This window comes from Rhodococcus sp. IEGM 1408 (assembly GCF_033142235.1).
GTDB lineage: Bacteria > Actinomycetota > Actinomycetes > Mycobacteriales > Mycobacteriaceae > Dietzia.
On sequence record NZ_JAWLRW010000001.1, the window covers coordinates 93186 to 148651 of the forward strand.

The window sequence follows — 55466 nt, forward strand, 5'->3', positions numbered from 1 at the left end:
GCGGGCGGAGCGTGCGGGGCCGGGACTGCCGGCGTGGAGACAGTGCCTTCGGCGGCATGGGTCATCGGGGGTTACCTCTTCTATGAGATCTGAACCCGGCGAATCATGTCACGGTCTGACAGAATGACTACGCGGAAACTGTCGGAGTGTGACATAAATTATGTCCGGGGATCGTTCCCCCTTCTGCGCACCGCCAATGACACAGGAGCTGACACCGTGGGAATCCGAGCGGATCATCGTGCCCGCATGCTGCACCAGATCCAGAGTGCCACTCTCGATCTGGTGGAACAGAACGGTCTGGACGCCACGACGGTCGGCGATATCGCCGCCCGCGTCGGCATCTCCGAGCGCACGGTCTTCCGCTACTACGCGTCCAAGGTGCACGCGCTCATGCCGGGCCAGCAGGGGCTGATCGATGCCCTGGTGACCTGCGAGAGCGCGCACACCAGCGCGGCCGGGATCCTGGACGACCTGCTGGCGGCCTGCCGCGACCAGTTCGCCCGCGAGGTCGAGCAGAGCGACTTCCGGCGGATCTCCCGACTGCTGCTCCGCGAACCGGAACTCCTTCAGGTGGTGGCCCGACAGGAGCGGAGCCTGGTGGAGGCACTCAGCGCCACCCTGGTCGACCGCGGCGCCCTGCGGCACCTCCAGGCTCTCCTGGTGGCCGAGGTGGTCACCGCTACGTGGCGGGTGGCCTGGCAGTCCTTCGCCCGCGACCAGGCCGGCGGGTTGGATTCCGATCCCCTCGCCCTGTTCGACGACACGCTGCGCGAGCTGGGCGGCCTGTTCCCCCGCGGTTGACCGCCCCGCCGCAGTCGACCGCCCAGCCGCGGCTCACGCCCCGGACGGCTCCCACCCGAACGGCATGAGCACACTCTGCAACTCGCAGTACGCGTCCAGCCCCTCGGGGCCGTTCTCGCGGCCGAGGCCCGAGTTCTTGAAACCGCCGAACGGCGCGGACGGGTCGAACGCGTACCAGTTGATGCCCATGGTGCCGGTGCGTACGCGCTGCGCCACGGCCAGCGCGGCCTCGGGGTCCTCGGAGTACACCGCGCCGGCCAGGCCGAACTCGGAGTCGTTGGCGATCCGCACGGCCTCGTCCACCGTGTCGTAGGCGATGACCTGCAGCACCGGTCCGAAGATCTCCTCCTGCGCGATGGTCATGGAGTTGTCGACATCGGAGAACACGGTCGGCTGGACAAAGGCACCGTCGGCCACGTCGGCGCCGAGGCCCTCGACCTGACCGCCTCCGTACGCGATCGTCGCGCCCTCCTCGACCCCCTTGCGGATGTACCCCTCGACGGACTCCTTCTGCTTGTGGTTGGCCAGCGGGCCGAACGCGGTGCCCTCGGCGGCCGGGTCGCCGACCGGCATGGCCTTGACGTTCTCGACCAGGGCAGCGACCACCTCGTCGTAACGCGACCGCGGGGCGAGGATGCGGTTCTGGGACACGCACGCCTGGCCGGAGTTCATCAGCGCCGAGAAGACCATGGTCCCGGCGTGGGCTACCACGTCGGCGTCCTCGAGGATGATCGCCGCACTCTTGCCGCCGAGCTCCAGCGAGACACGGGTGAGGTTCTGCGCGGCGATACCGGCGATGTGCTTGCCGACCCCGGTCGAGCCGGTGAACGAGATCTTGTCGATCTCCGGGTGGGAGATCAGGTGGTCGCCGGCCGAGCTCGGTCCGGTCACCACGGACAGCACGCCCTCGGGGAGGCCGGCTTCGCGGAACAGGTCCGCCAGCCACAGGGCCGACAGCGGGGTCGCGGACGACGGCTTGAGGACCACCGAGCTACCCGAGAGCAGCGCCGGGGCGAGCTTGGCGGCGTTGAGGTACAGCGGGACGTTCCAGGCGGTCACCGCGGCCACCACCCCGACGGGCTGGCGGGTCACCACGGACGCGCCGTAGTCGCCGTGGCGGACCTCGGACCACGGGAAATCGGCCGCCAGCTTGCAGTAGTAGCGCAGGACGCCGAGCGTGGGCGTCACCTGGATCATCGCCGCGGTGCCGGGCGGGGTGCCCATCTCGTCGGAGAGGAGCTGGCACACCTCGGCCTGGCGCTCCTCGAGCATGTCGGCGACCCGTCCCAGCAGTGCGCCGCGCTCGGCGGGCGGGGTGCCCCGCCAGACACCGGACTCGAAGGACTCGCGAGCGTGCGAGACCATCTCGTCGACATCCTCGGTGGTGGTCTCGGCCACGCGCCCGACGATGGCGTTGGTGGCCGGGGACGTCACCTCGAGAACCCCCGTGGTGATGGGATCGGACCAGCGGGTGCCGGAGAAGAGCTTGTCATGGACGACGACCACGGGGGACCTCCGAGAGGTAGAAAACAAGAACGTGTTCCACCCATCCTATAGGAGGACGCGGCCCCATGTTTGACCCCGGCCACGTAACCCCGCTGCCCAGCCGGAGTCGCTCAGGTGGGCGCGCCCCGTCACGTCGCCCGCGCCCGGCGTCAGCGCGCCCGCAGCACCAGCACCAGGTTGGACACCAGGACCTCGCGGATCAGCGGCGCCCGCACGAGCCACCACGCCCAGCGCGGGTGGTAGCGGGGAAACGCCGCCAGCAGCTCGCCGGATGCGGTGTTCCGCGCCCACTCGAGCCCCTCCGCGCAGCCCACCTCGAACAGTGACTCCCCGTAGACGTTCTTGGGCGGGTGTCCCTCGCGCCGCTCGTACATCCGCCGCGCCCGCTCACCGCCGAGGTAGTGGGTCAGGCCCATCTCGTGACCGCCGAACGGTCCGTACCAGAGGGTGTAGGAGACGACGACGAGGCCGCCGGGTCGCGTCACCCTGCACATCTCCTCGGCCATCGTCCACGGCTCGGGCACGTGCTCGGCCACATTGCTGGAGATGCACACGTCCACCGAGTCCGACCGGATGGGCAGGGACATGCCGCTCCCCCGGATCGACCCCGCCTGATCGAGCCCGGCAGCGGACATCTCCCCCGCGTCGGGTTCGACGGAGACGTAGCGCGCCCCCTCCGCGGCGTAGGCGTCGGAGAAGTAGCCGGGCCCGCCGCCCACGTCCAGGACGGTCAGCTCCGGGAGTCGGCCGATCGCGGGGTCGGCCGGCCGGTCCCCGGACTCGGACCACAGGTCTGCCACCAGCTCCACGGTGTCGCGGGCCAGGCCGGAGTAGAAGGCGTCCGGGTCGGACTGCTCCAGGGGGAACGAGCGCAGCAGCCCGAGGGAGCGCCCGAAGGTGGCGCGCCGGGCCACCGCACGAAGGGCGGAGGACCGGTGATCGGCAGGTGGGGTCACCGCGGAGACGATACCGGCGGGTCTCCGGCCGCCCGCCGCTGCGTACAGTGTCCGCGTGGCTCGAATCCTGCTGTTGTGCTGGCGCGACAGTACCCATCCGCAGGGCGGCGGCAGTGAGCGCTACCTCGAGCACGTGGCCGCCGGACTGGCCTCGGCCGGACACATTGTCATCTACCGGACCTCCCGCTCCCGCGGCGCCGCGCGCTCCGAGGTGACCGGGGCGGGACTCGGCGCCGACCTCACCAGCGGCGGGGTCGCCGTCAGCCGCGCCGGCAACCGCTTCACCGTCTACCCCCGCGCACTGGGCGCGATGCTCGCCGGCCGGTTCGGGCTGGGCCCGCTCGGTGCGCTGCGGCGGCCCGACGTCGTCGTCGACACCCAGAACGGCGTCCCGTTCTTCTCCCGCCTGGCCACCACCGCCCCCGTGGTGGTGCTGGTCCACCACATCCACCGCGAGCAGTGGCCGGTCGCGGGGTGGCTGGTGGCGCGGATCGGATGGTGGATCGAGTCGTGGCTCTCCCCGCGCGTGCACTCCCGCAGTCAGTACGTCACCGTGTCCCTGCCCTCGGCCGACGAGCTCGCCGAGCTCGGCGTGGACCCGGCCCGCATCGCCGTGGTGCGTAACGGCCTCGACCCGCTGCCCGCCGGGGTGCGGGCGGGCGGGGCGGACACCCACGCCGACGGCCCGCGCCTGGTGGTGCTGTCCCGGCTCGTGCCCCACAAGCACGTCGAGGACGCCCTGGACGTCCTGGCGGCGCTGCGCGCGAGCCGTCCCGGGCTGGCGCTGGATGTGATCGGCAGCGGCTGGTGGTCCGACCGCCTTCGCGAGCACGCCGCCGGGCTCGGCTTGGACGACGCCGGGCCAGGTCACCCCGCCGGTCCGGTCGTGTTCCACGGGCACGTCGACGAGGCGACCAAGCACCGGATCCTCGCCGCGGCGTCGTTGCACCTCATGCCCTCGCGCAAGGAGGGGTGGGGGCTCGCCGTCTCGGAGGCCGCCCAGCACGGCGTCCCCACCATCGGCTACCACCACGCGGCGGGGCTGCGGGACTCGATCGACGACGGCGAGACGGGCATCCTCGCGCACGATGCCGCGGCCATGACAGCCGCCACGGAGCGCCTGCTGGACGATCCCGAGCTCCGCCACCGGATGGGCGAGGCCGCCCGACGGAAGGCCGCGGGGCTGTCGTGGCCCGCGACCGGCGCGGCGATGGCCCGGGTCCTCGCCGCCGTGACCGAGGGACGGCGGGTCAGCGGCGTGATCAGCGGCGAGGTCGGTGGCGAGGTCGGTGGCGAGGTCCGTGGCGCGGCCAGCGGTGGGATCAGCGGCGGAGTCAGCGGCGTGATCAGTCCCGCGGCCGACGCCGAACGCGCCTGAGCGCCGGTACCCCGGCCGCCAGACCGGCAGTCAGACCGGCCGCTAGACCGGTGACCAGCCACGCGGCGTGGGCCACCAGGACCGCCGCCCGGGAAGCCGCGCCGGCAGCGGGCGGGGCCGCGTCCGGCGACCGCCAGGTCCGCCCGTCCGGCGGCGCCAGCTCGTAGAGGACCAGTTCGGGGTCGGTGAACCTCGTCGTCGTCGACTCCAGGGTCCGGTCAGACTCCCCGCGCGGGCCGGCGGAGGTCCGCTCGTCCAGCACCCACCGGACCCCCAGGTCGGTCAGCGCGCGGGGATCCGCGCCGCTGAGCAGGGCCTCGGTGGCCTGGCGGGCGCGGCCGCCCTCCCCCGCCACAGGGCTTGACCCTCCCACCGCGCCGGACCGCCCCACCACCAGGTCCCCGGGCACCAGCACGCGGGCGTCGAGCAGGCGGGGCGCCGGGTCCAGCACCGCGGCGCCGCCGGCCCACAGCGGGGTCGAGCGGAAGGACCCGGCCGGCAGCATCAGCAGGTCGCCGCTCGGCTTGTCGCCGCCCTGCTCGGCCACGATCCCGGCCACCTGTGCCCACCCGTCGCCGTAGGTGACCGGCCGCAGGGCGTCCCAGAGTGCGCGCGGGGCATCGGGGACGGCGGCCACCGCGACGGCGGTGATCGCCAGAGCCGCACCCACGGGCCGGAGTCGGGGCGCCAGCGCCCGGGCGGCAAAGCCCAGGGCCAGCACGGTGGCGGGCAGGGCGAGCGCGACCAACTTCTGGGTGTCGCGCAGCAGACCGGCCGCCGGGACCGCCCCGACCAGGGTGTCGAGCGCGGTGAGCCCCGGTCCGGTCGCCGCCAGCGCCACCAGCAGCCACGTGACCAGGGCGAGCGGGACCGTCGCCCGGACCACCGGGTGGCGCCGGGCCCGCAGGAGCCCCGGAGCGGCGAGGGCCCACACGACCAGCAGCAGCGCTAGCGCCACGCCCGCCCACCAGGTGGCGCGAGAGGGCGGGACGGCCGCCGAGTTCCAGATCCCGCCCAGCGCGACCACCGAGCCGAGAGTGCCGATGCCGGTCTCGGCGCGGGCGGCGAACGCGGTCACCCCGGTGTCCGCACCGGCGCCGGCGCCTGCACCCGCTGTCGGCGTCCCGGCGAGCACTGTCGCCAGCAGCCACGGCAGCGCGGTCACCACGGCGACCGCCGCGAACGGGACCGCGGACCTCAGACGCCGCCCCCGCCCGGGTCGCGATTCCGTCTCCGACCCCGACCCCGACCTCGAACCCGGCCGCTCCGGTCCCGACCCCGCGCACCACAGGGACACCGCCCCGGCCACCACCGCCAGCACCCAGCCCGTCGGCGTGAGCCCCGCCGCCGCGACCGCCGCGCACGCCGCCGCCACACGCGGCCTCGCCCGGGCGAGCAGCAGCGGCATCGTCACCACCGCGGCCATGCCGGCGACCAGCGACCAGTGGCCCTGCAGCAGCCGCTCCACGACCAGCGGATTCCACACCGCGCCCACCACGGCGGGGAGGCGAAGCAGGTGACCCGCCCAGCCGGGGGCGTCGGCGCTCGGCCCGCCCGCCACCTGCACCACCCGCCGGACCAGAGCTCCCGCCGCCACCGCGAGCCACACGCAGAACACGGCGGTGAGCAGGCCCGTCAACGGCCAGACCGGCAGGCCCACGGTGCCCAGCGCGCGGGTCGCCCACGCCACCGCGACATCCTGCGGCACCGCCCGAGCGGCCGACTCGCCGCGCCCCAGCGCCGCATCCGACAGCGGGGGCGTCGGCGTGGCCACCCAGTCCCGCAGCAACGGGAACCCCGGTCGCGCCAGCCCGCCCAGCAGCAGCGCCGTGACAACGACCGCGACGCCCGCGTCCACGGCCACGGCCACCCCCGGCTGTGCGCGAGGGTCCGCGAGCGCACGAGCGGGCCCGGCGGAGGTGGCTGACATGCGCTTATTCCACCACGACGACCGCTGCGGTCCGGCCTCGGGCGACACCCTACGATCACCGTGTGGACCCTCAGGCGCGCGCGGCGGCAACCGGCTCCGCCACCAGGCGATTCCTGACCGGAGCCGGGGCGGTGACGCTGGGGTCCCTGCTGGCCAACATCGCCGCCTACCTCCTGCACCTGCCGGCGTCCCGGTGGCTCGGCCCCGAGGGTTACGGCGCGTTTGCCGCCCTGCTCTCGGCCCAGCTCCTGGTGGCCGTGCCGTCGCTCGCACTGCAGGCGGTGGTGGCCCGCGAGCACGTCCGCGGGGTCCCCGACTCGGTGCTGCGCTCCCTGGGCGCGCGGGTCGCGCTGCTGGTCGCGGTGGTGGCCGCCCTCGCGGTGGCCCCGGTGTCGCTACTACTCGACACCCCGGTCCTCGCGACCGCCGCCGCCCTGGCCCCCGGCCCGGTGCTGTGCCTGTTGGCCACCGAGCAGGGGCTGCTGCAGGGCGCCGAGCGGTTCCGCGCGCTCGGCGCGGTGCTCGCCCTGGCCGGTGCCGGGAAGGTCGTGCCCGCCGTGGCCGTCCTCGCGGCCGGGGGCGGGGTCGGCACCGCCCTGGCCGCCGGCGCGGTCGGCGTGGCCGCGGCCTGGGTGGGAGCGGCCTGGGTGGGAGCGGCCTGGGTGGGAGCGGCCTGGATCGGCTCTGCCCGGGTGGGAGCGGCCCGGGTGGGAGCCTCTACGACGACGAGGCGCGCCCGCCCCTCGGCCGGCGGGACCGCGATGGCGTCACCAGGGGTGGCCGCCGTGCTGTCCGCCGGGCAGGTCCAGCTGGTGATGATGGCGCTGACCTCGGTCGACCTGCTCCTGGCCCGCGCCCTGTTGTCCCCCGAGGACGCGGGTCGCTACGCGCTCGGGGCCGTCGCCGCCAAGGCCGCGTTCTGGCTCCCACAGGCGGTCGGCACGGTGCTCTACCCGAGGATGGCCGATCCCACCGGGCACCGCGGCGCGGTCCGATCCGCAGTCGGGGTCCTGCTCGGCATCGGCGGGGCCGTCGTGCTGGCTGCCGCTCTCGCCGCCCCGCTCGTGCCGGCGGTGGTCGGAGAGGGATACCGGCCGGTCACCGGGGTGCTGTGGGCCTTTGCCGGGCTCGGCGTCACCCTCAGTGTCCTGCAGGTGTTCCTGCTCGCGACCATCGCCGCCAACCGGACGACGGAGGCCGGGGTCGCCTGGTGCGGTCTGGTGCTCGCCGCCGCTGCCGTGTGGGCGGCACCCCGGGAGCTGGAGGCCGTTCTGGGGGCGACCCTCGTCGTCGTCGTCCTCACCACGCTCGTGGCCGGCTGGCGGGCGCTCCGGGTCCGACCGGCCTGAGCCGCAATCGCGCTGGCTCCACAGCGCCGTCCCCGACACAGCGCCGCGGGGAGTCACTTCGTGCACCGTCTCTCCCGGACGCCCCGGGCGCTCCGCTGCCGGAGTGACTCCGCACGGGGTGGGGCACGCGATCAGGCGTGCCGACGTCCCCGCTGCCAACGAGAAGAGCGTCCCGCACACTCGCCACTCGGGCGAGGTGTGCGGGACGCTCTCGGCGACGCGACGCGGGGGGATTGCTTACTTGCTCAGATTGACGCCACTCGCGCCAGTCGCGCCGGTGGTACCGGTCGGGCCACCATCGCCGCGCCGGGTGTCGCGGGCAGCACGGTCGACCCGGCTGCCGCGGGCACCACGGCCACCACTGCGAACGCCGAGCAGGATGCCACCGATCAGCGCGAGCAGCCCGAGCACACCGAGCACCGCCGGGACGACGCGACCGAACGTGTTGAGCGTATCGGCGCTCTCCTGCGCGGTGGCCTGCGTAGCCGCCTTGGTCTCCTCGTTCCACCCGGACTCGAACCGGACGGCCGTGCGGGTGGGCTCGGCCTTCTCGGCCTCCATGCCCGCCTTGTCCTCGAAGAAGGCCGTGGCCTCCTCCTGATCCTCGGCGAAGTACTGGAAGATGTTCTCGCCACCGTTGATGACCTGGCCGGTCTCCGGGTTCACGTACACCGTGCGGGTGTTGGTGTAGTAGCGACGCATGTCCACCACGCGCTCCGGGTCACCCTCCAGGCCCCACTGTCCGGCGGTCATGCCCTCGCGGCGGTAGCTGGCGAGAACCGACTCCACGGCCGGGTCGTAACCGCTCGAGATGGAGGCGAAGTGGTCGCGGATCGAGGCCCACATGTCGATCGGGCCCAGCTCCTGCCGGAACTCGTACGCGTCGATGCCGCCGACCGTGGTCTCACCGACGAAGGAGATCGGGTTGGTGGTGAAGGTGCTCGCGTCGAAGTACGGGTAGTCCTTCTGCTCGGTGTCGAACGGGAACTTGTACTGCATCCCGTCGCGGACGAACCCGACAGGAGCGGAGTCGTCACCACCCGTGGGGGCGGCGACCATCTGGAGCGTGCTCACGGCCTCGTCCACCGGCAGTGCCGTCACGCGATCCACGGTGACACGGTCGATCGTGGCGTTGATCAGGCCCTCGACCCCGTCCGAACCGGTCTTGTCCGCACGGAGCAGGGACTGCGCGGCCTGCATGGTGATCACGTCGGCGTCCGACGGCTCGACGGCCTGGACACGACGCTGCGAGTAGAGGGGGATGTCGTTGTCGATGAAGCAGGAGACGGGGTACTGGACATCCGAGTCGTCGGCCTCGGCGCCGTCCTGGGTCTCGACCACCTCGCCCTCATCAGCGGGCGCCTCCCCGGCCGGCTCACGGCACTCGCGACGGTCCGCGTTGGCCTCGGTCGGCGTGTTGCCGGCCAGCGCCTTGCCCACGAGCACCGCGCCCTGCGTGGTCTCGGTGACCGTCGTGGCGTTGATGTCCAGGGGGGTCTTCTTCTGCGCCGGCACCACGAAGAAGACGAGGGCGAGTGCGATAGTGATCAGGAAGGTACCGAGCCCGACGAGGACCACTGCAGGCACCGACGACCCCCGTCCCGCGGAACTGTTCTGTCGTGCCATCGGTTGTCCTCCTGGAGTCGCGCCCTGAGCCCGCGAGTCACCGCCGGGTAGCTTCCCGGGTCGGTGGCCACCGCGGACCATCATCAGGAGAAGATTAACAGTGATGAAGAACGCATCTGTCACCCCCGACCAACGAGTCGGAACTCTCCCGTCCGCGAGGGGCTTCGTCCCGGCCCTCGAAGGTCTCCGCGCCGTCGCCGCCTTCGCGGTCCTCACCACACATGTGGCGTTCCAGACCGACTCCTCCACGGGCTCGGCGATCCATCGGGCCTGGGGCCGGATGGACCTGTCCGTGGCAGTCTTCTTCGCTCTGTCCGGCTTCCTGCTGTGGCGCACCCACGCCCTGCACGCCCGGCGCGGGAACCCGGGCACAGCACGGGGGGCGGTCGCCTACCTGCGGTCTCGCCTGGTGCGGATCATGCCGGGGTACCTCGCCGTCGTGGCCGCTGTCTTTCTGGTCATCCCCCAGAACGCGCGCAGCTCGGCGTGGACCTGGACGGCCAACCTGACGCTCACGCAGGTCGTCATCCCCGACTCTCTGGTCGAGGGCCTGACCCACGCGTGGTCGTTGTCGGTGGAGATGGCGTTCTATCTCGTACTGCCGCTGCTGTGGTGGGCGCTCGCGGGGCTCCGGGGCCGGGCGGCGCGGTGGCGCATCCCGGTGATCGCGGCTGTGGGGGTGCTGAGCCTGGGCTGGGCGCTGGTCCCGTGGTACGACCTGGGGCTGCCCGAGCGGCTCAACGACCAGATCCTGCCGCCGGCATTCGCCTCGTGGTTCGCCGCCGGGATGATCCTCGCCGAGCTCGCCACCGCCCCGCCCGGCCGCGTCGCCGCTCTGGCCCGGCCCCGGCGCGCCCGGTGGGGCTGGTGGGCGGTCGCCGCGGTGGCGTTCGGGATCACCACGGTCCCGCAATGGTTCGCCGAGGGCTTTGTCCACCCGTCCGGTCCGGAGTTCGCGGTCCGCACCGCGCTCGGCGTGGTGGTGGCGTTCTGCCTGCTGGCCCCGGTCGCGCTCGCGCCGGAGGGTCAGCGCTTCGCCGTCCTGGACTCCGCGATCGCCGGCACGTTGGGCCGATGGTCCTACGGGGTGTTCCTGTGGCACGTGCTGGTGCTGCACTTCGCGTTCCAGATCGCGTTCATCCCCATGTTCTCCGGCCACATGCTCGAGGTGTGGCTGGTCACCGCGGCGGCCTCCACGGTGATCGCGGCGGCCAGCTACGCGCTGGTGGAGGAGCCGTCGCGGCGCTGGCTCGCGCCGGGGTCGACACGTCGGCGCGCGCCGCGCACCCCTCCCACCGGCCAGGCGGTGGCCAGCCCGGCGCAGACGACCCCGGCCACCGTCGCGACCTGAGGAGCCCAGCCGTCGCCGGCGTACCCCGACGGGGTCGGCCAGGGCGCGCGGGCGAGCAGCGTGGCGCCCGCGACGATCCCCACCCCCGACCCGACGATCAGCAGGTCCCGCGCCCGGCCGGCACCCAGGTGGCGGCTCGCCGCCAGCGCGCACGCCGTGAGACCCACCGCGAGACCCAGGCCGGCCGGGCCCGCCAGCGCGAAGCCGACGGCAGCGGTCGCGGCCACGGTGACCGCCCCCCGCCCACGCCACGCCCGCGCCCGGTCGCCCGCCCGATCGCGCCCGCGGAGCAGGAAGAGCAACAAGACCAGTGCCAGGACGAACGGCCCGGTCAGCAGCGCCGCCCGGTACGGCGCGTCGAGCGGGACCGTCAGGACCAGGGTCGCCCCGGTGCCGGACGCGGGCAGGACCCATCCCTGCTTCCACCCGTCCACGGTCACCGGTCGCGCGGCGGGCAGCTCGGTGCCGTCGTCGGCCACCAGCGTCGCCTCCCACGCCGGGCTCACCGACTCGGGCACCACCAGGACGCGTTCCCGCAGCGCGGCGGGGACGTGCAGCTCGCGCCGCGCGTCGTCCCAGCGGGCGGTCGTGACCGCCCGGGTGGCCTGCGACGCCCCGCCCAGGAGGGGCACGCGGGCGTCGGTACCACCGCCGGCACCACCCCCGCCCTCAAGACCCTGGTCGACGACGACGAGGCCCACCGTATCCACCGAGAACGCGCCCCCCGGATCCACCGACACCTCTACCGGCCCGGCGTCCATCGCCACCGGTGTGGGGTCGCAGGGTTCGGCCGGTATCGCGTTGCCCTCGAGCAGTTCCCGGCGGGTGGTGGCGAGCCGCGTTCGCACCGTCCGGTCACCGATCACCACCCGGGGCCCGTCCTGGCAGGTCAGGGTCACCGGGTCGTCGTTGGCCGCGGGCAGGGCCCCGACCCGTGCACCCGCACTGTCCCGGACCCACACCTCGGCGATCCCGGTCGGAACCGGTGCGCCGGCCGGGGTCCGCACATCGTGGGCGGCGTCGACGCGGACCGTCACCCGGTCGGTGTAGTCGGCGGGAAGGGGGACCACGACGGAGCCGTCGCCCTCCGGCCTGATCGCGTCCAGGTCCACCCGGGTGCTCTGGACGCCGGTGTCCACCGTGATCACCCGCGGGGCCGCGGGGGCCGCCGAGCGTGGGGCCCACAAGCGCAGTGAGCCGACGAGCTGACGACCGGGAAGTCGTAGCTCGAGGGTCGGCGAGGGGACGTCATCGGCGTACCAACTGGTCGAACGATCGCCGTCGACCGCCGCGGAGGGCCCGCCGGCCGGGTCTGTCACCAGGGATCCGCCCCCGGCCCGGACCTGTCGCGCACGGGTCGCCGGGTCGCCGCGCAGGACATCGTCCAGGGCCGCCCCGGCCCGCGGGCGCACGAGCACCCGCGGGACCACCGCGGTGCCGACCGGGACGTCGAGCAGTCGGGCGAATCGGGCGGGCTCCTCGGCGTCGATCGCCAGTCCTGCTGCGCACCGGACCGCGCCGGTCTCCTCCCGGGCACCCGCCAACCCCTCGACCGGACTCCCACCGTGGACGCAGTCCGAGCGTCCGCCCAGTTCCTGCCGCAGGAGCCACCCCGACGGTTCGCGGGCGCCGGAGGGCCGGTCCGGGAGCGCCACGACCCGCCGGAGCGGGACCTGCTGGCCGCCCGAGCTCAACCGGATCTCGGATACCTCCAGGTAGGTGCCGCGGGACCCGTCCGCGAAGCCCGTCGCCGTGACGCGGACCGTCTCGGTGGGCCCCGGGGGCAAGGGAACGACCAGCTCGTTCCCGCCGGTCGGGTACGCGGTGGTGGTCCCGGTGTCGGTGCGGACCTGGAGGGTGGTGACCTCCGGCCCCGAGTCAGGCACGGGGAGGGTGATCCGGAGCAACCCGCGGTCGACGGGCTCCGTCAGTGCGATCTCCATCCACTGCCCGAACGCGGAACCGAAGCCGCCGGAGCGCCAGGCGGTGTCCGGGTCGCCGTCGACCGCCGCCGCGACGGAGCGGGCCGGCAGCACCGGACCGGTCTGGGCGGAATCCGACGCCGACGACGAGACCCGCACCCGCGCGTCCCACCACCGGGCCTGCGCCAGCGGGGTGCCGGCGCCGGCGTCTGTGCCGGTGCCGGTGCCGGTGCCGGTGCCGGTGCCAACCACGGTGGCCGCGTAGTCGGGCACGGTGCCGCGACTGCGCCGCGGGTCACCCTCTGCCCGCACCGCCGAGGAGTGGTGGCCGAGGCGGCCGAAGTCGGTCTCCCGGTCCGCCGGGGAGTCGGTCAGAACCGGGCCCACCCGGTTGACCGGCCTCGGCCGGGGGAACGGATCGGAGGCCGGGTCCACGCCCGCGGCGAGGGCGTCGGCCTCGAGCAGCCGGGTCACCCTGGCCGGGGAGCCGACCGTGTCCTGCACGGCCAGCAGGTCGTCCAGCCGGGACAGCGACTCCGGGCCGCCGGCCACCACCGGCAGATCGCGCACCTCCACCGTGTACGGGGCGGTGGCTGACCGGGGTGGTCCCGGGGACACCGCGTCCGACCCCAGACGGGAGTCGACCCGATAGATCTCGATCGCCGGATACGCCGGCCGCAGCCCGGAGTCCGGGACCACAACCGCCTCGTCGTCGTCATCAACGTCGGTATCACCAGCTGTCGCGACGCCGTCGGTTCCCCCGACCGGCTCCCCGAACTCCGCCACCTCGACCAGCCCGGGCGAGCCGTCGAGCGCCTGGTGGACCAGAAGCGGACGCGGCGCGCCGGAGTCCTCGGTCAGGTCGTTGCGCACCACCAGGAACCCGATGCCGAGCGAGGCGAGCGTGGCGGCCATCCCGGGGGCGGGACGGCCGTCGGCGAGGCGTCGCTGGACGGCGTCGAGCGCGCGGATCGCGGGCGCGGGCTGCAGCGGAACGGAGTCGCGGACCATCCACGGTGTCGTGGCCAGGGGCTGCAGCGGCTCGTCGCGGGTCACACCCCAGACCTGACGGCCGAAGGACGCCCCCGGCACCACCAGGGCACGGGTGGTGGCGGCCGGGTCGGAATCGCCGTCCTCACCACCTGTAGCTCCCGGCCGCGCCACCGGCGCGTTCTCCGACAGCCACGCGGCGGCGTCGGTCCAGTGATCAGGCATCGCCGCGTGGGCGCCCACCGGGGCGAGCCTGCCGAGCCACGCCGGGGCCACCGCGACGGCGCCCGCGAGCACGATCACCATCGCCACCGCGACCGAACGGTTTCGCTCGGGATGGGCCAGCACGGACCACCCGCGGTCGGCCGGTCCCCGCTCCCCGCCTTCCGCGTCCTCGTGCTCCACGCTCACGTGCTCAGCGTCCCCGCGCAGCCCGGCGAGTAGGTGCGCCAGCACATGCGCGGTGCCCAGCGCGAGCGGCAATCGCAGCAGCGGCTCGAACTTGTGGACGTTGCGCAGCGGCGCACCCTCGCCGTCGAGGAACGCACGCAGCGTCTCGGCCACACCGCCGCCGGCCGGCCCGACCCACGGCGCCGCCATGATCACCAGGCCGACAGCGGCGATCACCAGCAGGCGACCCCGCGCGGGCATCCCCCGGCGCAGCAGGCCCAGTACGCCGACCGCCGCCAGCACGCCGGTGGCCAGGACGAAGACGGCTTCGCTGGTCAGTGCGGCGCCGGCCACCCGGTCCGTGGACACGAACGGCACCCACGACGACGCCCCGCGCAGCACCTCCGTCGCCGAGGACCACCGCGTGGTGACCTCGGCGGACTCGATGTAGTCGAGGAACGGCGGCGAGACCCGGCCCAGCAGCACCAGCGGCACCGCCCACCACACGCACACGGCCAGCGACAGCGGCAGCCACCACGCCGCGAGCCGGGCCCAGGTCCGGCCGGGGCGGTGCATGAGCCACCACAGGATCGCGGGCAGGCACGCGGCGGCGGTGGCGACGGCGTTGACCGCGCCCATGAGCGCCAGCGCCAGCGCCGCGCCGGCGCCGCCCCGGCGTGGGGACATGTGCCCGTGCAGAACCTGGATCACCGGCAGCAACACCCACGGCGCCAGCGCGACGGGCCAGATCTCCGAGGAGATGGATCCCAGGTCGCCCAGCATGCGCGGCGCGAGCGCGTATCCGATGCCCGCCACGGCTCTGGTCCCGCGGGTGCCGATGCGCAGGGCTGCCGCCACCCGGACCACGCCCACGTAGGCGACGGTCAACACCACCGCCCACCACAGTCGCTGGGTCAACCAGGCCGGGAGTCCGACCAGGTCGAACAACGCGAAGAACGGCCCCTGCGGGAAGAGGTAGCCATAGGCCTGGTTCTGGACCTGCCCGCCGAAGGACAGACCGGTCCACAGGTGGGTGGCGTGGGAGAGGAAACGCCCGGGGTCGACGACGAGGTCGTACTTGGTGTCGGGGACGAGCAGCCCCGGGGACTGCAGGCAGGCCAGCAGCAGGAACGCGAGGAACGCGACAACCGCGTCACGTGCGCCGCCACCCAGACGGGTCCCGCGGATCACCTCGGGTGGCGTGGGGGAAGGACTAGCGGGCGCCGTACTCGACCTGGCCGAGAAGGGCCTGGTCAGCGGGGGGCTGCGTGACGTCAGGGATGGAGTTCTGGGCCATCGCGCTGTTCGCGCCGAACGCGACGATGCCGCCGAGGACGATGCCGCCGACTGCGCTGGCGAGCGCTCCGGTACCGAAACTCATCGAGTTCTCCCTGCGGGTAAACGAGTGGGGGTTGTTCCTGGGTGCCGTGGGGCACACCGACGCGAGAAGAGTAGCACCGGCTCACCGCGGATCGTGCGCAGTGTCACCCACAAGTCCTTACCGGCCGGTAAGTTGGTGTGCGGACCACATCGCACCGAAACGTGCACCACACCACCACCACACCGCAAGGTGCACCACACGACCACCACACGCACCACACCGGGCAGCACCCCGCCGGGAGGAGACCTACGTGACGACGGGGACCAAGCGCATCCCGCGCGCGATCCGTGAACAGCAGATGCTCGACTCGGCGATCCGCGTGTTCTCCGACCTCGGCTACCGGTCGGCCTCGATGGACGGCATCGCCCGCGATGCGCGGATCTCCAAGCCGATGCTCTACCTGTACTACGGCTCCAAAGAGGAACTGTTCGCGGCGTGCGTGGTCCGGGAATCCGGTCGACTCATCGACCATCTCACCTCGGCCGCGGCCAGCGGGAGCGGCGCTCGCCGCAGTCTGGAGAGCGTCGTGGAGGCGTTCCTCGACTACGTGGACGACCACGCCGACTCATGGAACGTCGTGTACCGCCAGGCGGTCGCCGAACCGGCGTTCAGCGACGAGGTGGAGAAGACCCGCACGGTCCTGGTGGACCTGACCACCGATCTGCTCGCGCAGAACTCGGTGGACCAGCGCAGCCGCGAGGTGCTCGAGGTGGTCGCCACCGCGCTCGTCGGGGCCGGCGAGGCGGTCGCGGACCGCGTCGCGCACCGGTCCGTCCCGAAATCCGTGGCCGCCGAGGTCGTCGTAGAACTCGCCTGGCGCGGCCTCGCCGGCGATCCCGCCAAGACCGCCACCACCACGAAAGAGGAGAAGTCGTGACCCAGAAGACCGCAGACTCCGCCCGTCGCACGTCGCAGGGCGCCCGCACGCTCACCCCGCTGGACCTGGCCGGAGGGCTTCCCTCCCTCATCTCCGACCTGCCCACGGTGCTGAGCGGCCTGCGGATCGTCCGGACCGCACGCAGCACCGACAAGATGTCCATCGGGCGGAAGTTCCAGGCGCTCGCGGCCAAGCAGCCCGACTCCCCGTTCCTGCGCTTCCTCGGCGCCGAGGTCACCTACGGTGAGGCCAACCGGCGGGCCAATCGCTTTGCCGAGGTCCTCAAGGCGCGGGGTGTGACACGCGGGGACACCGTGGGCATCTGCATGGTCAACCGGACCGAGGTCGTGCTCGCCATCCTCGGCGCCGTCAAGGTGGGCGCCTCGGTGGGTCTGCTCAACCACCACCAGAGCGGGGAGGTCCTGGACCACTCGCAGAAGATCCTCGGCTCCAAGGTCGTCCTCATCGGTGCCGAGTGCGCCGAGGCCGCCTGCTCGGTCCCCCGCGAGAACTGGGTGGGCGAGTTGATCGCCGTGGGCACCGACGTCGACCTCCCCTTCCGTGGCTTCACCGCCGGCCACCGCCCGGACGAGCTCTCCGACCTGACCTGGCTCGAGGACGAGTTGGCGGCCCTCGACGCGGACGCCGGCAGCACCAACCCGCCGGAAGCCGACGAGACCCTGGGCAAGGAGACCGCCTACTACGTGTTCACCTCGGGCACGACGGGCCTGCCCAAGGCCTCCACAATGACCCACTACCGCTGGAACCGGGCACTGGCCGGGTTCGGCCTGTCCGGCGTCCGGCTCAAGAAAGACGACGTCCTGCTGTGCCCGCTGCCGATGTACCACAACAACGCCCTGACCGTGGGGCTCGGTTGCATCCTGGCGTCCGGCGCGTGCCTGGCCATCGAGGAGCACTTCTCCGCCTCGAAGTTCTGGGACCAGGCCCGCGCGGCCGGCGCCACCGCGGCCATCTACATCGGCGAGATCTGCCGCTACCTCCTCAACCAGGAGCCCGGTCCGGGCGACCGGGACCACTCCATCCGCGTGATGACGGGCAACGGCCTGCGCCCCGAGATCTGGACCGAGTTCCAGCAGCGCTTCGGCATCGACCGGATCTGCGAGTTCTACGCCGCCAGCGAGTGCAACATCGCGTTCGTCAACGCGTTCAACATCCCCAAGACCACCGGTTACTGCCCCATGGATTTCGCGATCGTGGACTACGACCCCGACACCGGCGAGCCCCGCCGGGGCGAGAACGGCCGGTTGACCAAGGTGGGCAGGGGCAAGACCGGCCTCCTCATCAGTGGCATCTCCGACTCCCAGCCGTTCGACGGGTACACCGACAAGGAGGCCACGGAGAAGAAGGTCGTCCGCGACGCCTTCGCCGACGGCGACGCCTGGTTCGTCTCCGGCGACCTCATGCTCAACCAGGGTCTCAAGCACGCCTCGTTTGTCGACCGGCTCGGCGACACCTTCCGGTGGAAGGGCGAGAACGTGGCCACCACCGAGGTCGAGTCCGCCATCTCCGCACGGACCGAGGTCGACCAGGCCGTGGTCTACGGCGTCCCGGTGCCGGGGGCCGACGGCAAGGCCGGGATGGCCGCCGTGCGCCTGCACGACAAGTCCGATTTCGACGGCGCGGCGCTGGCCGAGCACCTGCGCGGGTCCCTGCCGTCCTACGCGGTCCCGCTGTTCATCCGGCTCTCCAAGGAGCTCGAGCACACCTCCACCTACAAGAGCCGCAAGACCGAGCTGCGCGAGCAGGCCTTCGACACCTCGAAGTTCGACGAGCCGCTCTACGTGTTGTCCAAGGAGAAGGGGTACATCCCCTTCTACGATGGGGCGGAGAACGACGTCGTCGCCGGCAGCGCCTGAAGCCGGCGGCCCCCCTTCCTGGAGGTCTCCCGCCGCATGCCCAGTCGCCGAGTGTCCGGACGTCGTGGTTTCGGCGGCCGGCCGGCCGGTGGCCGGCTGGCCCGCTCCCGCGGCGACCTGACCCGCCGTTCCGTTCTGATCGGCCTGTCCGCGGGTATCGGCGGAGCGGCCGGCTGGGCGCTGACCTCCGTCCTCGGTGCGGGCACCGACGAAGCCGGCCACGCGGTCCAGAGCCCCGACTCCGTCGGCCCGCGCCCGTACCTCCCGCCCGAGGGCGCGGTCCGGGTCCTGGAGCCCCGTCGGTTCTTCTACGACGAACCGGGGGATACCGACGGCCAGACCTTCGGAGACCTCTACCTGCCCGACTCCGCCAACCCGGCGCTGCCGGTGGTGGTGCTGATCCACGGCGGCGGCTGGAAGGACGCGCTCGGGCTGGCGTACATGGAGAACCATGCCCGGGATCTGGCCTCCTTCGACGTCGCGGTGTGGAATATCGAGTACCGCCGGGTCGACTCCGGGGGCGGCTGGCCCACCACCGTCGCGGACGTGTGCAAGGCCGTCGACCACCTGGCCGAGGTCTCCGCCCACGTGGGTGACCGACTGGACCTGGCCCGGGTGGTGGTGTCCGGGCACTCCGCCGGTGGGCACCTCGCGCTGTGGGTCGCCGGGCGTTCGCGCCTGCCGTCCTCCCAGCCCGGGTCCCACCCCGTGATCCCGGTGTCGGGCTGCGTGTCCCTGGCCGGGGTGGCGGACCTGCTCATGGCCGAACGCGCCGGGGACCGTTACGTGGCCGATCTCCTCGGTGGCCGGCCGGGGACCCGTCGCCAGCGCTACCTGGACGCCTCGCCCGTCTCACACCTGCCCACCGGCATCCCGGTGGTCTGCGTCCACGGACGCGAGGACAAGGTCGTCCTCCCAGAGCAGTCCGAGGCCTATGTCCGTGCAGCACGACAGGCCGGCGACCGGGCGCGCGTCTCACTGGTCCCCGGCGGCCACGACCCTTGGGGCGACATCACCGGCAGGGTGTGGCACGACACCCGCGACACACTGCTCGCCATGGCACGGCGCAGCCCCAACCCGGCCGGCTGACCAGAGGACACTCCGCTCGGCTCCAGCGGGGTCAGGCGTCCGCAGTGCCGGTGTCCGTCAGTCCCGTGTCCACCCGGATCCGCTCCAGCCGGCGGTAGGAGATCAGCCATTCGCCGTCGACCCGGCGATAGCGCTCGTGATAGTGGCCCCACCCGTGAAGCCACCGCTCCCGCCCGTCGGCCGCCCACCACAGCCGGTCCTCCATCGCCCAGATCCCGGTGGCGGTGGGCTCGCCGGTGACCGGGTGGGGGCCGGTCAGTTCCAACAGCGGGGTGTGCCCGTGGTGGACGCTCGTCACCGGGACGCGCCCGTCGAGGGTCGCGCGGATCGCGGCGGTGAGCTGCTCGCGGCCCCGGACCTCCGCGGCCCCGCCGCTGGCCGCCCAGGACTCGCTCACCATGTCCTCGGTATGGCACGGCCCGTAGGAGTCCCACTGCTTGGTGTCCATGACGTACAGGCGCCGGGCGAACACCGCGCGGATGGCATCGAGGTCCTCCGCCCCGCCCACGCCGGCGGCCCCGGTGTCGCTCACGTCGTGTAGTCGGCGTTGATCGAGATGTACTCGCGGGTGAGGTCGCAGCCGTAGACCGTGCACTCCCCGGTGCCTGCGCCCGACTCGATGACGCCCAGGTCCACCGAGATCGTGACCTCCTCGGCCCGCATGATCTCGGTGAGCCGCTCAAGCTCGGCCGGGCCGGGGAACGCCGGATAGGTCTCCAGGTCGCCGAAGACGATGCGCACCCGCTCCGGGTCGATATCCGTGTCCTCATGGCACTTGCCGATCGCCATGGCCACCCGGCCCCAGTTGGGGTCCGCCCCGTGGACGGCGGTCTTGACCAGCGGGGAGTTGAGTATCGCCTTGGCCACCCGCTTGGCCTGTTCGCGGTCCCGCGCCCCGGTGACCTCCACGGTCAGGAGCTTGGTGGCACCCTCACCGTCGCGGGCCAGCTGGCGGGTCAGGTCCAGGCACACCGCAGCGAACGCCCGGCGCAGTTCCGCCTGGTCCACCGGCCCGGCCACCCCGCTGGCCAGCGCGATCGCCGTGTCCGAGGTCGAGGTGTCGGTGTCGATGGACAGGCAGTTGAACGTCTGGTCCACCGCGCCCCTGAACGCGGCATCCAGCTCAGCCGGCTCGACGGCGGCGTCGGTGAATATCACCGCGATCATCGTGGCCATGTCGGGCTCGATCATCCCGACCCCCTTGGCGATGCCCACCACCCGGGCGGTGCCGCCGGTCGTCGTCGTCATCTCCACCACTGCGGTCTTGGGATGGGTGTCGGTGGTCATCATGGCTGTGGCCAGGGCGAGCGCGTCGGCGTCGAACTCCGCGCCGGCCAGTCCGTCGAGGTGGGTCCGGAGCATCGGCATGGGGTAGCGCCGGCCGATCACACCGGTGGAGGCGATGAGCAACTCCTCCGGCGCGACGCCCACCGCACGGGCCGCCCGCTCGAGCACCTCGCGGGCGTCAGCCATCCCCTCCTCACCGGTGGCGACGTTGGCGTTCTTGGCCACCACCACCACGCCGCGCGCGTGGCCCCCGGCCGCGTTCTCGCGGCTGAGCTGCACGGACGGTCCGGCGAAGAGCGAGCGGGTGAAGACCGCCGAGGACGCCGCGGAGGGGCCGTTGTTGACGACGACGAAGACGTCATCCCCGTGCTCCCGCAGGCCCGCGGCCCCGGAGTGGGCACGAAAACCCGCCGGGAGCGGGATCGTCTGGGCGGCAACGGCGGCGTTCAGCGGCGACATGGTCACCATTCTCCCCCTTGCGGGAAGCGGGCGGTGGCCCGGACCGGTCCACCGTCCGGATCCGGACACGCGTGGACGCCACCCGCGGCGCGCAGCGAGTCGCACACCGAGTCGCACACCGCGGCGAATCCCACCTCCATTCGGAGATTGTTAGCCGGCTCACACATGAAAAGTAGAAACCCGTCCAACTGGTGTTATAAAGGGCCGCAATGGGTTACGGACGCCGTGAGGCCAGCTCAGGAGTGGAAATGTCCGGCTCCGGCCGTAACGTCTGGTGACAGGTCCGGGATGTACATCACGAGTCCATCACGGACCGCACAACGCGAGCGGCGGCACACCACGGTGCCGCCCCACATACGAAAGGGGTTCCCAAATGGGTTCCATCAACGAGATCTTCACCGGCGTCCTCGGCTTCTTCACCAGCCTGATCGGCACCGGCTCCACCGCCGCCAACGGCCTCGTCGGCACCGGCTCGACCGCCGCCAACGACGTCCTCGACACGGTCACCGGCTCGCTCGGCAACGTCGTCGGCCAGCTCTGATCGGTGTGACGCTCGGGCTCTAGCCCGACATCACCACCTCGACACCGGCATCCGTCTCTGGACGGATGCCGGTGTCGTGCATTTCCGGCCTCTCCCGCCGGGGGCCGCCAGTCGATAGGCTCGGGGCCATGCAGCTCGACCTGTCCCGCCACGTCGCCGCGGACCCCGACTCCGTCTGGGCCGTGCTCACCGACATCCCGGCCGCACACGAGACCCTCAGCGGGGTCCTGGCCGTGGAGATCCTCACCCCCGGCCCGTACCAACCCGGTTTCCGCTGGAAGGAGACGCGGAAGATGTTCGGGATGAAAGCCCGCGAGGAGATGATGGTGCAGGCCGCCGAGCCCCCGCACTCGACCACGATCGTCGCCGAGAGCGGCGGGACCGAGTACAAGACGGTGTTCACCGTGACCCCTGATGCCGACGGCTCCGGCTCTACTCTCCGGATGCGGTTCGGCGCCGAGACCGCCCATGCGCCGGCGATCTCGCGCGTCGTCATGGCGCTGATGGGTGGGGTCGCCGAGAAGTCGACCCGCAAGACCATGGAGCAGGACCTGGCCGACATCGCCGCCGAGGCCGAGCGACGGGCGGGTTAGCCCTTTACCGTCCCGCGGTCCCATAGCTCTGCGACGATCTCCGCGGCCGGCCGATCGGCGTGGGCGCCAGCCGCCCGCCACCCGGAGCCGGCCCACAGTGGCGGGACCTCGACGTCCCCCACCTGCGCGGCGGCCTTGCGCATCGGCCCGGTGAGGATGTGCAGGTGCGGGTAGGCGGGCGGCGCGAGCGCGTCGAACTCCGCCACGAACTCGTTGACCAGCGAGCGGGCGTAGCGGCCGGTGTAGCACCGAGTCGGCCGCGACTCGGTGAAGCGAGGATCGGCCAGTGCGGCCCGGTGGAGTGCACTCGTGCCCGCCTCCGGGGTGCGCAGCAGCACCGTGCCCACCTGGACGCCGTCCGCGCCTGCCTCCAGGACCGCGGCTACGCCCTCCGGGGTGCTGATCCCACCGGCGGCGACAAATGGCACGCCCGGCAGCGCCTCGCGGACGGCGCGCACGAGGTCCACGGTGGTGACGTCATCCGGCTGCTCACCGACCGTCGTGGTGGAGCGGTGACCGCCGGCCTCCGCGGACTGGACCGAGAGCCAGTCGGCGCCCGCGTCGACCGCTCGATGGGCGTCCCGGACCGTGGCGACGGTGACGACGACAGCCGAACCCGCCTCCTGCAACGCCCTGACCACATCCCGTCCGGGGATCCCGAAGGTGAACGAGACCACCGCGACGGGATCGTCGACCAGCGCGGCCAGGGTGGCGTCCTGGTCGAAGTCGGTGAACGCGGGGTTCTGGTCGAGCGCGATCCCCAGCCGGTCGGCGACCGGGGCGATCGCGGCCGCGAAGCGTCCAACGGCCTCCGATCCGCCCGCCGCCGCCAGCGCAGCCTCGGAGTCGGTCCGGTCCAGCAGGAAGACGTTGACGCCGAACGGCGCGTCCGTGAGCGCCCGGACCCGGGCGATTTCCTCACGGGTGGCCGCGGCGTCGAGGTAGCCCGAGCCGATCATCCCCAGACCGCCCGTCTCGCCGACCGCCGCGATCAGTTCCGGGGTGGTGGGCCCACCGGCCATCGGGGCGCCGACGACGGGCCTGCGCAGGTCAGCCGGGAGCAAGCGGGCGTGTGGCCGGCTGGGCCGGGACTGGCGGGAGTGTGGCGTGCGCTCGGTCATGTCTGCGACGGTACGCCCGGACGCACCGCGGGTAGAGGGGTGACCGCATCGGTGGGTGGGCCGCAGATGAACTCGGTCCACGGCCCGCGGTTGCCCTGAAGCTACATTTGAGGACGTGCCCCTCACCCACCGGCGTCCGTTGACGGTCTCCGTCCTGGTCGCCGCACTCGTGGTGGCCGGATGCGGCGCGGACCAAGGCGACGACCGCGGGGCCGACCGCGCGGCCACTCCGGTCGGGGCATCCTCCCCCGCGACATCCGCCCCCGCCGCTGCGGAACCCCTGACGGCCCAGCCTGTCTCGCCGTTGTGCGAGTCGCCGTTGGACTCGCTCACCCAGCGCGAGCGGATCGCCCAGCTGTTCACCGTGGGCGTGAGCTCGATGGCGGACGCCCGCCGAGCGGTGGACGAGCACAACATCGGCGGGATCTTCCTCGGCGGCGGCGTGGTGCGGGAGGCGGTTTCTGGGGACGGGCTCAAGCGGCTGCTACACGACACCCCGCTGCCGCTCCTGGTGGCTATCGACGAAGAGGGCGGTCGCGTGTCCCGGATCGCCCCGTTCGCGGGGCCGCTGCCATCGGCCCGGGTCATGGCCGCGACCATGAGCCCCGAGGAAGTCCGATCGGCGGCCCGGGCCCGCGGCGAGTTCCTCCGTGAGATGGGGGTGACCGTGGACTTCGCGCCGTCGGTAGACGTGTCCGACCAGCCCGACGAGGCGGTGATCGGCGACCGTTCCTTCTCCCCCGATCCCGCCCGCGTGGTCCACTACGCGCGCGCGTTCGCGACCGGCCTGCTCGACGCCGGGGTGACCCCGGTGTTCAAACACTTCCCCGGCCACGGCCGGTCCTCCGGGGACAGCCACCACCAATCGGTGACGGTGCCCCCGCTGGACCAGCTCGTGCTGCACGACCTGCGACCCTTCTCCGAGCTCGCCGAGACCCCCGGCGCGGCGATGATGCTCGGACACCCGCAGGTACCGGGCCTCACCGGCGTGAACCGGCCGGCGTCCCTGTCCCCCGCCGCGTACCGGCTGCTGCGCGAGGGCCACGGGTACGGCGCCCCGCCCTTCGACGGCGTAATCTTCACCGACGACCTGTCGGGGATGCGAGCCGTGACGAACGACTTCCCGCTACCTCAGGCGGTAGCCGAATCTCTCGTCGCGGGCGCCGACTCCCCGCTGTGGACGACCACCGCCGGCATCCCCGCCGCGCTCGACGCCGTCGAAAAGGCCCTCGCCGACGGCGCTCTGGACAAGCAGGACCTGGACCGCTCCCTGGCCCGGGTGGCCACCCTGCGCGGGATCCCGGACTGTGCGAACGTAACGCCCGCCGGGGAGGTCGCCGGACAGGTCGAGGGAGCCGGATCGCTCGCGGGCCTCTCCCCCGGACTCCCGCGTCACCCGGGCCTACCCGCGCTGCCGGGGTGACTCAGGCCGCTCCCTCGTGGGTCCACACGCCCGAGCTGCCGCGCCGGTGCGAGTCGACCAGGTGCGTGTCCACCACCCCGATGGCTTCCATCAGGGCGAACACCGTCACCGGCCCCACAAAGCTGAAGCCCCGTCGTTTGAGCTCCTTGGCCAGAGCCACTGACTCCGGGGAACGGCTCGGCACCTCGGCCAGGGTCCGCGGCTCCGGGGTCTGCTCGGGCCGATATGACCAGATCAGCTCCCCCAGCCCGCCCTCGGAACGCAGCGCCACCACCGCCCGGGCATTGGCGATGGCCGCGTCGATCTTGCGCTGATTGCGCACGATGCGGGCATCGGCCATGAGTCGGGCGACGTCCACGTCACCGAATTCTGCGACCGCGTCGGGTGAGAACCCGGCGAACGCCTCGCGGAACGCCGGGCGCTTACGCAGAATCGTCAGCCAGCTCAGGCCGGACTGGAAGCCCTCCAAGACGAGTCGCTCGAAGAGGCCGGCCTCGTCGTGCACCGGCATCCCCCACTCGGTGTCGTAATACTCCCGCAGCAACGGGTCCCGAGCGGCCCACGGTGGTCTCTTCTTCCCGTCCTCGCACAGCACCGCGCCGCCGGCCTGATCTGTGCCGCTGAGTTCGGTTCTGGCGAGTTCGGTTCTGGCGAGTTCGGTTCTGGTGAGCTCGGTGTTGTCGAGCTCGGTCCTGCTCTGCGCAGGCTGATTCTCCGGCAGTACGTTCTCGGGCAGTGTGTTCTCGGGCAGTGTGTTCTCCGACATTGTTCCCCCTGATGTTCGTCCGACCACCCGATCCGGCGGTCGCCGTCACCCTAGGATCCGGCTACGACAGCACCCCGGTGAGCTGCACGATCCGGACTGCGGCCAGGACGACGAGCGCGACGCCCACCACGAGAGTGAGGATCCGTCCGGCCACGCGGCCGTAGGAGAGGAAGTGGTCGATCCTGCGGGTCGCGGCGCCGATCCCGGACGAGTTCACCCGGGACAGCGCGATGATCAACCCGGCGCTCGGCAGGATCGCGATGATCGCGAAGAACACGATCTGCAGAAGTTTGGAGATCCAGGGCTCTTCGGCGAAGGAGATCAGCACCATGCCGGCGGCGAACGGCGCGGAGGTCGCGGACTGGATCACGCCGAGCGAGACGCCCGTGGCCATGATCCCGAACTTCTGCAGCACGTTCTGGGTCAGCGGCGCCTCAAGGTTCTCTTCTCTTGCCTCGGCTGGCCTGCGCAGTCCCATCACGGTGATCCCCAGACCCACGACGCCCAGGATCACCATCGCCCAGAGCGCGTCGAACAGGCTGCGGACGAACTCCTGGTTGTTGCCGATCACCCATACCGAGACCAGCGAGAGCAGGATGATCCCGCAGAACGCGCCGCCGGTGAACCGCGCCGCTCTGGGGGCGAACGGCGTCCCGCGGCCGGCGGAGGCCAGCCAGAGCCCAGCGATCACGGCGAAGGCCAGGAGGTTGACCGAATCGATCGCCGCGAATCCCAGCAGGCTCAGGTAATACTGCACGTCGGCAAACCTTACCGGCGTGGGCTCGGTGGGCGATCCCGGTTGTCGTCCACGGCGTCGTCCTGATCGTCCTCGTCGTCGTCGCCCTCCATCCGGTCCGGTCCGCCGAACACCGCACGGTCGCGCCGTAGGCGGGTGTCGATCCCTTTGATGTTCCACCCGCGCATCGGCCCCGGGACGCGCCACTGCAGACGCCACGCGACCATCCGGAACCCGAACGCGAACGCGGACAACACCACTGCGGCGATCGGGCCCCAGGTGCCGGAGGCCACGGCCAGCGCGGTGAGCGCCGCTCCGGTGGCGGCCGGGATGATGTAGAGGTCGGAGCCGCTGAACACGGCCGGGATCTCGTTGGCGACCACGTCGCGCAGGAGTCCGCCGCCCACCGCCGTCACCACGCCGAGGAGCAGCGCCGAGGCCACTGGCATGCCGTGGTCCAGGGCCCGGGCGGTGCCGAAGGTGCAGAACAGTCCGAGCCCGGCGGCGTCGAAGACGATGATCAGCGTGCGGACCCGGTGAAGGTGCGCGCCGAGCAGGTAGACCACCGCGGACGCGACGAACGGTGGCACCAGCAGGACCGGTTTCACAAACGCGAGCGGCGTGGCCCCCAGCATCACGTCGCGGATGATGCCACCGCCGAGACCCGCCAGCAGGCCCAGGACCAGACCGCCGGTGATGTCTATGTTCTTGCGGGCGGCCAGGAGGCAGCCGGACAGTGCGAAGAAGAACACGCCCACCAGGTCGAACCACAGGAGCAGCGGGGAGGACTCCATGGCCGGCCCCTAGACCACCGAGTCCGAGACCGCCGAGTTTGATACCGGTGAATTCGAAGCCGCGGTGCTTGGTTCCGCCGAGCCCGAACCCGCCGCGTCCGCGGTGGCGCGCGCGTGGTGACGGTGCCGGACGGCGCGGAACGTCCAGAGCTTGTTGACGACGAAGTTGATCGGCATCGTGATCAGGATCGTCAGCAGCTGGCTCCAGTACTCGCGGGAGTGGATCCCCGCATCCTCATGCCACCACGGCCCCGGCAGATAGAGCGGCGAGGTGGGGTTGGTGAAGGCCAGCTTGATGAAGATCCCCGCGGCCGCGGCCACCGATCCCACCACCAGGAAAGGCCAGAACTCCTGCCACACCGGGGCCTTGTGCCCCTTGCCGAACGTCCAGTGCCTGTTGAGCATGAAGTTGTAGACGTTCGCCACCAGGAAGGCGACGATCCACACCAGGGTGGTGAAGCGGAAGTTGAACTCCGTCCCGCCGATCGGGAACAAGATGTCCTGTGCGTTCTGGGTACCGCCGTTGGATTTGTTCATCAGGATGGTGACGATCATGTTCACGACCATCCCGGAACCGCCGACGATCCCGAACATGACGAACTGCCGGGCGCCTCTGCGGTAGCGACCGAGTTCGGGGGGGGCCGGGTTCACAACGAGCCAGTCTAGGCCTAACTTCCGGATCTAGACCGCTCCGTGCCCCCGCGGGACCTGCTCGGCCGGGTCCTCGATGGGGCCCGGGGCGGTGCCGTCACCGAACGGACGGCCGCCCAGTTCCTCGCGGTGATGCGGGGAGAGGAGGCCCGCCAGGGCCGGCCCCTTGGGCACGATGCCCGTGGGGTTCACGTCGCGGTGGACGTCGTAGTAATGCTCCTTGATCTGCGGGAAGTCGCAGGTGTCGCCGAAACCGGGCGTCTGGAACAGGTCGCGCAGGTATCCCCAGAGGGCGGGCATCTCGGTGATCTTGCTGCGGTTGGCCTTGAAGTGGCCGTGGTAGACCGCGTCGAAGCGCACCAGTGTGGTGAACAGGCGGATATCGGCGGCGGTGATGGTGTCCCCGACGAGGTAGCGACGCGTGGTCAGGCGCTCCTCGAGCCGGTCCAGCGACTCCCACAGCTCGTCGTAGGCCTTCTCATACGCGCCCTGGTCTGCCGCGAAGCCGCTGCGGTACACGCCGTTGTTGACGGTCGGATAGATCCAGGAGTCCAGCTCGTCGATCTCGTCGCGATGCTCGGCCGGGTACAGGTCCGGGGCACCCTCGCGGTGGAACGCGGACCACTCCGTGAGCAGGTCGAAGTTGAGCTTCTGATACGCGTTGGTCACGACCGACCTGGTGGGCAGGTCGACGAGCGCCGGGACCGTGATGCCGCGCGGGTAGTCGGGGATCCGGTTGAAGTAGGCCTCCTGGAGGCGCTGCATCCCGGTGACCGGGTCGCGTCCGTCCGGGTCGAGGTCGAAGGTCCAGGAATTGATGTCGTGAGTCGGGCCGGCCAGCCCCATGGAGATGGCGTCCTCCAGGCCCATGAGGCGGCGGACGATGATCGTGCGGCTGGCCCAGGGGCAGGCGCGGGCGGCGATGAGCCGGTAGCGACCGGCCTCGACGGGCCAGCGCATCTCGCCGATCTTCTCGCCCACGGGGTCCGAACCCGGCGGGAGGTCCGCCACCACGCGGTCGTTGATGTAGGTGGCGTCGCGGACGAACTCACCATCTGTCGAGGCGTTCTTGGCTGCGATGAAATCGGTGCTCTCTGCCATGGGGTCTCCTGGGATCGTCGGCGCGCCAGTTGGTTGATGCATCACCAACATACTCGATCGGGCGCGCCCAGGCTAGCCCTCCCGCCTGACCGGGTCCGGGTTCCACGTGATCCACCCCGACCGATGTGTCACCCTGGGCACATGGACTCCGCGCACGTCGACGACGTCCCCACCCGATACTCCGACTTCGCCGAATTCGAGGTCCGCAGCCGGACCCCCGTCTACCTGTCATGGGCCCGGGGCATCTCCCAGGACCCGGAGACGTGCGCCCTCATCGAGCGGCTGCCCCGGATCAAGCGACAGCCCGCACTGGTCTTCGCCTCGGCCCGGCACGCCGGTGCACCCGAGACCGAGGACTACTCGCAGTTCCGCGAGTTCGTCCACGCCCACTGGTCCGAGATCGAACAGATCGCGCTTACTCACTCGACGCAGACCAACGAGGCCAAGCGCTGCGCAGTGCTCCTGCCGTTCCTGTCCCTGCTGCCCGGTCCGCTCTCGCTGGTCGAGATGGGCACCTCTGCCGGGCTGTGTCTGTACCCGGACCGGTACGCCTACCGCTACACCCTGGACGGCGGCGAGGCGGTCGACCTCCGGCCGGCGGGTTCGGGGGCAGCGTTGAGCTCGGGCTCGGGCGGCGGTATCCCGATCCTCGACTGCGACCTCCGCGACGGTGTCCCCCGCCCGCGCGCCCTGCCGGACGTCGTGCACCGAGGCGGGGTGGACCTGTCCCCCATCGATCCCGCCGACGCCGACTCGCGCGCCTGGCTGCGCAGCCTGATCTGGCCCGGACAGCAGGCCGAGCGCGTGCCCCGTCTGGACGCCGCGCTCGACATCGCCGCGGCCGACCCGCCGCAGGTCCTCGCGGGCGACCTGGTGGAGAGGTTGGAGGAGTCCGTGGCCGCGTGTCCTGCGGGATCAACCCCCGTGGTGTTCCACACGGCAGTGCTCGGGTACCTCGAGCCACCGGCTCGCGCCGAGTTCGTCCGCCGGGTCACCGAGCTGGACTGTGTGTGGATCTCCGTCGAGGGAGTGACCCTACTGCCCGATGTCGCCGAGCAGGTCCCCGAGTCGATACGGCGCCACAAGGGCATCTTTGTCGTCGCCGTCAACGGTCGCCCCCTGGCGACCGCGCACGGCCACGGCGACTGGGTCCGCGCGCTCGACATGCCCTAGAACGGCCACCCGCTGCGCATCGGCTCCTCGGCCGGTGTCCCATCGAGCCCGGGCTCGATCAGGTACTCCGTCCCGAACATCATCGCGTAGACGTCCAGCGGCAGGGACAGCATCATCCCGATGTCGCTGGTCTGGCTGGCGTGACACTGCATCGCGCGGCGCTTGAGGTCGATCACGTCCGCGGGCAGCTCGATCGCCCACGCGATCTCCGACTGCGGGACGCCGACCGGCAGACCGTCGTCGCCGGTGAGGATCATCTGCTGCAGCTCGTCCACATCGGCGCCACCGGCGGCCAGTGTCCGCAAAAACTCCGCCGCCGCGGGGCTGCTGAGCAACTCGCGCTGCACGTCCTGGTTGGTCGTGGCCTCCAGCAGCCGGGGCCGGCGGGCCGAGAGCTCGATCGCCCGGCGGGCGATCCGGTGCACCGCGATGTGATCGGGGTGACCGTAGTTGCCGTGATGGTCGTAGCCCACCAGAACGCCCGCGTCCTCGCGGTCGAGGATCCGTGCCAGCCGCGCGGCCGCCTCGTCGATGTCCGCCCGGTGCAGGCACAGCGGGTCGTTGTTCTGCGCCCAGCCGGTCATGCCGGAGTCGCGGTAACCCAACCAGTCGATGCGCGCCACGCCCAGGACCTCCGCGGCGGACCGGGCCTCCCCACGCCGGTGTTCGACCAGGTCACCGTCGGGCCCGAGGTGGTCGGGCCGCTCACCGTGGTTGCCGTCGGTGGCGAACACGGTGACGACGCGGTGGCCGCCGCGTGAGGCGAGGGCCATCATCCCGGCGGTCTGAGAGGTCTCGTCGTCGGGGTGGGCGTGGAGGAACACGATCGTGGACACCCGGACAGTCTGCCCTTCCCGCTGACTGATCGTGGGGTGCGCTGCCGGAATGGACCGAACACACCGCGCGACTCGGGTGACAGCGAGCAGACGGGCAGCGCAAGCCGGGCGGCAGTCAGGTGGCCCGCGCGTCGGGGTGGCCGGCCAGCCAGCGGTCGAAGGCCTGCGCGCTGGTCAGCTCGGGTGAGTAGCCGAAGACCTCGCGCAGACGCGTGTTGTCCAGGACCGGGCGATAACGCAGGAAACCGGTCTGCTCCGGCCCGTAGCGGGTGGCGCGTAGCGCGCTGCCCACGGTGAGCACGGCCTTGAGCACGACCTCCGGAATGGCGAGCGTCCGCTTGCCCAAGCGCTCCGCGATCTGCCCGATGGTCAGGGTGCCGGTGCCGGCCACGTTGTAGATCCCCGGCGGCGCTGCCTCCACTGCGCGCACGACGATCTCCACGAGGTCGGTGTCCCAGATGAAGACGAACGGGGAGTCCGCGCCCCGGATCGCGAGCAACCGGGGCCGGTGGAACAGCGCGGTGATCTGATTGTCCACGGCGTCGCCGAGGATCGTGCCGATCCGCAGGACCACCTGCTCGAGGCCCGGGTGGTCACGCCGGGCGCCGGCGAGCATCCGCTCGACCAGCGCCTTGTGGTGGCTGTACGCGAACGCGGTCGTACCCCGTACCTGCCAGTCCTCGGTGATCGGCACGGGGTTGTCGGCGTGGTAGCCGTACGCGGCGCCCGAGGAGGACACGATCAGCCTGCGCACTCCGTGCTCTATACAGGCGTCGAGGACGTGACGGGAGCCGTCCACGTCCACCCGGTAGGCGGCGTCGCGCCCCATCCCGTCCGGGTCCACGACGGAGGCCAGGTGCACTACCGCGTCGTGGCCGGCGACCGCCTCACGGACCGCTGCGGCATCGGTGACGTCGAGCTTCACGTGGCGCACGGGCCGCACGGGCGAGTCCTGACCGACCGCGACGGCCACCTCCTCGGGGACGACCCCGGGTACCCGCAGGTCCCCGCTCGTGACCTCGTGCCCGGCGGCTGCCAGACCGGCCACCACCCCGGTGCCGAGGAATCCGCTGCCGCCGGTGACCAGAACCCTCAGTCCGTGCTGGGTCATGCGGTGCTGGCTCATGCCGTGCTGGCTCATGCCGTGCCCACCTTCTGCTCGTCCTGCTCGCCCTGCTCATCCGCGGGACCGGGCTCGGGCGCCGCCGACCTGGTCCGCCGCGACCACACCACGGCCACGACGAGCCCGGCGATGATGTCCCACACTCCCCACCACGCCGCCACGAGGGCCATGCCGCCGAGCCCGTCGAAGAAGGCGAACACGAACAGCAATCCCAGACCGGCGTTGCGGATCCCGACCTCGAAGGTCATGGCCTTACGGGCTGGCACGTCGAGCCTGAACCCGCGCGCGATGCCGTAGCCGAGCCCCAGCGCGAGCGCGTCGTGCAGTAGCACCGCCACCGCCACGACGCCGATGTAGGCGACGAACAGGTTCCAGTTGTTGGCCACCGCGACCAGGATGATGCCACCCAGCGCGACGAAGGACAGGATCCCGACCACGCGATGAGTGCGGGCCGCCACGGTGGGAAGCAGGTGGGAGACGGCGACGCCCAGCGCAAAGGGCAACGCGATGACCAGCAGAACCTCGCTGAGCATGTCCCACGGCGCCACGCTGATCTCGTTGAAGTAGTCGCGTCCCGTCGGGTGCAGGTGCCCCCAGAACGAGAAGTTCAGCGGCAGCATGGCGATCGCCAGGACGTTGCCCACCGCCGTCATGGACACCGAGAGCGCCACGTCCCCGCGCGCCCGGTGGGTGAGGATGTTGGAGACGTTGCCCGGCGGGCAGCACGCCACCAGGATCATGCCCAGCGCGACTGACCCCTGCACACCGAGCAGCAGCGTCAGCCCGAAGGTCAGCGCCGGCAGCAGTGCGAACTGCGCGATGATCGCCACCGCGAACGCCTTGGGCTTGCGCAGCGCGAGCCGGAAGTCCTCGAGCCTGGTGTCCATGGCGATCCCGAACAGGATCAGCCCCAGGACGATCTTGAGAGTGGTGAGGGAGCCGGAATCGAACGCGATCCGGACGTCGTCGACGTTCACGAGCGGGCCCCCTGCGTCTGCGCCGTCTGTGCCGTCTGCGCCAGCGCTGCTCTCATGTCTCTGTCGATGGCCCTGTCCATGTCCGCGATCAGCGCGGTCACCGCGTCCCGGTAGGCGGTCTTGTTGACGTAGTAGGCCATCCGGTCCAGGCCGAGGTAGCGGTAGCCGCCGGTCAGATCAGGCCGCGGACCCCGACGCCCCCGGTCGACCGCCTCGGCCGCTGTGCGCCCGACGGCGCTCGGGTCGCGCCTGGCCGCGAGATAGCGCGCCAACAGATCGGCCTGCTCGTACCGGCCCTGCCAGCCGATGCCGGACGCCTCGAGCATCCCCAGGACCGCGAGGTCGTCGCGCCGCGACGGGAAGATGTTGAGGTACAGATCGGGCGCGGCCTGCCCGTCCGCCCAGTCGAGGTGACGCCGCTCCAGGAACGGGTAGTGCAGCAGGTACCCCGTGGCGAGCATGATCAGGTCGTACTCCCCTGTGCTCCTCTCACCCGTGCTCCTCTCCCCCGTGCTGCCGGCCTTGAAGTGCACGGTGCGTCCGTCGAATCGTTCGATGTCGCCGCGCACCCCGATGTCGCCGTGCCCCACGTGCTGGAGGATCAGCGAATTGACGACGGGGTGGGACTCGTAAATCTTGTGGTCGGGCGCGGGGAAGCCGAACCGGGTCGGGTCCCCGGTGAACAGCTTCACCACCCGGCTGTCGACGGCCTGTTTGATCCGGGCGGGCAGCGGCCGGCCCGTGTTGAGCGTGTCGGCGGGCTTGCCAAAGAGGTACTTGGGCACGAAGTGGTACCCGCGCCGCACGCTGATGTCGACCGACTCGGCGTGGTGGACGGCGTCGACGGCGATGTCGCAGCCTGAGTTGCCGCCGCCCACCACCAGGACCCGCTTTCCGGCGAGCTCCCGCGGGTACTTGTAGCGGCTGGTGTGGCGGACCTCGCCGCTGAACTCCCCCGCGAACTCCGGGATGTTGGGCTCCGAGAGGGTGCCGTTCGCGATCACCAGCGCCGAGAACTCGCCCGCGTCAACCACCTCGTCGGGGCCGACCTCGTCGTCGTCTCCAGAACCGGTGGGGCGCACGGTCAGTCGCCAGCCGGAGTCAGGCTCCTCCCCCAGCGGTTCCGCCCGCACCACCTCGGTTCCGAAGCGGAACCGCTCGCGCAGGCCGAAGTGATCGGCGAAGTCACGGAAGTAGGCCAGCAGCCGGCGGTGATCCGGGTAGTCCGGGGTGTCGGCGGGCATCGGGTACTCGGTGAACTCGGTGGTCCGGGCCGAGGAGATGAGGTGGGCCGAGGAGTAGACCGTGCTGCGCGGGGAATTGATGTTCCACAATCCACCCACGTCGTGGGCGAGGTCGAAGCCCACCCAGGCGATGCCGCGGCGGTCGAGATTGCGAGCGGCGGCCAGGCCGGACGGCCCGGCCCCGATGATGGCGACGGGACGGTGGTCGGGCGAGGGCATGGGTAGTGATCCTGCCCCACAACGCGCGACTCCCCGGTCGAATTCGCTCAGCGTGAGCGAACTCGACCGGGGAGGGCGTGGGTGCCGCGTAGGTACCGCGTGGGTGCTTAGGCCAGCGGTCTACTTTCTTCGGTCTACTTCTCGCGGACGACCGTGCCGTCGTCCTGCAGCCGCAGGAGCGGGTAGATGCCGTCCTCGTCGTGGTTCTCCTCGCCGACGACCGGCGGGTTGAAGACGCACAGCATGCTCATCTCCTCCTCGACGATCACCTGGTGCTTCTCGTGACCGTTGAGCAGGTACATGGAGCCGGCTTCGAGCGGGTAGTCGACGCCGTTGGTGAGGTCGCGGAGCGTTCCCTTGCCACGGGTCAGCCACACGGCCTCCACGTGGTTGGCGTAGTGGAAGTCGTTGGTCGTGCCAGCGGCGATGGTGGTCTCGTGGAACGAGAATCCGACGCGGTCGTCGGCCAGGACGATGCGCTTGGACACCCAGTTACCGTTGTTGCCCTTGATGTCGCGGTCAGTGCCGGTGATCTCTGCGGTGGAACGGACGATCATGCAGTTCTCCCTCGTTGATTCGGTTCTCAGGCGTACTGGTTCTCAGGCGTGGTGGTTCTCAGGCGTACTGGGCGGCCAGGACGTGGTCGACGGCCTCGTAACAGATCTCGATGCCGCGATCGCGCTCGTCGTCGGTGAGAGTCAGCGGGGCGAGGAACTTGACGACCTCGTCGCTCGGTCCGGCGGTCTCCACCAACATCCTGTGATCGAAGCAGCGGGCCATGACCTGCTGGGCGAGCTCCGGCTTCTCCGTGAAGGCGATGCCGAAGGCCATTCCGCGGCCACGCAGCTCGAGCTTGTCCTGGTACTTGTAGACCAGCGGCGAGAAGCGCTCGCGCAGGATGCGGCCGTTCTCCAGGGTGCGGTTCTGGAGGGTGTCGTCCGACCAGAACTTGCGCAGTGCGACCTCGGCGGTGACGAAGGCCATGTTGTTCCCGCGGAATGTGCCGTTGTGCTCGCCCGGGGTCCACTCGTCGAGCTCGCGGTTGAACAAGGTGATCGCCAACGGCAGGCCGTAGCCGCCAATGGACTTGGACAGCGTGACGATGTCGGGCTTGATGCCGGCGACCTCGAACGAGAAGAACTCGCCGGTCCGGCCGCAGCCCATCTGCACGTCGTCGACGATGAGCAGGATCTCATGGCGCCTGCACAGGTCTTCGAGAGCCTTGAGCCATTCGGCGCGCGCGGCGTTGATTCCGCCTTCGCCCTGGACGCACTCGACGATCACGGCGGCGGGACGGTTCATCCCGGATCCGGAGTCGCCGAGCACGCGCTCCATCCACTGGAAGTCCTCGGTCACCCCGCCGAAGTAGTTGTCGTAGGGCATCGGTGTGGCGTGCACAAGGGGGATGCCTGCGCCGGCGCGCTTCATCGAGTTACCGGTCACCGACAGCGACCCGAGGGTCATGCCGTGGAAGGAGTTGGTGAAGTTGACGATGGCTTCGCGTCCGGTGACCTTGCGCGCGAGCTTGAGCGCCGCTTCCACCGCGTTGGTCCCGGTCGGGCCGGGGAACATGACCTTGTAGTCCAGCCCGCGCGGCTCGAGGATGTTCGTCGTGAACGTCTGCAGGAACGCCCGCTTGGCAACGGTGTACTTGTCGAGCGAGTGGGTGATGCCGTCTCGCTCGATGTATTCGAGCAGCGCGGCCTTCATGTCGTCGTCGTTGTGGCCGTAGTTGAGGGCACCCGCGCCACCGAAGAAGTCGAGGTACTCGTCACCGTCTACGGTCGTCAGCTTCGCTCCCTTGGCGGTGTCGAAGACCACCGGCCAGTTGCGGGAGTAGCTGCGGACCTCGGACTCGCGATCAGTGAAGATCGAGGTGTCCAGGTTGGGATCGTTGGTGGTTTCGGTCATGGTCGTGATCACTCCAATGAACAATTATGGTGCGTCAGGGCGGGCCCTGCGGCCCGGGTGCCCTCAGGAAATGGTGTAGAGGTCTTCGGGTTCGTGCCCTTCACCGAGCAATTCGGAACCGAGGTAGTCCTCACTCGTCAACGTCATCCCCCGATCGCGTGCGACGGCACCGAACGTGCGCTGGGAGGCCTCGTTGTCCGGGCTGATGGTGGTGCGCAGGCGGACCACCCCGCGCTCGGCGAGCCTGTCCATGAGGTGGTGGAGCAATCGCGCGGCAAGACCCTTTCCGCGCTGATCCGCGTCCACGCCCACCTGCCACACGAAGATCGTGTCCGGCTCGGAGGGGCGGAGGAATCCGGTGACGAAGCCGACGACGCGGCCCTCGGTCTCCACGACGACCGAGCTCTCCGAGAACTCCGCTCCCCACAACACGTAGGCGTATGAGGAGTTGAGATCCAGGACTCCGCTATCGCGGGCGATCTCCCACATGCGATTTCCGTCAGCCGCGGTGGGCGGACGAAAAACCGCGTCGGACGAATCAGGGTTACGGGGTGCTTCTCGTTCTCCTGGGTTCATAGTCAGTTCCCACCGTAGTGAGGACGAGCAGTTGCTGCATCTCCCATGGTCAGATCGTTACCTTAAAACCCGATGAGTCCGCTGGTGGACGCGCTGGAGTGAGGTCCGTCACCACGTGCCGCCACGACGTAACTCGACCGTCACCCGCGCGAGGAGTCCGAGTGGCAGGATCTGTACATGGACGACAACCCGATCATCGATTTCGACGAATCCCGTTCCCTGGAGCTGCTCGCGACCGAGTCGCTCGGCCGCCTGGTCACCGTCTCCCAGGGACTTGCGGAGATCTTCCCCGTCAATTACGCGCTCTCTCCCGAGGGCAAGCTGTACTTCCGTACAGCCGAGGGCACCAAGCTGGCCGACATCACCATTCAGCCGGACGTGCTGTTCCAGGTGGATCACATCGAGGACGACTCGGCCTGGTCGATCGTCGTGCGCGGGACCGCCCGACGCCTCGATTCCTTCTCGGAGATCAACGCCGCGGAGGAGCTCGACCTCAAGCCGTGGATTCCCACGCTCAAGTACAACTTCGTCGAGATCACCCCAGAGCAGACCTCGGGCCGCGGCTTCACCTTCGGGGATGAGCCGGAGCGCTACACCGGTTACTGAGCTGGGTCGCCCGGTGCGGCGGACAGCGCGACCCACAAATCCCGAACGCGGGTGGCGATGTCGTCGCGGATGAGTGCCATCCGCGCGGCTCCGTCGATCCCCCGCTCGCTCGGCTCGTCGGTCTCCCACACCTCGATGGGCGCACGCATCCCGGGAACGGGCTCGAGCTGCGCTGCCGTGCCCAGGACGACGACACGATCTGCCCGTCGCAGCACGTCGTCGTCCACCGCCGCGGCGGTACCGCCGGACATGTCGGCGCCGATCTCGGCGAGCGCGGCCACCGACTCGTCGTTGGGCCCCTTCCCGAACGCCGGCTGCGTGCCGGCGGAGAAGACCTCCACCGCATCCCCGGCGAGGTGGCGCAGCAGCGCCTCCGCCATCTGGGACTTGCCGCGATTGGACTTGCAGACAAACAGGACAGTGGGCCGGGAGGCCTGAGCGGCGGGGGTCATCGGTGGCCCTCTCCCGTTGCGCGACTGGCGGCAGCGACGTCCTCGCGGATCGCGTTGGGAACCGTGGGGTCCCCCTTGAACAGGCGCTTACCCGCAAACAGACTCACGTACACCAGGGCGATCAGCACGGGGACCTCGATGAGCGGCCCGACGACCCCCGCCAGTGCTTGACCGGACGCCACTCCCCAGGTTCCGATACTCACCGCGATGGCGAGCTCGAAGTTGTTGCCCGCGGCGGTGAACGCGACCGCCGTGGACTTGGCGTAGTTCAGGCCGGTCGCCCGTGCGGCGAGCAGGCTCCCGCCGAACATCAGGACGAAGTAGGCGAGCAGAGGCAGCGCGATGCGGGCCACGTCGAGAGGTCGCTCGATGATGGCGTCACCCTGGAACGCGAAAAGGACGACGATGGTGAACAACAGACCGTAGAGGGCCCACGGACCGATCCTGGGCAGGAAGGTCTCCTCGTACCAATCGCGCCCCTTGGCCTTCTCGCCGAAGTGCCGGGTGAGGAAGCCCGCCAGCAGGGGGATCCCGAGAAACACCAGCACGCTCAGCACGATGGCCCATACCGAGAAGTCCGCGCTCGTGGTCTCGAGACCCAACCAACCGGGCAGGACCTGGAGGTAGAACCAGCCGAGGCCGGCGAACGCGATGACCTGGAACACCGAGTTGATCGCCACGAGTACCGCCGCGACCTCCCGATCCCCGCACGCGAGGTCGTTCCAGACGAAGACCATGGCGATACAGCGGGCCAAGCCCACCACGATGAGGCCGGTGCGGTACTCGGGGAGGTCCGGGAGCATGAGCCACGCCAGCGTGAACATCAGCGCGGGCCCGACGATCCAGTTGAGAACGAGGGATAGCCCGAGGAGCTTGCGGTCGCGGGTGACGCGGTGGGTCTCGTTGTAGCGGACCTTCGCGAGGACCGGGTACATCATGACGAGCAGGCCGAACGCGATGGGCAGAGAGACGTCAACCACCTTCACGGTGTCGAGGGCGTCGGCGATGCCGGGGACGAAGCGCCCCAGCAGCAGTCCGACCGCCATCGCCACGAGGATCCAGACGGCGAGGTACCGGTCGAGGAAGGACATCTTTGCGGCGACGGGTGTGCCGGAGTCAGCGGTCGCAGTGGGTCCTGCGGGGGCCGAGGCCTGTGTGCTCATGGAACACGACCCTATTGAATGCATCGACAATCGTCAATGTGTCCATTGGTCGGCTCAGGACCACCCACTCGCTCCGGAGTCACCTCGGGACACGTCGGCCTCGGACTACCCATCGCCCGCCCGCCACCGCCTGCCGTATCGCTCATGCCCCCACCCCCCGGTGTTGCACCGCATCCAAACCGTATCGAACCTGTGTTCTATGATACGCATACACATTCGAACATACAAGGGTCAATCCGCGGCCGTCCCCTCTCGCTGAGACGTCCGAGTAGCCTGGTCTCATGACCTTGATCGAGCCCGCCGAACCCTGCTGCATTGCCGGCTCGAACGGGCCTCTCGATCAAGCGGAGGCGGAGGCTGCAGCCGCCCGGTTCAAGGCACTGGCCGACCCGATGCGCCTGCGCCTGCTCTCTCACATCGCGGCGGCGGACTGCGACAACGTCTGCGTCTGCACCCTGACCGAGCCACTCGGCATCACCCAGCCGACTGTCAGCCACCACATGAAGAAGTTGGTCGAAGCCGGGCTCGTCGTCCGCGAGCAGCGCGGCCGGATGGCGCACTACAGCATTGTGCCGGAGGCCTTTGCCCAGATCCGCGACATCGTGGACGTCCGCGGCCTCATCCGCGACTGACGCGCCGTCAGAACCCCGTTCCCAACTTCCCCGACAGCTTGTCCAGGCGCTCCTGGCTCGCGCCGTCGAGGCCGATCACCGTCAGCGTCTTGCCCTTGGCCGCATACTTCTGCTGGACGGCGTCGAGGGTCGCGACGGTGGAGGCATCCCAGATGTCGGCGTCGGTGAGGTCCAGCACGACGTGCTCCGGGTCGCCCGCGTAGTCGAACTGGTAGACCAGATCGTTGCTCGACGCCCAGAACAGTTCGCCGGTGACACGGTAGGTGCGGGTGTCCACCTCGCCGTCGTCGTCGGTGTCGAGCTCGGCGACCTTCTCCACCGTCGTCATCCGCGCGACGCGTCGGGCGAACATCACCATCGCGGTGAGTACGCCCAGGATGACGCCGATCGCCAGGTTGCTGGTCCATACCGTCGCCACGACGGTGACCAGCATGACCAGCGTCTCCGACAGCGGCATCAGGCGCAGGGTGCGCGGGTGGATCGAGTGCCAGTCCAGCGTGCCGACCGACACCATGACCATCACCGCGACCAGCGCGGCCATGGGGATGAGGCCCACGATGTCACCCAGGACGACGACGAGGACCAGCAGGAACACGCCGGCGAGGAGTGTGGACAGCCGCGTGCGGGCGCCCGACTCCTTGACGTTCATCATCGTCTGCCCGATCATCGCGCAGCCGCCCATCCCGCCGAAGAAGCCGGTCACGAGGTTGGCCACGCCCTGACCCCAGCCCTCGCGGGTCTTGTCGGAGTGGGTCTCGGTGATGTCGTCGACCAGCTTCGCCGTCATCAACGACTCCATGAGCCCGACCAGCGCCATCGCCAGTGCGAACGGCGCGATGATGCGGAGGGTGTCCAGCGTGAGGGGCACGTCAGGGAAGAGCAACGACGGCAACGTGGTCGGCAGCTCGCCCTGTCCCGCCACGTCGGGCACGGACCAACCGACTGCGAGCACGACCACGGTGATCGCGACGATCGCGACGAGCGGTGCCGGGAGCACGGTGGTCAGACGCGGGAACCCGACCATGATGGCGATCCCTGCCGCCACCAGCGGATAGACCAGCCACGGCACGCCCACCAGGTGCGGGATCTGGGCCAGAAAGACCAGGATCGCCAGGGAGTTGACGAAGCCGATCATCACCGAGCGGGGAATGAACCGCATCAGCCTGGCCACCCCGGCCACGCTCAGCAGGATCTGCAGCACGCCCGCGAGCAGGACGGTGGCGATGAGGTAGTCGAGTCCGTGGCTGGCCATGACCGGGGCAATCACCAGTGCGACTGCACCAGTCGCGGCGGAGATCATCGCGGGGCGGCCCCCGGTGAAGGCGATGGTCACGGCCATGGTGACGGCCGCGAATAGCCCGACGCGCGGGTCAACGCCCGCCAGGATAGAGAACGAGAGCGCCTCCGGGATGAGCGCCAGCGCCACCACCAGGCCCGCCAGGACCTCGGTGCGCAGCCGGGCCGGGGACGAGAACGCGGCGCGGAAGGACGCCACCACTCCGGTCGGGAACTCGGCTGCCATGGTCTACTCGCTGTCGGGATCAGGGCCCCGCTCGGGCGGAGGCGCGCGGAGACACCGTAGCCCGTTGGTCCGTCACGGACCGATTTCAGCCGCGCACAACTCCGCTCCCGCCGATCGCGCCGGCCACAGCCGCCTTCGCCCACTGCCCGACACCGACGAGGGTCGCCGACGCCGCACCGCACCAGTCCCCGTATCCGAGCAGGTAGAGCCCGGGTACGCCGGGGACTCTGGGCCCGTCCGCCACGACCCGACCGTTCGCGCGGGAGAGGTGGAGCCCGGCCAGGTGCCCGAGCGCCGGCCGGAACCCGGTGCACCAGATCACCGCGTCGACCCGCTCGTGCCGGCCGTCGTCCCAGCTCACCCCGTCGGCTCCGAACCGGTCGAACATCGGCGTCGCTTCCAGTAGGCCCGCCTCGCGTGCCGCCAGGACCGGGGGGACGACGACGATGTCGCCGAGCGCGGCCACACCGCGTCCACCCCCGCCACGTACCGCGGCGCTGGCGACCCGGAACAGCTCGCGGCCGTCGACGTCATCGGGCAGATACCTCGGCGGACCGGAGGTACACCAGAGCAGGTCGCCGCCATCGGTGTTCAACCGCCCGGCGAGCTCGGCGGCGATCTGGGCACCCGAGTTGGCCCCGCCCACCACCACGACCCGGCGGCCGGCGAAGGACCCGGGGCCCCGGTAGGCGGCGCTGTGGAGCTGCTCGCCCCGGAACCCTGCAGCACCCGGATAGAAGGGGACGAACGGCCGGGACCACGTACCGGTCGCGCTGATCACCACCCGGCAGCGCCACCTGCGCCCGTCCGCGGAGCGCACGAGGAAGGCCCCGCCCTCAACTCCGCCCTCAACTCCGCCCTCAACCCTGTCGACGCTGGTGATGCGGACCCCGCGCCGGACCGGGAGGCCGTAGTGCTCCTCGTAGCTCCGCAGATACTCCACGACGTGCTGGGCGTCGGGGTTGCCGCCGTCCGCCCGGGGCATGCGGCGGCCCGGCAGCGAGGAGAACTCGGCTGGTGAGAACAGCCGGAGCGACGGCCAGGTGTGCGGCCAGGCGCCGCCGGGACCGGTCGAGGCGTCGAGGATCTCGAAGTCCGCGCCGGCGCGCGCCAGGTAGAAGCCAGCGGCCAGTCCCGACTGGCCGCCGCCGATCACCACGACGTCCCTGAACACCACCTCTCCCACCACAGCACCCCCTTTCGATACCCTCTGAGCAGATCCTATAGACACTCGTCGATGCTAATTCTACAGGCGAGGCATGAGCACCCCGTCCGCTCCCGCAACCGGCTCGCCCGGTTCCGACACCGATGCCGGCGACCGCGACCATCGTCGACTCGTGGGGCTGCTCGCGCTCGCCGCGGCGGCCTGGGTCGCACTGTGGATCGCCAACGAATGGTTCTGGGACGCCGCCGTCGGCTGGCTCGGTCTGGACCTGGGCGACCGGGCGGTCGGGGCCGTGCAATTCTTCCTCTACGACACCGTCAAGATCTTCCTCCTGCTCCTGGGCCTGATGTTCCTGGTGGGCATGCTGCGCGCGAGCCTCGATCTCGACCGCGCCCGGGATTGGCTCGCGGGACGGGGGCTGTTCGTCGGCCTCGCTCTCGCGATCGTGCTGGGCGTGGTGACCCCGTTCTGCTCGTGCAGCTCGATCCCGCTGTTCATCGGTTTCGTCGCCGCCGGCATCCCACTGTCGGTGACCCTAACCTTCCTCATCGCCTCGCCGCTCATCAGCGAGATCGCGGCCATCATGATCGGCGATCTGTTCGGCTGGCACATCGCCGCCGCCTACGTTCTCAGCGGCGCCGCCATCGCCTTCATCGCAGGATGGGTGCTGTCCCGGTTCCGGCTGGAGAAGTGGGTCGACGACGTCGTCTTCACCACCCGGGTGGCCGCACTCCGCGCGGACGGCCACGTGCCCACCCTCCGCGAGCGGGTCGACGCCGCCCTCGGCGAATCCCGGGACATCTTCCGGGGCGTCTGGATCTGGGTGGTGGTGGGTGTCGGAATCGGGGCCGCGATCCACGGCTGGGTCCCGGCGGACTTCTTCCTCCGCTGGGCTGGCCCGGACAATCCGCTGGCCGTGGTCGTGGCCACCCTCGCCGGGGTGCCGCTCTACGTCAACGGCGCCGGGGTCGTGCCGATCGCCGAGGCGCTGTGGGCCAAGGGCATGAGCCTGGGGACCGTCATGGCGTTCATCATGAGTTCGATCGCACTGTCCATACCCCAGGCGATCATGCTCAGGCGGGCGATGAAGCCGCCGCTGCTCGCGCTGTTCTTCGGCGTCGTGACCGTGGGCATCCTCGCGATCGGCCTGCTGTTCAACCTCGTCGCCTGAACCACCCACACGCCGGACCCACCCACACACCTGAAACCACCCAATTGGAGGAACCATGATCGTCAAGGTGCTCGGCCCCGGTTGCCGCAACTGCCACACCCTCGTCACCCGCACCCGGGAGGCGCTGGCCGGACTCGGCGAGGACGCCGAGATAATCGAGGTCACCGACGTCGGCGAGATCGCCGGTTACGGGCTCATGCGGACGCCGGGGTTGGTGGTGGACGACGAACTGGTCCTCGGCGGGAAGGTGCCGACCGTCCGCCAGCTCACCGACCTGTTGCGCGGACGCTAGACCGGCTGCACCCCTAGCTCCTCGAGCAGTCCCAGCACGCGGCGCCTGATCTCGTCGAGGATCGGCCTGACCGACTCGACGCCCTGCCCGGCGCCCTCCTCCGCCATGGCCTCCCGCACCGCAGGGTTTATCGCGTCGGCGGGCGCGGATCCGGCGTCACAGCGCCCGGCCGATGACCTCCTTCATGATCTCGTTGGTGCCGCCGTAGATCCGCATGACGCGGGCGGCGGCGAACTTCTGCGCGATGGGGTACTCCATCATGTAGCCGTAGCCACCGAAGAGCTGCAGGCAGCGGTCCACCACGTCGTCGAGCATGTCGGTGGCCTGCAGCTTGGCCATCGACGCGGTGACGGCGTCGAGCTCGCCGGCGATCTCGCGGGCGATGCAGTGGTCGATGAACGTGCGGGTGGCCATGACCTGGGTCTTGCTGTGCGCCAGCTCGAAGCGGGTGTTCTGGAAGTCCAGGATCGGCTTGCCAAAGGCCTGCCGCTCGCGGACGTAGGCGAGGGTCTCCACCACGGCGGCCTCGGCCATCGCGAGGGCGTCCACGGCGATCGCCAGGCGCTCGCGCGGGAGCTGGTTCATGAGCTGGTAGAAGCCCTGACCCTCCTCGCCGCCCAGGAGGTTGGCGGCGGGGACGCGCATGTCGTTGAAGAACAGCTCGGCGGTGTCGGCGCCGTGGCGGCCCATCTTCTCCAGCACCCGGCCGCGCTCGAAGCCGGGGGTCGAGGCCTCCACGGCGAACAGCGCCATGCCCTTGTGGCCGGCGTCGAGGTCGGTCTTGGCCGCCACCACCACGAAGTCGGCCGAGCCGCCGTTGGAGATGAAGGTCTTGGAACCGTTGAGGACGTAGTGGTCGCCGTCGCGGCGCGCGGTGGTGCGCACACCCTGCAGGTCGGAGCCGGCGCCGGGCTCGGTCATGGCGATCGCGGCGATCCACTCGCCCGAGCAGATCTTGGGCAGCCAGGCGCGCTTCTGCTCGTCGGTGGCGTAGTTGGCCACATAGTGCGGGGTGATGGTGGAGCCGACGCCCATGCCGAAGGCGGTGTCCCCGGAGTAGACGAGCTCCTCGGTGACCAGGTATTCCATGGCCGGGTCGCCACCCTGGCCGCCGAACTCCTCCGGCACGTCCAGGCAGATCAGCCCGGCCTCGCCGGTGCGCACCCAGGTCTCGCGGTCCACGAACTTCTGCTGGGACCACTTCTCCTGATTGGGTGTCATCTCCTTGGCGAAGAACGCGCGGGCGTGCTCGCGGAGCAACCGGTGGTCGTCGGTCTCCCAGGAGGGGCGGTAGTCAGGGAAGAGTGCGGACAACGGGGGCCTCCAGGAGGGGACGACGACGACGAGATGTCGCACCAGCCTACGTCGGCCGGAGCGCCGGACAGCCAGCGAGCGGTGGCGGCCGGGGCCATACTCGAGACATGACGGATTCCGTGGATCAGCCCGAGAACGCAGACCAGAGCGCCGCGCGGCCCGAGCCCACTACGCAGCCCGAGCCCACCACCCAGCCCGAGTGGTTCCCCACCGACTGGACCCGCTGCCTCGTCCTGGTCGCCCATCCCGACGACCCCGAGTACGGCATGTCCGCGGCCGTGGCCCGCTGGACCGCGGAGGGTCGGCACGTCGTCTACGTCCTGGCCTCCAGTGGTGAGGCAGGGATCGAGGGGATGCCCCCGGCGCTCGCGGGGCCGGTGCGCGAGGAGGAGCAGCGCCGGTCGTCGGCGATCGTCGGCGTGGACGAGGTGGAGTTCCTCGGCTTCCCGGACAGCCGGATCGTCAACAACGCGGAGCTGCGCGACGCGATCGCCGATTCGATCCGCCGCCACCGCCCGGACGTCGTGATCTCGCTCTACTCGGGCCCCGAGTGGGCTCCCGGCGCCCCCAACCAGAGCGACCACATGGAGTTCGGCGCGGCCGTGGGCGCGGCCTACGACGACCTGGTGGCCGCGGTCGGCGTGGACGCGGCCGAGGGGCGTCCGCAGTTGTGGTTCGAGTCCGCCGTCGAGCCCACCCACGTCGTGGACGTCGAGGGCTTTGTCGAGCCGGCGGTCGACGCGCTGGCCGAGCACAAGGAGTACCTCTCGGTCCTCGACCCCGGGACCCCCGTGCGCGAGCAGGCCCGCAAGCAGGTCGAGATGGTGTGCGCGCCCCGCGAGGGAGTGGCCGGAGGTCGGCACGTGGTGTCATTCCGGCGGATGCGGCCCTGATCGGCGCGCGCCCCCGGTTCCGGTTGGCCTACACCGGCTCCTCGCCCGGCCCGAGCGGTGCGTATGACGCCTCGGCGGGGCGCAGTCGTTCGACGATCTCGTCCGCCCAATCGGCGTGGGGCGAGGAGACGGTGCCGTCGCCCGGGAGTCCGATGTAGGTGAGCCAGTAGCGTTGCGCGCCCTCACCTACGACCGCGGAGTACACCAGCGCACCCTCCGGGCCGATGAGGCCCTGCTGGACCGCGGGGAGCACCCGGAACGACACGGCCCAGCCGTCGCCCACGCGGGTGGAGATCGGCTCCATCGACTCATCGGACGGCCGCCCCGGAACAGGGAGGAGGATCTGTCCCATCCCGCTTGCCAACGCGAACGCCGCCTGCTGGTTGTCCGGGTTGCGCAGATCGAACAGCTCGTCCGTGAGTTGGCCCACCAGCACGACACCGTCCGAACGGTCAGCCGCCGCCTCCTCGGCCTCCGCTTCCTCCACTGCCTCCACGGGGGTCAGCACGGTGGTGCCGAACACCAGATCACCCGACTCGGCCCGCCATCCCTCGGGGACGCGGACGACCAGTCCGGCGTAGGGATCGACGAGATCGGTACCAGCCGCCACCTGGGTCTTAGGGGACAGGGTGCGGACACCGGGGCTGTACGTCGCCGAGGAGACGAGCACCGTCACGACCGCGGCGACCACCGCGAGAAGGGCGACGAGAGCCACCAACAAAATTGTCCGGCTCGTGCCGGCGGACGGGTTCTGCCCTGAAGTCATCCGCCCAGCGTAGGCGGGTGGGTAGGCGGGCGGGTCACACGCAGCGTGAGGTTGACCCGGCCGGGCGGGCCGCCGACCACGTCCGCGCACCAATCGGGGGCAGACCCGTCGAAGACCTTGGGCACCCCGTGGAACGCCATCCGCGACGGGCCGCCAAAGACCACCAGGTCGCCCGACTCGAGGCGCACGTCGGTGTACGGGCGGCCGCGGTGTTCGGGGGTACCGAAGCGGAAGGTGCAGGCATCTCCCAGGCTCAGCGAGACGACCGGCGCGGAGACGGCCTCGTCGCGGTCCTGGTGCAGGCCCATCGTGGCGCCGTGGCCGTAGAGGTTCACGAGCGCGGCATCAGGGGTGTAGTCGGCGCTGGTGTGATCAGCGCTGGTGTGATCGGCACTGCTGTGATCAGTGCTGGTGCGATCGGCGCTGACCAGCGGATCGACCGCCGCCGCGGCCTCGAGCCCGGCCCGCGCCGCCCGGACCAGCCAGTCCGGTAGCGGTGGGACCACCTCGTCGTCGTCGTACTCGTACGGCTTCCAGAACCGACCCAGGCTGAGCGTCCGCACCGACATCCGCCCCCCGCCGGGCAGCACGATCGAGCGCGGTTCGCGCACGGCGGCCCAGTCCACGCAGGCCCGCAGCAGGTACTCCTGCTGCGCGCGGTCCATCCACCCCGGCACGTGCACGGCGCCGGGGGCGAGGATCGTCGGCGGGCGGTCGATCCCGAACAGGGGCTCGGTCACTGCCGGTCACGCCTGTCGTCCCGAGCCGCCGGGTCCCGCGCCGGGTCGTGCTCCTGCGGATGCTGCGCGGTCATCGGCGGGGGAGCTTCTTGGTGATGGTCCCGAGCGTGTTCTTGCCGGAGTTGGTGTTGTCAGGGGTCTCACCGGTGTTGGTGTTGTCGGAGGATGCCTCACCCCGGGATCGCCGCTCCATGAATCGGTTGTAGCCCCCCGGACGCGGGTTTGCATCCGATCAGGTCGCCGGCGCATGTGTCGTGGAAGACCCCTCCCGGTTGGCGGACACCGCATTCCGTTCGGCGGGCATCTTGCAGGTTCTCGCGCGGAATATCGCGAATTCTGTCCCCCAACTTGGGAGGCGTGTCCGCCAGGTGACCGGTGGCAGCGGGAGGGTCGACCAACTACTCAGCCCTACGGCCGCAGCACCGCCCACGCCTGCTCGGCCAGCGCCGGAGTCGCCGCGGCCACCACGATGCCGCCGTCCAGCGGCTGCTCGCCGTCCGGGCCGGTGATCACGCCGCCGGCGGCCTCAATGATCGGGATGAGCGCCACGATGTCGTAGGAGTTCAGGTCGGACTCCACAACCAGGTCCACCCGGCCCGCGGCCAGCATGCAGTAGGCGTAGCAGTCCCCGCCGAAGCGCTGCAGGCGTACCCGGCGCCCGAGGTCGTCGTAGCGGCGGCGCACCTCGCCGTCGTCGCCGAACATCGACGGATGGGTGGTGTACATGATCGCCTCGGACAGCTCCGTACACGTCGAGGTGTGGAGGTCAAAGGCCTCCGGGCCGTCGGAACGGCGCCGCACTGTCGCGCGGCCGTGGACCGCGCTGAAGGTCTCGCCGAGCACCGGCTGGTCCATCCAGCCGGCCACCGCGCGCCCGTCCTCCACCACGCCGACGAGCGTGCCCCAGCCGGACATGCCCGTGAGGAAGGCCTTGGTGCCGTCGATCGGGTCGAGATACCAGGTGCGGGGGGCGTCGGCGGGCCCGGATTCGCCGTGCTCCTCCCCCACCACCCGGTCGCCGGGCGCCATGGACGAGATCCCCGCCCGCAGCAGCGCCTCGATGGCGCGGTCGGCCTCGGTCACCGGGTCGTAGCCCCGGCCGCCACTCCCGCCGGCGCCACTGCCACCAGCGATCTTGTTCTCCGCGTGCAACGCCTCGAGCTCGCCGTGGAAATGCCGTCGGGCGATGCGGCCGCTGGCGGCGAGCAACTCGTCGAGGTGCTCGATCAGATCGTGGTCCAGGGGACGGGCGGGCCTAGGCGTCATGCCCCCATGGTGCATCACGGCCCGGGCGCGCACGCCACATCCCGTTCCGCCACCCTGCCCGGACGTCATGCCCCGACATCCCCCGTAACCTGCTCGTCTACCGGCTCGGCCGGGGATAGCGTGAGCGGAGCACCTTCACCGACCCCACCCACGGACGGAGCCGAGATGCGATGACCGCCTTCATGGACTTCCTCTCCACCCGCCGGCTCCAACTCGCGACGGACTCCTGGCAGCACGTCAGCGCCACCGTGCAGGCGGTGCTGCTGGCCACGCTGTTGTCGGTGGCGGTCGGCGTGGCGGTGTACCGCAGCAAGTCCGGGTCCGCCCTGGCCACCGGCCTCGCAGCCACCGCGCTGACGGTCCCGTCGTTCGCGCTCCTCGGGCTGCTCATCCCGATCCTGGGGTTGGGCGTGCTGCCCACCATGACCGCGCTGGTCATCTACGCGGTGTTGCCGATCCTGCGCAACACCATCGTCGGACTCGACGCGGTCCCCGCGGCCACCGTCGACGCCGCGCGCGGGGTCGGGATGAGCCGGATCGGGGTCCTGAGCAAGGTCGAGATCCCGCTGGCCTGGCCGTCGATCCTCGCCGGGATCCGCATCTCCACGCAGATGTCCATGGGCATCCTCGCTATTGCCGCCTACGCCAAGGGCCCGGGACTCGGCAACCTCATCTTTGCGGCCCTGTCCCGGGTGGGCACGCCCACCGCGCTGCCGATGGCGCTCACTGCCACCGTCCTCATCGTCGTCCTCGCGCTCGTCCTCGACGCGCTCCTCGTCCTGCTCGGGCGCCTGACCATCAGGGGAAACCAGTGACTTCACGACCAGTGACCACCCACTCCGACCGGACCGGTCGCCACGGCGCGACGAACGCCGACGGAGCCCTGTCCGGAGTGCCCATCACCCTGGACGAGGTGAGCAAGGTCTATCCCGGTCAGGAGCGGCCGGCCGTCGACCGCGTCTCCCTCGAGCTGCCCGCCGGGCGGACCACCGTCTTCGTGGGCCCCTCCGGCTGCGGCAAGACCACCACCATGCGGATGATCAACCGGCTGATCGAACCCTCCTCCGGCACCATCACCATCGACGGCCGGGACAACCGGAAGCTCGACGCCGACACCCTGCGCCGCAGCATCGGCTACGCCATCCAGGCCTCGGGCCTGTTCCCGCACATGACCGTCGCCCAGAACGTCGCCACCGTGCCCCGGCTGCTCAAGTGGAAGAAGTCGCGCATCTCGGACCGCGTGGACCAGATGCTCGAGCTGGTCGGCCTGGACCCGGGCGACTACCGCGACCGCTACCCCGCCCAGCTCTCGGGCGGCCAGCAGCAGCGGGTCGGGGTGGCGCGGGCGCTGGCCGCGGACCCGCCGGTGCTGCTCATGGACGAGCCGTTCGGCGCGGTGGACCCCATCACGCGGGCCTCGCTGCAGGACGAGCTTGTGCGCCTGCAGGACGAGCTGCACAAGACCATCGTCTTTGTCACCCACGACTTCAACGAGGCGGTCAAGCTCGGCGACAAGATCGCCGTGCTCGGCCCCGGGTCGTCGGTCCTGCAGTTCGACTCCCCGGAGGCGATCCTGGCCAACCCGGCCGACTCCACGGTCGCGAAGTTCATCGGGGACGACGCCGCGCTGAAGACGCTGACCCTCCGGCGCGTGGGGGACGTGGACCTGGGACAGGCGACGACGGCGAGGGAGTCCGAGAACCCGGCCGAGTTCGCCGCCCGGGTGCGCCGATCCGACGACGAGTGGGCCGTGATCCTGGACGAGTCCGGCCGCCCGCTGCGCTGGATGCGCGGCGATCTGGTGGATCAGGTGCCGGACCTGCGCTCGGGTGGCCAGCCGGTCGTCGGCACCGTCACCGTGGACTCCACCCTCCAGGAGGCGCTCGACGGGCTGCTCTCCACGGCGAGCGCCACCACCGTGGTGGTCGACCGTGACGGGGTCTACCGGGGCACGATCGGGATCTCCGACCTGGTGGGCGAGCTGCGCCGCATCCACCACAGCCATCACGACGCCCCCGGTCCGAACGACGTCCCCGGCTACACCGACACCGACACCGACACCGATCCCTCGGGGAGCCCCGCGTGAGTGCCACCGGAGCGGCCGCCCGCGGGGATTCCGCCCGGCTGTTCGTGCAGCCGCTGCTCATCGCGGTGGCCGCGGTGGGCGTGCTGTGGTGGGCCTTCTCCAGCGACCTCGACGACACCCAGAAGGCCTCGCTCAACGCCGCCTCGATCACGCAGCGGACCCTCGAGCACGTCCAGATCACCGTGGTCGTGGTGGCGATCGTGGTGGCCGTGGCGGTCCCGCTGGGGATCCTGCTCACCCGTGGCCGTATGCGCTTCCTCGCCCCCGTCGTGGTGGGCGTGGCCAACATCGGTCAGGCGGCGCCGGCGATCGGCCTCATCGTGTTGCTGTTCCTGGCCACCAACCGGACCGGATTCTGGATCGGCGTGCTGCCCGTGGCGGTGTACTCATTGCTGCCGGTGCTGCGCAACACCATCGTCGGGATCCGGAACGTGGACCCGGCGCTGATCGACGCGGCGAGGGGACAGGGGATGACGACGAGGCGGGTCCTGCGCTCCGTCGAGCTGCCGCTGGCGGTGCCGTTCATCCTGGCCGGGCTGCGCACCACCCTGGTGTTGGCCGTGGGCACGGCCACCTTGAGCTTCCTGGTGGACGCCGGCGGTCTGGGGATCTTCATCGACACCGGATACCGACTCCAGGACTACACCACCCTCGTGGTGGGTTCGGTCCTGGCCGTGTGTCTGGCGCTGTTCGTCGACTGGCTCGGTGGCGTGGGCGAGGTCCTGTTCAACCCGAAGGGACTGCGATGACACAGGCTGAGATGACGCAGGCTGCGATGAAGCGGACACGCACCCGGGCCGGACGGCTGCTCGCGACCTGCCTGGCCACCTTCCTGGCCACCTTGCTCGTCGCGACCGGATGCGGGCTCAACAACGGTGGATCCGTGCCGCTGGGCGTGGGCCCCGGACCGAGCGGCACCGTCCCGGCCCTCGAGGGGGTCGCGGTGACGGTCGGCGGCAAGGACTTCACCGAGGGCGTGATCAGCAGCTATCTGGTCGAGTTCCTGCTGGCCGCAGCCGGGATGGAGGTCTCCGACATGTCCTCGCTGGCCGGGTCCAACAGCTTCCGCCAGGCCCTGATCAGCGGCCAGGTGGACATCGGCATGGAGTACACGGGCACCGCCTGGATGAGCTACCTGGGCAATGAGGAGCCGATCCGCGACCCCGAGGCGCAGTGGGAGGCCGTCCGCGACGCCGATCTCGAGGCCCACGACATCCGGTGGATGCGGCCCACCACCGTCGACAACACCTACTCGTTCGCCCTGAACCGGGCGACCGCCGAGGAGACCGGGGTGAGCACCTTCTCCGACTACGCCCGGCTCGTCCAGACCGACCCCCAATCCGCCGTGACCTGCATGGAGACCGAGTTCGCGGTGCGCCGCGACGGCTGGCCGGGCCTGGCCGACGCCTACGGCTTCGACGCGGATGCGGTGCCTGTGTCGATCATGCAGCCGGGCATCATCTACCAGGCCACCTCCACCGGGCGGGAATGCCGGTTCGGCGAGGTGTACGTCACCGATGGCCGGGTCAAAGGCCTGGACCTGGTGGTCCTCAAGGACGACAAGCGCTTCTTCCCCGTCTACAACCTCGCCACCGTGGTTCGCGGCGCCTACCTGGACGCGCACCCGGAGCTCGAGGAGGTCCTGTCCCCGCTCGTGGAGGTCCTCACCAACGACGTGATGGTGGAGCTCAACATGCGGGTGGACGTCGACGGCGAGGACCCGGCGCTGGTCGCGCGCGATTTCCTGGTCGAGCAGGGACTCGTCTCGGCGGGGTGATCCCACGCGCCGCGCCCGGATGGAGGACAATCGTCCATACAACCGGCGCCGGAGGCGCCACCAGGAGGTACTCATGCCCCGGAACCCGTTTGCAGTGGTGGGTGGGCTTCCGCGCGCCGCCGCCCGGTTGCCCAAGATGGCGCCCGACATGTCACTGCTCCCCGCCGGGAAGATGGTGACACTAGCCGACGACGTCGTGACCAGGCTCTATGACACCGGTGAGGAACATCTCACCCCGGTCGTCCTGCTCCATGGGATGGCGGCCACCGGGATGCTGAACTGGTACCAGACCTTTCAACGGCTCCGGGGGGAGTACCGGCTGATCGCGTTCGACCAACGCTGGCACGGCCGAGGATTCAAGGGCGACTTCACGTTTCAGGCACTCACCGACGACGTCCTCCGCGTCGTGGACCATCTCGAACTGCCGGCTCCCGTCCTCGGCGGTTATTCGATGGGCTCGCTCGTCAGCCAACTCGCCGCGCGGCGGGATCCCTCGAGGTTCAGCGGACTCGTCCTGGCGGCCGCGGGCACCGGCGCCCAGCGCAACGCCATGGAGAAGCTGACGATGGGGTGGTTCCTGCGGACCAGCCCCTTCCTCAACGCGGTCCCGATGGAGGTCGCAGGTGAGTTGGAGGGAAGCGGGGTCGACGGGCGCGGGGTCGGCGGAAACAGGGTGATCACGCACGACGGGGGCGCGGCAGAATTCGCCTCGGCGCAGCGCTGGGCTCTGCACGAACTGTCCAGCGTCTCCTTTGCCACCCACCGGACCGTGATCGCCGAGGTAGCCCGCTTCAACTCCACCCCGTGGCTGGCCGAGCTCGATCTACCGGTGGCCGTGATCAAGACCATGCGCGACGTGGCATTCCCGCGCCGCGTGCAGGACGAGATGGCCGACCTCCTCCCCCACAGCGCCGTCTTCCCCATCGACGCGGGACACGCGGTGTGCGCCACCCACCCCGGGACGTTCGCGCGTCGGATGCGCACTTCGATCGACTGGGTGGTGTCTAGTGCGGGGTGACGACGCGGGTCGCAGCAGCCGCCGTACGCAGCCGCCGCCGGGCGCGGCCGCCGAGGGTCAGATCGCCGAGTACCGCACCGCGGTCACGATGAAGATCACCAGTGCGACGGCTCCCAGGACGACGCCCCACAGCGCGCGCCGCGGGTTCGGTTCCTCGTTGGTCAGCCACCCGGTGGGCCAGCGGGCGAGCAGTCCGAACGCCACCGCCATGAGGGCGGCGAGGAACGCGACGATGTTGAGCAGCGGCACCCACGACAGCGCCAGTGATCCCACGCCCAGCACGAGGGATCGGGTTCCGAGGTCCATCCCGCTGGTCGACTTCTCCCGCGGAGAGACGGCTTCGGAACGACGGCGCAGCGGCATGAGCCCAGACTAGCCGCGCCGGCCGCCCCGCTCGGCGTCCAACCGCGCGACGCGGCGGACCCCCGCGAGCTGACGGTAGGAGGACTCGACCAACTCGGCCACCTCGTTCCAGTCCACCTCGCCACCGTCTGTCTTTCCGCCGTCCGAACTGCCGGCGTCCCGCTCCCCCCTGTCCAGCGGCAGCGCCCGCCACCCGGCCACACCCAGGTAGGCGGGGACGAGGAACCGCCCGTCCTGCTCGAGGGCCCGCACCTCGTCCGGATCCGGGAGGAACAACAGGGCGCGCCTGAGGGTCGGGTCGTCGTTGTCGCCCTTGACCGAACCGCCGAAGATCGCGAAGACCTTGGTCGTGTACCAGTTGGGGCGGCCGTGTGAGATCTTCTCGGCCGCGTCCGGGAAGGACAGACAGATCTCCCTCAGCCGCGCGAGGAGCGGGTCGGCGGCGTCGAACATGATCGGATGGCCCACGCTGGTGAGGATACGAACGGTGACGGGCTAATCTGCGCGAATGGCCCAGAAACGAATGGCCCGGACACAAGTGACCCAGACACGTCGCCGGGCCGGGCTTCGTGAGCTGATCGGTCGACCCGAGGTGACGACGGATCTGACGCAGATCCTCAAGTGCACCATCGCCGCGACCGTCGCATGGTGGCTGTCGGCCGACGTGCTCGAGTCGCCCCTGCCGTTCCTCGCTCCCTGGACCGCACTGTTGACCGTGCACGCCACCGTGCACCGGTCGCTGTCGCGTGGGCTGCAGACGACGGTGGCGTCCGCGATCGGGGTGGGGCTGTCCTTCCTCATCGGCGTCTACCTCGGCGTCAACGTGTGGACCTTCGCGTTGGCCATGTTCGTGGGGTTGGCCGGGGCCCGCATCTCTTGGATCCGCGACGAGGGTGTGGCGATCGCCACCACCGCCGTCTTTGTCCTGGGCAGCGGATTCTCACAGCAACAGCCGCTGCTGGTGGACCGCATCGTCGAGGTCGCGATCGGGGTGGGGATCGGCGTCCTGGTCAACCTGCTGATCATCCCGCCACTCCGGGACCAGCAGGCCAGGAGCCACGTGGAGAGCATCAACCGCCGGGTCGGGGAAATGCTGGTCCGGGTGGCTGACGAGTTCTCCGAATCATGGGAAACCGATGCGGCCGACGCGTGGCGCGACGAGATCGAATCGATGGGCGAGGAGGTGGACACCGCGTGGCGGACCGTGCGCTTCGCACGGGAGAGCAGACGGTCCAATCCCCGCCGGTTGACCCGTGCCCACCGGGCGCCGGGCCGCACGCCCCGGG

At 70.7% G+C, this 55466-nt stretch carries 57 protein-coding genes and 1 pseudogene (2 of these 58 cut by a window edge); 23 read left to right on the plus strand and 35 right to left on the minus strand.

Annotated features, from left to right (window positions below; translation table 11 throughout):
* Positions 1–65: the beginning of an MDR family MFS transporter gene (locus R4P08_RS00430; RefSeq protein ID WP_317811778.1), read on the minus strand. It extends 1405 nt beyond the left edge of the window; only the first 65 of its 1470 coding nucleotides appear in the window; the start codon lies at positions 63–65; the stop codon falls past the left edge of the window.
* Between the two features lie 181 nt (positions 66–246).
* Between R4P08_RS00430 and R4P08_RS00435 the strand changes: the two genes are divergently transcribed.
* A complete protein-coding gene (locus R4P08_RS00435; RefSeq protein WP_317811779.1) occupies positions 247–801 on the plus strand; it encodes a helix-turn-helix domain-containing protein in 555 nt (184 codons plus the stop codon).
* Positions 802–834: 33 nt separating this feature from the next.
* Here the strand turns inward: R4P08_RS00435 and R4P08_RS00440 are convergent, their stop codons facing one another.
* Together R4P08_RS00440 and R4P08_RS00445 are read right to left on the minus strand one after the other, a co-directional pair.
* Complete coding sequence (locus tag R4P08_RS00440; protein ID WP_317811780.1) at positions 835–2307, minus strand: aldehyde dehydrogenase; 1473 nt, start codon at positions 2305–2307, stop codon at positions 835–837.
* Positions 2308–2456: 149 nt separating this feature from the next.
* Positions 2457–3263, minus strand: coding sequence for a class I SAM-dependent methyltransferase (locus tag R4P08_RS00445; protein ID WP_317811781.1), 807 nt, complete (start codon positions 3261–3263; stop codon positions 2457–2459).
* 55 nt (positions 3264–3318) lie between these two features.
* On the opposite strand from R4P08_RS00445, the gene R4P08_RS00450 reads away from it, so the two are divergent.
* Positions 3319–4641: a glycosyltransferase family 4 protein gene (locus R4P08_RS00450; protein ID WP_317811782.1), complete on the plus strand. Its 1323-nt coding sequence runs from the start codon at positions 3319–3321 to the stop codon at positions 4639–4641.
* On the opposite strand, the gene R4P08_RS00455 is transcribed toward R4P08_RS00450, so the two are convergent.
* The gene (locus R4P08_RS00455) at positions 4610–6571 is read right to left on the minus strand and encodes a hypothetical protein (protein WP_317811783.1); all 1962 of its coding nucleotides are present in this window, start codon (positions 6569–6571) and stop codon (positions 4610–4612) included. The two genes, R4P08_RS00450 and R4P08_RS00455, sit on opposite strands and share 32 nt — an antisense overlap.
* Positions 6572–6633: 62 nt before the next feature.
* Here R4P08_RS00455 and R4P08_RS00460 point away from each other — a divergent pair, with 62 nt between their 5' ends.
* On the plus strand, positions 6634–7920 hold the full coding sequence (locus R4P08_RS00460; RefSeq protein WP_317811784.1) for a polysaccharide biosynthesis protein: 1287 nt from the start codon (positions 6634–6636) through the stop codon (positions 7918–7920).
* Positions 7921–8157: 237 nt separating this feature from the next.
* Here the strand turns inward: R4P08_RS00460 and R4P08_RS00465 are convergent, their stop codons facing one another.
* Positions 8158–9546: a DUF3068 domain-containing protein gene (locus tag R4P08_RS00465; RefSeq protein ID WP_317811785.1), complete on the minus strand. Its 1389-nt coding sequence runs from the start codon at positions 9544–9546 to the stop codon at positions 8158–8160.
* 103 nt (positions 9547–9649) lie between these two features.
* Between R4P08_RS00465 and R4P08_RS00470 the strand changes: the two genes are divergently transcribed.
* The gene (locus R4P08_RS00470; RefSeq protein WP_317811786.1) at positions 9650–10897 is read left to right on the plus strand and encodes an acyltransferase; all 1248 of its coding nucleotides are present in this window, start codon (positions 9650–9652) and stop codon (positions 10895–10897) included.
* 2213 nt (positions 10898–13110) lie between these two features.
* Here R4P08_RS00470 and R4P08_RS00475 read toward each other — a convergent pair.
* Together R4P08_RS00475 and R4P08_RS00480 are read right to left on the minus strand one after the other, a co-directional pair.
* Positions 13111–15390, minus strand: a pseudogene (locus R4P08_RS00475) (DUF3367 domain-containing protein); the annotation flags it as partial.
* Positions 15391–15412: 22 nt separating this feature from the next.
* Positions 15413–15580 carry a DUF2613 domain-containing protein gene (locus R4P08_RS00480; RefSeq protein WP_317811787.1) on the minus strand — a complete coding sequence of 56 codons (168 nt, stop codon included), beginning with the start codon at positions 15578–15580 and terminating at the stop codon, positions 15413–15415.
* A gap of 250 nt (positions 15581–15830) precedes the next feature.
* Here R4P08_RS00480 and R4P08_RS00485 point away from each other — a divergent pair, with 250 nt between their 5' ends.
* The 3 genes from R4P08_RS00485 to R4P08_RS00495 are packed head-to-tail and all read left to right on the plus strand — an operon-like array spanning position 15831 to position 19423.
* Positions 15831–16457 (plus strand): TetR/AcrR family transcriptional regulator, encoded by a 627-nt coding sequence (locus R4P08_RS00485; RefSeq protein ID WP_317811788.1) that lies wholly within the window; start codon positions 15831–15833, stop codon positions 16455–16457.
* On the plus strand, positions 16454–18334 hold the full coding sequence (locus R4P08_RS00490; protein WP_317811789.1) for a long-chain-acyl-CoA synthetase: 1881 nt from the start codon (positions 16454–16456) through the stop codon (positions 18332–18334). Before R4P08_RS00485 ends, R4P08_RS00490 begins: the two co-directional genes overlap by 4 nt.
* 36 nt (positions 18335–18370) lie before the next feature.
* Entirely contained in the window at positions 18371–19423 is a 1053-nt protein-coding gene (locus tag R4P08_RS00495) for an alpha/beta hydrolase (RefSeq protein ID WP_317811790.1), read from the plus strand.
* Positions 19424–19454: 31 nt separating this feature from the next.
* Here the strand turns inward: R4P08_RS00495 and R4P08_RS00500 are convergent, their stop codons facing one another.
* The 3 genes from R4P08_RS00500 to R4P08_RS00510 are packed head-to-tail and all read right to left on the minus strand — an operon-like array spanning position 19455 to position 21309.
* On the minus strand, positions 19455–19955 hold the full coding sequence (locus R4P08_RS00500; RefSeq protein ID WP_317811791.1) for a nuclear transport factor 2 family protein: 501 nt from the start codon (positions 19953–19955) through the stop codon (positions 19455–19457).
* A complete protein-coding gene (gene argJ / locus R4P08_RS00505) occupies positions 19952–21169 on the minus strand; it encodes a bifunctional glutamate N-acetyltransferase/amino-acid acetyltransferase ArgJ (RefSeq protein ID WP_317811792.1) in 1218 nt (405 codons plus the stop codon). The genes R4P08_RS00500 and argJ overlap by 4 nt, the downstream gene beginning before the upstream one ends.
* Positions 21170–21171: 2 nt before the next feature.
* Positions 21172–21309: a hypothetical protein gene (locus tag R4P08_RS00510; RefSeq protein ID WP_317811793.1), complete on the minus strand. Its 138-nt coding sequence runs from the start codon at positions 21307–21309 to the stop codon at positions 21172–21174.
* Positions 21310–21542: 233 nt separating this feature from the next.
* Between R4P08_RS00510 and R4P08_RS00515 the strand changes: the two genes are divergently transcribed.
* Complete coding sequence (locus R4P08_RS00515; RefSeq protein ID WP_317811794.1) at positions 21543–21710, plus strand: hypothetical protein; 168 nt, start codon at positions 21543–21545, stop codon at positions 21708–21710.
* A gap of 128 nt (positions 21711–21838) precedes the next feature.
* Positions 21839–22303, plus strand: coding sequence for an SRPBCC family protein (locus R4P08_RS00520; protein WP_317811795.1), 465 nt, complete (start codon positions 21839–21841; stop codon positions 22301–22303).
* On the opposite strand, the gene R4P08_RS00525 is transcribed toward R4P08_RS00520, so the two are convergent.
* Positions 22300–23424, minus strand: coding sequence for a nitronate monooxygenase family protein (locus R4P08_RS00525; protein ID WP_317811796.1), 1125 nt, complete (start codon positions 23422–23424; stop codon positions 22300–22302). The two genes, R4P08_RS00520 and R4P08_RS00525, sit on opposite strands and share 4 nt — an antisense overlap.
* A 47-nt stretch (positions 23425–23471) precedes the next feature.
* Between R4P08_RS00525 and R4P08_RS18515 the strand changes: the two genes are divergently transcribed.
* Together R4P08_RS18515 and R4P08_RS00530 are read left to right on the plus strand one after the other, a co-directional pair.
* Complete coding sequence (locus R4P08_RS18515; protein ID WP_411741140.1) at positions 23472–23567, plus strand: zf-HC2 domain-containing protein; 96 nt, start codon at positions 23472–23474, stop codon at positions 23565–23567.
* Positions 23540–24847, plus strand: coding sequence for a glycoside hydrolase family 3 N-terminal domain-containing protein (locus R4P08_RS00530; RefSeq protein WP_317811797.1), 1308 nt, complete (start codon positions 23540–23542; stop codon positions 24845–24847). Before R4P08_RS18515 ends, R4P08_RS00530 begins: the two co-directional genes overlap by 28 nt.
* A gap of 1 nt (position 24848) precedes the next feature.
* Here R4P08_RS00530 and R4P08_RS00535 read toward each other — a convergent pair whose 3' ends face one another.
* The 5 genes from R4P08_RS00535 to R4P08_RS00555 all read right to left on the minus strand — a co-directional run bounded on the left by R4P08_RS00535 (position 24849) and on the right by R4P08_RS00555 (position 28895).
* Positions 24849–25613, minus strand: a complete 765-nt coding sequence (locus R4P08_RS00535) for a DNA-3-methyladenine glycosylase I (RefSeq protein ID WP_317811798.1) — start codon at positions 25611–25613, stop codon at positions 24849–24851.
* A 61-nt stretch (positions 25614–25674) separates the two neighbouring features.
* Positions 25675–26370 carry a hypothetical protein gene (locus R4P08_RS00540; RefSeq protein WP_317811799.1) on the minus strand — a complete coding sequence of 232 codons (696 nt, stop codon included), beginning with the start codon at positions 26368–26370 and terminating at the stop codon, positions 25675–25677.
* An 11-nt stretch (positions 26371–26381) separates the two neighbouring features.
* Complete coding sequence (locus tag R4P08_RS00545) at positions 26382–27143, minus strand: trimeric intracellular cation channel family protein (protein ID WP_317811800.1); 762 nt, start codon at positions 27141–27143, stop codon at positions 26382–26384.
* Between the two features lie 9 nt (positions 27144–27152).
* The gene (locus R4P08_RS00550; protein WP_317811801.1) at positions 27153–27794 is read right to left on the minus strand and encodes a GtrA family protein; all 642 of its coding nucleotides are present in this window, start codon (positions 27792–27794) and stop codon (positions 27153–27155) included.
* Positions 27795–27824: 30 nt separating this feature from the next.
* On the minus strand, positions 27825–28895 hold the full coding sequence (locus tag R4P08_RS00555) for a glutathione S-transferase family protein (RefSeq protein ID WP_317811802.1): 1071 nt from the start codon (positions 28893–28895) through the stop codon (positions 27825–27827).
* A gap of 141 nt (positions 28896–29036) precedes the next feature.
* Here R4P08_RS00555 and R4P08_RS00560 point away from each other — a divergent pair, with 141 nt between their 5' ends.
* Positions 29037–30068 (plus strand): DUF2332 domain-containing protein, encoded by a 1032-nt coding sequence (locus R4P08_RS00560; protein ID WP_317811803.1) that lies wholly within the window; start codon positions 29037–29039, stop codon positions 30066–30068.
* On the opposite strand, the gene R4P08_RS00565 is transcribed toward R4P08_RS00560, so the two are convergent.
* The 7 genes from R4P08_RS00565 to ectA form a co-directional block, all read right to left on the minus strand.
* Complete coding sequence (locus R4P08_RS00565) at positions 30065–30904, minus strand: PIG-L deacetylase family protein (protein ID WP_317811804.1); 840 nt, start codon at positions 30902–30904, stop codon at positions 30065–30067. The two genes, R4P08_RS00560 and R4P08_RS00565, sit on opposite strands and share 4 nt — an antisense overlap.
* 115 nt (positions 30905–31019) lie before the next feature.
* Entirely contained in the window at positions 31020–32045 is a 1026-nt protein-coding gene (locus tag R4P08_RS00570) for an NAD-dependent epimerase/dehydratase family protein (protein WP_317811805.1), read from the minus strand.
* Positions 32042–33004, minus strand: coding sequence for a bile acid:sodium symporter family protein (locus tag R4P08_RS00575; protein WP_317811806.1), 963 nt, complete (start codon positions 33002–33004; stop codon positions 32042–32044). Before R4P08_RS00575 ends, R4P08_RS00570 begins: the two co-directional genes overlap by 4 nt.
* Complete coding sequence (locus tag R4P08_RS00580) at positions 33001–34467, minus strand: NAD(P)/FAD-dependent oxidoreductase (protein ID WP_317811807.1); 1467 nt, start codon at positions 34465–34467, stop codon at positions 33001–33003. Before R4P08_RS00580 ends, R4P08_RS00575 begins: the two co-directional genes overlap by 4 nt.
* 134 nt (positions 34468–34601) lie before the next feature.
* Positions 34602–35024 (minus strand): ectoine synthase, encoded by a 423-nt coding sequence (locus R4P08_RS00585; protein ID WP_317811808.1) that lies wholly within the window; start codon positions 35022–35024, stop codon positions 34602–34604.
* 58 nt (positions 35025–35082) lie between these two features.
* Positions 35083–36378 (minus strand): diaminobutyrate--2-oxoglutarate transaminase, encoded by a 1296-nt coding sequence (ectB, locus tag R4P08_RS00590; RefSeq protein ID WP_317811809.1) that lies wholly within the window; start codon positions 36376–36378, stop codon positions 35083–35085.
* Between the two features lie 63 nt (positions 36379–36441).
* The gene (gene ectA, locus R4P08_RS00595; RefSeq protein ID WP_317811810.1) at positions 36442–36954 is read right to left on the minus strand and encodes a diaminobutyrate acetyltransferase; all 513 of its coding nucleotides are present in this window, start codon (positions 36952–36954) and stop codon (positions 36442–36444) included.
* Positions 36955–37131: 177 nt separating this feature from the next.
* Between ectA and R4P08_RS00600 the strand changes: the two genes are divergently transcribed.
* On the plus strand, positions 37132–37560 hold the full coding sequence (locus R4P08_RS00600; protein WP_317811811.1) for a pyridoxamine 5'-phosphate oxidase family protein: 429 nt from the start codon (positions 37132–37134) through the stop codon (positions 37558–37560).
* On the opposite strand, the gene R4P08_RS00605 is transcribed toward R4P08_RS00600, so the two are convergent.
* A complete protein-coding gene (locus tag R4P08_RS00605; RefSeq protein ID WP_317811812.1) occupies positions 37554–38012 on the minus strand; it encodes a low molecular weight phosphatase family protein in 459 nt (152 codons plus the stop codon). The genes R4P08_RS00600 and R4P08_RS00605 overlap by 7 nt on opposite strands.
* Entirely contained in the window at positions 38009–39175 is a 1167-nt protein-coding gene (gene arsB, locus R4P08_RS00610; RefSeq protein WP_411741131.1) for an ACR3 family arsenite efflux transporter, read from the minus strand. The genes R4P08_RS00605 and arsB overlap by 4 nt, the downstream gene beginning before the upstream one ends.
* Before the next feature lie 281 nt (positions 39176–39456).
* On the opposite strand from arsB, the gene R4P08_RS00615 reads away from it, so the two are divergent.
* Positions 39457–39807, plus strand: coding sequence for a metalloregulator ArsR/SmtB family transcription factor (locus tag R4P08_RS00615; protein WP_317811813.1), 351 nt, complete (start codon positions 39457–39459; stop codon positions 39805–39807).
* 7 nt (positions 39808–39814) lie between these two features.
* Here R4P08_RS00615 and R4P08_RS00620 read toward each other — a convergent pair whose 3' ends face one another.
* On the minus strand, positions 39815–41329 hold the full coding sequence (locus R4P08_RS00620; RefSeq protein WP_317811814.1) for a SulP family inorganic anion transporter: 1515 nt from the start codon (positions 41327–41329) through the stop codon (positions 39815–39817).
* An 85-nt stretch (positions 41330–41414) separates the two neighbouring features.
* Positions 41415–42518, minus strand: coding sequence for an ArsO family NAD(P)H-dependent flavin-containing monooxygenase (locus R4P08_RS00625; RefSeq protein ID WP_317811815.1), 1104 nt, complete (start codon positions 42516–42518; stop codon positions 41415–41417).
* Between the two features lie 70 nt (positions 42519–42588).
* Between R4P08_RS00625 and R4P08_RS00630 the strand changes: the two genes are divergently transcribed.
* Both R4P08_RS00630 and R4P08_RS00635 read left to right on the plus strand, forming a co-directional pair.
* Complete coding sequence (locus R4P08_RS00630; protein ID WP_317811816.1) at positions 42589–43665, plus strand: permease; 1077 nt, start codon at positions 42589–42591, stop codon at positions 43663–43665.
* Between the two features lie 55 nt (positions 43666–43720).
* On the plus strand, positions 43721–43957 hold the full coding sequence (locus R4P08_RS00635) for a thioredoxin family protein (RefSeq protein ID WP_317811817.1): 237 nt from the start codon (positions 43721–43723) through the stop codon (positions 43955–43957).
* On the opposite strand, the gene R4P08_RS00640 is transcribed toward R4P08_RS00635, so the two are convergent.
* Together R4P08_RS00640 and R4P08_RS00645 are read right to left on the minus strand one after the other, a co-directional pair.
* The gene (locus tag R4P08_RS00640) at positions 43954–44076 is read right to left on the minus strand and encodes a hypothetical protein (protein ID WP_411741132.1); all 123 of its coding nucleotides are present in this window, start codon (positions 44074–44076) and stop codon (positions 43954–43956) included. The genes R4P08_RS00635 and R4P08_RS00640 overlap by 4 nt on opposite strands.
* 37 nt (positions 44077–44113) lie before the next feature.
* Positions 44114–45271, minus strand: coding sequence for an acyl-CoA dehydrogenase family protein (locus R4P08_RS00645; protein WP_317811818.1), 1158 nt, complete (start codon positions 45269–45271; stop codon positions 44114–44116).
* Positions 45272–45378: 107 nt separating this feature from the next.
* Between R4P08_RS00645 and R4P08_RS00650 the strand changes: the two genes are divergently transcribed.
* Positions 45379–46164: a PIG-L family deacetylase gene (locus tag R4P08_RS00650; RefSeq protein ID WP_317811819.1), complete on the plus strand. Its 786-nt coding sequence runs from the start codon at positions 45379–45381 to the stop codon at positions 46162–46164.
* Between the two features lie 28 nt (positions 46165–46192).
* Here the strand turns inward: R4P08_RS00650 and R4P08_RS00655 are convergent, their stop codons facing one another.
* The 4 genes from R4P08_RS00655 to R4P08_RS00670 all read right to left on the minus strand — a co-directional run bounded on the left by R4P08_RS00655 (position 46193) and on the right by R4P08_RS00670 (position 48936).
* Positions 46193–46930 carry an APA family fibronectin-binding glycoprotein gene (locus R4P08_RS00655; protein WP_317811820.1) on the minus strand — a complete coding sequence of 246 codons (738 nt, stop codon included), beginning with the start codon at positions 46928–46930 and terminating at the stop codon, positions 46193–46195.
* Positions 46927–47670 (minus strand): alpha-ketoglutarate-dependent dioxygenase AlkB, encoded by a 744-nt coding sequence (locus R4P08_RS00660; RefSeq protein WP_317811821.1) that lies wholly within the window; start codon positions 47668–47670, stop codon positions 46927–46929. Before R4P08_RS00660 ends, R4P08_RS00655 begins: the two co-directional genes overlap by 4 nt.
* A 70-nt stretch (positions 47671–47740) precedes the next feature.
* Positions 47741–47863 (minus strand): hypothetical protein, encoded by a 123-nt coding sequence (locus R4P08_RS00665; protein WP_317811822.1) that lies wholly within the window; start codon positions 47861–47863, stop codon positions 47741–47743.
* A gap of 215 nt (positions 47864–48078) precedes the next feature.
* Entirely contained in the window at positions 48079–48936 is an 858-nt protein-coding gene (locus R4P08_RS00670; protein ID WP_317811823.1) for an inositol monophosphatase family protein, read from the minus strand.
* 170 nt (positions 48937–49106) lie between these two features.
* Here R4P08_RS00670 and R4P08_RS00675 point away from each other — a divergent pair, with 170 nt between their 5' ends.
* The 5 genes from R4P08_RS00675 to R4P08_RS00695 all read left to right on the plus strand — a co-directional run bounded on the left by R4P08_RS00675 (position 49107) and on the right by R4P08_RS00695 (position 53817).
* Entirely contained in the window at positions 49107–49751 is a 645-nt protein-coding gene (locus R4P08_RS00675; RefSeq protein ID WP_317811824.1) for an ABC transporter permease, read from the plus strand.
* A gap of 11 nt (positions 49752–49762) precedes the next feature.
* Positions 49763–51022, plus strand: a complete 1260-nt coding sequence (locus R4P08_RS00680; protein WP_317812232.1) for an ABC transporter ATP-binding protein — start codon at positions 49763–49765, stop codon at positions 51020–51022.
* Positions 51019–51771 (plus strand): ABC transporter permease, encoded by a 753-nt coding sequence (locus R4P08_RS00685; RefSeq protein WP_317811825.1) that lies wholly within the window; start codon positions 51019–51021, stop codon positions 51769–51771. The genes R4P08_RS00680 and R4P08_RS00685 overlap by 4 nt, the downstream gene beginning before the upstream one ends.
* A gap of 26 nt (positions 51772–51797) precedes the next feature.
* Entirely contained in the window at positions 51798–52799 is a 1002-nt protein-coding gene (locus R4P08_RS00690; protein ID WP_317812233.1) for a glycine betaine ABC transporter substrate-binding protein, read from the plus strand.
* A gap of 73 nt (positions 52800–52872) precedes the next feature.
* On the plus strand, positions 52873–53817 hold the full coding sequence (locus R4P08_RS00695) for an alpha/beta hydrolase (protein ID WP_317811826.1): 945 nt from the start codon (positions 52873–52875) through the stop codon (positions 53815–53817).
* A gap of 57 nt (positions 53818–53874) precedes the next feature.
* Here the strand turns inward: R4P08_RS00695 and R4P08_RS00700 are convergent, their stop codons facing one another.
* Positions 53875–54180 (minus strand): hypothetical protein, encoded by a 306-nt coding sequence (locus R4P08_RS00700; protein ID WP_317811827.1) that lies wholly within the window; start codon positions 54178–54180, stop codon positions 53875–53877.
* A 9-nt stretch (positions 54181–54189) separates the two neighbouring features.
* Positions 54190–54648: an MmcQ/YjbR family DNA-binding protein gene (locus tag R4P08_RS00705; RefSeq protein WP_317811828.1), complete on the minus strand. Its 459-nt coding sequence runs from the start codon at positions 54646–54648 to the stop codon at positions 54190–54192.
* A 40-nt stretch (positions 54649–54688) separates the two neighbouring features.
* Here R4P08_RS00705 and R4P08_RS00710 point away from each other — a divergent pair, with 40 nt between their 5' ends.
* Positions 54689–55466, plus strand: the 5' portion of a protein-coding gene (locus tag R4P08_RS00710) for an FUSC family protein (protein ID WP_317811829.1). 377 nt of this gene lie beyond the right edge of the window; the window shows 778 of its 1155 coding nt (coding positions 1–778); its start codon is at positions 54689–54691; the stop codon falls past the right edge of the window.

Bases quoted from the DNA above. Each gene is read 5' to 3' on its own strand.
- R4P08_RS00630 (WP_317811816.1), top strand. From the start codon at position 42,589: ATGAGCACCCCGTCCGCTCCCGCAACCGGCTCGCCCGGTTCCGACACC.
- R4P08_RS00560 (WP_317811803.1), top strand. From the start codon at position 29,037: ATGGACTCCGCGCACGTCGACGACGTCCCCACCCGATACTCCGACTTC.
- argJ (WP_317811792.1), bottom strand. From the start codon at position 21,169: ATGTCGCCGCTGAACGCCGCCGTTGCCGCCCAGACGATCCCGCTCCCG.
- R4P08_RS00580 (WP_317811807.1), bottom strand. From the start codon at position 34,467: ATGCCCTCGCCCGACCACCGTCCCGTCGCCATCATCGGGGCCGGGCCG.
- R4P08_RS00515 (WP_317811794.1), top strand. From the start codon at position 21,543: ATGGGTTCCATCAACGAGATCTTCACCGGCGTCCTCGGCTTCTTCACC.
- R4P08_RS00435 (WP_317811779.1), top strand. From the start codon at position 247: ATGCTGCACCAGATCCAGAGTGCCACTCTCGATCTGGTGGAACAGAAC.
- R4P08_RS00510 (WP_317811793.1), bottom strand. From the start codon at position 21,309: ATGGAGGTGGGATTCGCCGCGGTGTGCGACTCGGTGTGCGACTCGCTG.
- R4P08_RS00480 (WP_317811787.1), bottom strand. From the start codon at position 15,580: ATGAGTTTCGGTACCGGAGCGCTCGCCAGCGCAGTCGGCGGCATCGTC.
- R4P08_RS00495 (WP_317811790.1), top strand. From the start codon at position 18,371: ATGCCCAGTCGCCGAGTGTCCGGACGTCGTGGTTTCGGCGGCCGGCCG.
- R4P08_RS00600 (WP_317811811.1), top strand. From the start codon at position 37,132: ATGGACGACAACCCGATCATCGATTTCGACGAATCCCGTTCCCTGGAG.
- R4P08_RS00555 (WP_317811802.1), bottom strand. From the start codon at position 28,895: ATGGCAGAGAGCACCGATTTCATCGCAGCCAAGAACGCCTCGACAGAT.
- R4P08_RS00470 (WP_317811786.1), top strand. From the start codon at position 9,650: ATGAAGAACGCATCTGTCACCCCCGACCAACGAGTCGGAACTCTCCCG.
- R4P08_RS00465 (WP_317811785.1), bottom strand. From the start codon at position 9,546: ATGGCACGACAGAACAGTTCCGCGGGACGGGGGTCGTCGGTGCCTGCA.
- R4P08_RS00455 (WP_317811783.1), bottom strand. From the start codon at position 6,571: ATGTCAGCCACCTCCGCCGGGCCCGCTCGTGCGCTCGCGGACCCTCGC.
- R4P08_RS00700 (WP_317811827.1), bottom strand. From the start codon at position 54,180: ATGCCGCTGCGCCGTCGTTCCGAAGCCGTCTCTCCGCGGGAGAAGTCG.
- ectA (WP_317811810.1), bottom strand. From the start codon at position 36,954: ATGAACCCAGGAGAACGAGAAGCACCCCGTAACCCTGATTCGTCCGAC.
- ectB (WP_317811809.1), bottom strand. From the start codon at position 36,378: ATGACCGAAACCACCAACGATCCCAACCTGGACACCTCGATCTTCACT.
- R4P08_RS00520 (WP_317811795.1), top strand. From the start codon at position 21,839: ATGCAGCTCGACCTGTCCCGCCACGTCGCCGCGGACCCCGACTCCGTC.
- R4P08_RS00635 (WP_317811817.1), top strand. From the start codon at position 43,721: ATGATCGTCAAGGTGCTCGGCCCCGGTTGCCGCAACTGCCACACCCTC.
- R4P08_RS00615 (WP_317811813.1), top strand. From the start codon at position 39,457: ATGACCTTGATCGAGCCCGCCGAACCCTGCTGCATTGCCGGCTCGAAC.
- R4P08_RS00620 (WP_317811814.1), bottom strand. From the start codon at position 41,329: ATGGCAGCCGAGTTCCCGACCGGAGTGGTGGCGTCCTTCCGCGCCGCG.
- R4P08_RS00545 (WP_317811800.1), bottom strand. From the start codon at position 27,143: ATGGAGTCCTCCCCGCTGCTCCTGTGGTTCGACCTGGTGGGCGTGTTC.
- R4P08_RS00605 (WP_317811812.1), bottom strand. From the start codon at position 38,012: ATGACCCCCGCCGCTCAGGCCTCCCGGCCCACTGTCCTGTTTGTCTGC.
- R4P08_RS00650 (WP_317811819.1), top strand. From the start codon at position 45,379: ATGACGGATTCCGTGGATCAGCCCGAGAACGCAGACCAGAGCGCCGCG.
- R4P08_RS00570 (WP_317811805.1), bottom strand. From the start codon at position 32,045: ATGAGCCAGCACGGCATGAGCCAGCACCGCATGACCCAGCACGGACTG.
- R4P08_RS00655 (WP_317811820.1), bottom strand. From the start codon at position 46,930: ATGACTTCAGGGCAGAACCCGTCCGCCGGCACGAGCCGGACAATTTTG.
- R4P08_RS00525 (WP_317811796.1), bottom strand. From the start codon at position 23,424: ATGACCGAGCGCACGCCACACTCCCGCCAGTCCCGGCCCAGCCGGCCA.
- R4P08_RS00690 (WP_317812233.1), top strand. From the start codon at position 51,798: ATGAAGCGGACACGCACCCGGGCCGGACGGCTGCTCGCGACCTGCCTG.
- R4P08_RS00665 (WP_317811822.1), bottom strand. From the start codon at position 47,863: ATGGAGCGGCGATCCCGGGGTGAGGCATCCTCCGACAACACCAACACC.
- R4P08_RS00535 (WP_317811798.1), bottom strand. From the start codon at position 25,613: ATGTCGGAGAACACACTGCCCGAGAACACACTGCCCGAGAACGTACTG.
- R4P08_RS00675 (WP_317811824.1), top strand. From the start codon at position 49,107: ATGACCGCCTTCATGGACTTCCTCTCCACCCGCCGGCTCCAACTCGCG.
- R4P08_RS00585 (WP_317811808.1), bottom strand. From the start codon at position 35,024: ATGATCGTCCGTTCCACCGCAGAGATCACCGGCACTGACCGCGACATC.
- arsB (WP_411741131.1), bottom strand. From the start codon at position 39,175: ATGAGCACACAGGCCTCGGCCCCCGCAGGACCCACTGCGACCGCTGAC.
- R4P08_RS00670 (WP_317811823.1), bottom strand. From the start codon at position 48,936: ATGACGCCTAGGCCCGCCCGTCCCCTGGACCACGATCTGATCGAGCAC.
- R4P08_RS00695 (WP_317811826.1), top strand. From the start codon at position 52,873: ATGCCCCGGAACCCGTTTGCAGTGGTGGGTGGGCTTCCGCGCGCCGCC.